We start from the raw sequence: 55,528 nt of genomic DNA on the forward strand, positions 1-55,528 counted from the left end.
GCTTTCAAACGCTGGCGGCCAAGAAAGCACCACGGGCAGACGACATCGGAAATGACATCGATTGTGATTTGTTTGTTTGTCATGGAATTACCAGTCATCATTAGTTAGCAGAGGTGGTTTCAGCCCACCATGTAGGGAATTGATAGCCGTAAAGCGAGGTTTTTTCCGGATATTTAATATGTGACCACCGCGCAACCTGCTGTTTCGGCAAATAATACAGCGGTAAATAATAACTGCCGGATATCAGTAACCGGTCAAATGCCCGCACAGTATCAACGAAAGCAGAGCGGTCTTTGGCGGCGAGCATAGCCTCGATCATTGCATCAAGTGCTTCATCCTGTGCACCCGGATAGTTGAAACTGCCAAGAGCATCACGCGAGCCGGAACCCCAACGCATCCACTGCTCATTGCCGGGCGAGAGAGACGCGGTGAGGGCACCGATAATCATATCATAATCAAAGTTCTGCAGGCGCTGCTGATATTGTGCATCATCGGCGCTGCGGATTTCAGCGATAATACCGAGACGTGCGAGATTACGCTTATAGGCCAATGCAAGCTTTTCCTCATCGACCGAACGGGTCATGATTTCAAAGCTCAAGCGCGTTCCTTGCGGTGTGGTTGCCACACCATTGTTGAAGGTAAAACCCGCTTCAATCAACAGATCATAGGCCTTTTTCGCCGGTTCTCGGTCATGGCCGCTGCCATCAGTCATGGCTGGCTGCCATGTGCCGTTCAGCGCTTCCGGTAACAACTTGTCATTATAGGCTGCCAGCAGTTGTTTTTCGCCATCAGAGGCCGGACGGCCGACAGATGATAGTTCCGAGCCCTGCCAGAAACTGGCCATGCGGTCATATTGACCAGCGAACAGGGAGCGGTTTGCCCATTCAAAATCAAACAGCTCTGAAAGCGCACGGCGCACTTTAACATCGGCAAATTTCTCGCGCCGTGTATTGAAAACAAAGCCGAGCATATTGGCTGGTGTGCCTTTGACAAAAGTGTCTTTGATGATCTTGCCCTGTGTTACTGCAGGGAAATTATAGGCTTTGCTCCAGTGATTAGGCGAGCCGTCAATATACACATCGACAAGCCCTTTTTTGAAAGCCTCGAAATAGGAGGTTTCATTGCGGAAATACTCAATGGTGATCGTATCAAAATTGTTGAAACCGGCGCGGCTTGGCAAGTCTTTTGCCCAGTAGTCCGGATTGCGCTGATAGGTAATACGCTCGCCCGGCTTTACATCTTTAATAATATAAGGACCGCTTGCGACCGGCGGTTTCAGAGATGCCTTGCCGAAAGTTTCCGGATCAACAGCATGTTTCGGCAGCACCGGCATAGTACTTGCCAAGAGCAGCGGAAATTCGCGGTTCGCCTTGTCATTGAAGGTAATACGAATGCCGCGCTCGCCGGTTCTCTCAATCTTGTCGATCTGCTTCATACGGGCATTAAATGGCGGACGGCCTTTTTCCGTCAGAATTTCATAGGTGAAAAGCACATCATCCGGTGTTACCGGTTTGCCGTCTGACCATCGGGCTTTCGGGTTCAGCGTAAATTCGATGAAGCTGCGCGCATCATCAATCTCAACGCTTTCGGCGAGCAAGCCATAGAGTGTAAAAGGCTCATCGGTTGAGCGCTGCATCAGCGGCTCAAACACCAGATTGCCGAAATCACCGTCAATGAACATGCCGCGCGCTGTAGTACGCATGCTCTGTAAAACAAACGGGTTCAGACTGTCGAAAGTACCGACGACCCCATAGGTGATTTTTCCCGCCTTAGGAGCTTCAGGATTAGTATAGGCGAAGTGTTTATAGTCTGCTGGCAGCGCAACATCACCATGCATCGAGAGTGCATAAGAGGGGGCCGAGCCTTGTGCCACTGCATCTGTCTGTAAAGGCGCGGTTTGCGCTTGAGCCGAAATATCCGCAAGCGAAACTCCGGATGCGGCTGCCAAAGCAGATGTTCCCAGCATGGCAAGCAGATGACGCCTGTTAATGGTGCGAGGGAAAGGCTGGTATGGCTGTCTCATTGGTCAATCACTATCCGAAATCTTGTCAATATGCGTCGTTTTGTCAGGAATTGGCTTGGTTTTATTGAGGTTTACTCTGTTTCGGAAATATCCGTAAACTCTTGTAAATTTGATTCGTATCAGATGCACCGCATAAAATGCCTGTTTGGCGCGAATATGCAGCAAACCACAGAAATATAATACCCGCAATTCGCCTTCCGCTTTTGTTTTTCTGGTCAGATAATCCGCAAATGCGTTGTTTTTATAGTGCAAATCGACGTTAAAAAACTATGGTTAACAATTCGGTACTGGATAAAACGATACAGGCGGTGTAACACCGCAAGTAACGTGAGGTCACGCTGTTGCCGTATTTTATTCGCACTCATAGCTGCGAAATGCGGATCATCGGCTGATCCGCAACGGATAATGCTGTCTTGCATTGCGATACAGCTGCCTCCCATAGCAAATAAGCGCTGTTTGTTTTTGCAAGACAGTGCATTCAGAATTCAGATCAGAGTGTTGAAAGGAACCTGTTGATCATGACCAACACGAAGACATTCGCTGCCGCATCCGCAATTGCCGGCGCTGTTGCCCTGCTTGCAACTGCATCCATTCCGGCCTCAGCTCAACAGCTGCCGCCGCAGGGATGGTTCAAGGTCTGCTCGAAGCAGGAAGACAATGACATCTGCAATACGCAGAATATTGTTACTGCGGATTCCGGTCAGCTTTTGACTGCGATCAACCTGATCGAAATCAAAGGCAAGATTAACCGTAAGATTTTCCAGGTTTCTGTTCCGACCGGTCGTCTGATCCCTGCAGGCATCGGCATGCAGATCGATGCCAACAAAACCACTAAAATTGAATACGGCATTTGCTTCCCAGATCGTTGTATCGCTGAAGCTCCGCTGACAGATGAAATGGTCAATGCGCTGAAAAAAGGCGGTAAGCTGACCCTTACATCCGTAAATTTCCAGAATAAGCCAAATCCGATCACTGTTCAGCTCACCGGTTTCTCCGATGCTCTGAGCGGCAAGGGTCTGCAGCAGAATGAAATTGAACAGCGCCAGAAAGATCTTCAGGATGCAGTTCAGAAGCGTCAGAAAGAATTTGAAGCCAAGATGAAGGCGGAACAGGAAAAGGCGAAAGCCGGTAACTGATCTGATCATCAGGAAACAGATTTTAAGGGCGCCTCTGGCGCCCTTTTTTATTGAGTTAACGGGAGGGAATAATGACAAGGCCGGAATTAATAACGCAACGCCTGAAGCTGCGGATTTACTCGGCGGAGGATGCTGAGGAAATGTACAGCCATATTACGCCGACGCTCACGCGTTTTATGGCGTGGGAACCACCTGCTTCTTTTGAAGAGTTTTTGTCCAATAAGCCTTCATGGGAGGAGCGTTTTCTGCAAGGTACGGATTACCATTTCGTAGCCAGAGACCTGCAAAGCGGGCGCTATATCGGTGTGGTCGGCGTGCATCGCGCTACAACAGCCACACCGGAATTTGGCGTATGGATGAGCGAAGATGTGCACGGGCAGGGCTTTGGTAAAGAAGCAGTTGGCGCAGTTTTCGAATGGGCGAAGGAAGCCTTGCAGGCAGATTATTTTATCTATCCGGCTGCTGATGAAAACTGGGCAAGCCGCAAGATCGCGGAATCTCTGGGCGGACAACTCGTCTCTTCCGAGCAGAAGCCGAAATATATGTCGGTGACCTATCATATTCCGGCATGAGGCACATGCAGTAAGTCATAATTTCTTGGAATTGCTGAACATTACTGAGATCATATCATCGGGTTTCTTTTTAAAGGAAACCCGATGAAAACAGTGATTAAAACACAGCGCATGATCCTGCGTCCGTTCACAGCAGAAGACGCAGACGATATTTGGCCATGTATGACTACGAATTTAGCCCGCTATATGCGCTGGGAACGACCTGCGTCGGCAGAGGATTTCGAAAAAATTTGGCGCAAATGGCCAGTGCAATTAGCCGAGGAAAGCAATTGTGTTTTTATAGCGCGAAATAATCAGGATCAGTCATTTATCGGCTTGTTTGGTATGCATGGCTTTAAAACACCATCGCCGCGTCTGGGGCTTTGGGTGCGTGAGGAACTTCACCGGCAGGGATTGGGGCCGGAAGGTATCGGTGGCATAATGAACTGGTGTCGTAAATATTATTCACCGGACTATTTCATTTATCCTGTTGCGGAAGAAAATAGTCCCAGTCGCAGGCTTGTGGAGGGGCTCGGCGGCAAACCTGTTGACGTAGAACAGGATCCCAAATTTACATTGATAATTTATCACATTCCTGCGTAAGAGCGCCTCCATTATTTTTGGCCGGATATGTCCTGTCATTGTCCTGAAATTGGATTTTCAATATATTTTTTAACGGTAATCTCTGTTATATCAATTCAGTGGAGTTACCAAAAATGTCCGCTCAAGATACAGCTTTGATTGTTATTGATGTTCAGGAATCCTTCCGCCAGCGCCCTGTGTGGCAGGACGATATTGCCCGTCCGTTTATCCGCAATGTGCAGGCACTGATTGATGGTGTCGCTAAACGCAATATTCCTGTCGTGCAGATTTTGCACACGGATAATGATGACGTGTTTCAGCTGGAAAGCGGCTTTGTACGCACATTGGAAGATGTGCAGATTGAGCCAACGGTATTGTTTTACAAAAAACGCCATTCTGCTCTGATCGAGAGCGGTTTGAATGTCTGGCTAGTCGAACATGGCATTCGCAAGCTGATTATCTGTGGCATCAGAACCGAGCAATGTTGTGAAACAACAACGCGCCATGCGTCCGATCTGGGCTATCAGGTTGATTATGTGACTGAAGCAACGCTGACTTTTCCGATGCAGCACGCATCAGGGCAGGTCTTTTCTGTTGAAGATATCAAAATGCGAACAGAACTGGTTCTGGCAGGGCGCTTTGCCCGCATTGTAACTGTTGAACAGGCATTGCAGAACACGGCAGTTTAAGGAACAGAACATGCAAGACTATGGCGGCAACACTATGCAAATCATACCGGTTTATGTCGTTGTGCCGCCGCATATTCTGCTGCTCGATGTTGCAGGTCCTGTGGAGGTGTTGCGCCGTGCTAATGCAGAGCAAGATGCTATACGCTTCGACTATCGTTTTGTTTCTTCCAGTCCGCAGCAGGTCAGTTCAATCGGTCTGTCTGTTGCGGGGTTAGAACCTTTGCCGGAAGTGCTGCCGGATAATGCCTATATTATTCTATGCGGTACCATTACAGCACCGGCAGAGGCTGCCGATCCTGAACCGGAATATGCAGCACTTGCTGCATGGCTAAAGTCGGTTTTCAGGCCTTCTATCCATCTCGTGACCATCTGTTCCGGTGCTTTGATTGCCGCGCGGGCAGGGTTGTTTGACGGCTATGCCTGCACAACCCATGCGCTCTCTGTTGATGAATTGCGTGCTATAGCTCCGGCTGCCCGTGTGCTGGATAACCGGTTGTTTGTCGAAGATGGTGAGCGTTACTCCAGCGCGGGGATTTCGACCGGAACCGATTTGATGCTGCATCTGGTGGCAAAGCTAACCTCGCCGGTCGTGGCGCTCAATATTGCCCGTTATATGGTTGTGTATATGCGGCGTACCGGTTCCGATCCGCAATTTTCGCCGTGGCTGAACGGGCGCAATCACATTCATCCGGCTATTCATCGGGTGCAGGATGCGATTATCGCTGATCCGGCGCGCAACTGGTCATTGGCAGAACTGGCGGAAACCGGCTTTATGAGTGTGCGCAATTTGTCCCGTTTATTTCTGGAACAGACAGAACTGACAGTGAATGCCTATGTTAATCTGATCCGCATAACGCTGGCTAAAGACATCCTGACAAACTCGTCACTGGATATGGAGAATATTGCCGAGAAATCCGGCTTCACATCCGCACGGCATTTGCGGCGTGTCTGGGCAAAATATCATGATATGCCGCCCAATGATTATCGCCGCTTATCTGCCAGTCATTGAGCTTGCACAAGATCGCGCTGCGCAAGGCCGCAAATCACTGCGAGCAATAACAGGCCTGCCGATGCCCACAGACCACTTGAGAGGTTATGTGTGAGATCATTAATGAAGCCGATCATCACAGGGCCGACAATCTGACCAATCGAGAACATAACCGTCATCATGCCGATGGCGGCTGCCCAGCCTTGCGGCGGCAGATTGCGGCGTACATAGACAGTGGTGGAGGCAACCACTGCAAAGAAAGCACAGCCGAAACTGGCCGCAGAAACCATCAGCAAAGTGGTGCCTGATGAGAATATCGGCAATAGCGATGCGATCAGTGTGATCAGGGAAAGCAGGGCAAAGCCGTAGCCGTGCAGGACTTTCTTCTGAATACCGGCGCAAACCCACGGCGAAGCAATGGCACCAAGGCCGATCACAAACCAGAAAGCCGATTGCAGCATAGCGCTGCCACCGGAATTCTGCACCCATGCGATCATGAAGGTCATATAGGCAATATAACCGGCACCAACGAACAGGTAGCCCGCTAATATCCCGCTCATTGCTTTATAATTGACGCGATAAGGATTGGTCTTCTGATTTGGCTTGTAAACGGTCACATTCTGCCCGCGCGCACCGATCAGCAACATCGCCAAAGGTGCGGCAAGTAAAGCGAGTACAGCCCATGCATAAGGCCATGAACCGTCTCCGAGATAGGCCATCAAAAAGGGAATGACGAGGCCGGAGATGAAAATACCGATGCCGGGCCCTGCATAGAATATACCGAGCATAACGGAGCTGCGCTCCGGATAACGCTGCGCAAGACCAGTTGTCAGTAATCCGCCGGCGACAAAAGCCAGTCCCGCACTGAGACCGGCAACAAAACGCAGCAGATTGAGAATAATGACATCACGGAAAACCGCACACAGTGCGAGTGAGGCAACGACCAGCCAGATATTGATGATCATCATTTTATAGGCGCTGATATAGCGCAACAGGCGTGATGCCAGCAGAGCACCTAACAAATAGCCGATACCATTACTGGTATTCATCCAGCCTGCATCGGCATAAGACCAGTGCAGATCAGTCCGTATATCTGGCAGCACAAGTGCATAAGCAAAACGCGCAAAGCCTAACCCCAGCGCCGGAACCATTGCTAAGGCCAGAACAACGGCCAGTGCATTTTCATTTTTCTCGGGCTGAATAGTCATACTTTGTTATTCCGGTATTATTGCATACGGGATTTATAACGGATTTATGCTGTGCCGGTGATGATTAATCTTCATGATGCACAATGAAGTGATTTTTATGATCAAGAAAAAACCCCGCCTGAATGATCAGGCGGGGTTTTAAAACTGCTGACTGATTAAGCAGCCATTGCTTTCTGCAGGTTTTCGTCGATCTTGTCGAGGAAGCCTGTTGTGGACAGCCAAGGTTGATCCGGACCGATCAGCAGAGCCAGATCCTTGGTCATGAAGCCTGCTTCAACAGTGTCTACGCAGACTTTTTCCAGAGTGTCAGCAAAACGCTTCAGCTCGGCATTGTTGTCGAGTTTAGCGCGGTGCGCCAGACCACGGGTCCATGCGAAGATCGAAGCGATCGAGTTGGTTGAGGTTTCCTCACCCTTCTGATGCTGGCGATAGTGACGGGTTACAGTACCGTGTGCAGCTTCTGCTTCAACGGTCTTACCATCCGGAGTCATCAGAACCGAGGTCATCAGGCCGAGCGAGCCGAAGCCCTGTGCCACGATGTCGGACTGCACGTCACCGTCATAGTTCTTACAAGCCCAGACATAACCGCCGGACCATTTCAGAGCCGAAGCAACCATGTCGTCGATCAGGCGGTGTTCGTACCAGATCTTGGCTTCTTTGAACTTCTCAGCGAATTCAGCGTCAAAAACTTCCTGGAAGATGTCTTTGAAACGGCCGTCATAGGCTTTGAGAATGGTGTTCTTGGTCGACAGATAAACCGGATAACCGCGCTGCAGGCCGTAGTTCAGCGATGCACGGGCAAATTCACGGATAGATTCGTCGATATTGTACATAGCCATGGCTACACCGGAGGATGGTGCATCATAGACTTCGTGTTCAATGGTTTCGCCGTCTTCACCAACGAATTTGATCGACAGCTTGCCTTTGCCCGGGAATTTGAAATCAGTCGCGCGGTACTGATCACCAAATGCGTGACGGCCAACGATGATTGGCTGTGTCCAGCCCGGAACCAGACGAGGTACGTTTTTGCAGATGATTGGTTCGCGGAAGATTACGCCGCCGAGAATGTTGCGGATTGTGCCGTTTGGCGACTTCCACATTTTCTTGAGCTTGAATTCTTCAACGCGGGCTTCATCAGGGGTGATGGTGGCGCATTTTACACCAACGCCGTGTTCCTTGATGGCATTTGCTGCATCAATGGTAACCTGATCATTGGTCGCATCGCGGTGTTCTACCGACAGATCATAATATTTCAGATCGATGTCGAGATATGGATGGATGAGTTTGTCTTTGATAAACTGCCAGATGATGCGGGTCATCTCATCGCCGTCAAGCTCAACGACGGGATTAGCAACTTTGATCTTTGCCATAAAAACCTCTCCTTCATGAAGTTGCGCTTCTCATAGCACTGCTTAGGCGGCAGGCAAAGTGCTAACCGCCGCTTGAGAACAGGAATAATAAAAATCTCCGCAGATAACGGTTTTTTACAATCTCAAAATACAAAATATACATTCACGATGGCGTGACGGATACAAAAACCGGGCGTCGTTTGGTCGAGAAACCGGCTGGCAGCGATTCAGTTTTTTGAAATGCAGCTGTTTAATTGTCACGCATGATTTGAATTTCGTCGCTCTTGCGTTTAAGAAAAGCGCGAAAAGCGCAGGCGGATATCTCTTATTGCGTGAGACAATTTTAGTTTTGAGAAGATAATGGCCGGTACAGACAAACAGCGCCCGATGATTTCAGAAGGCCCAGCAATCATTCTTGTAGAGCCGCAATTGCCGGAAAATATCGGTATGGTGGCACGTGCTATGGCCAATTTCGGCCTTGGCGAATTGCGTCTGGTCAATCCGCGTGAAGCCTTTCCGAATGACAAGGCACGCTCTGCGGCCAGTAAGGCTGACCATATTATCGACAGCGCTGTGCTCTATGATGATCTGCCGTCAGCACTGGCTGATCTCAACTTTGTTTATGCTACGACTGCCCGTGAGCGTGATGGATTCAAGCAGGTGCGCGGTCCTGTGGAGGCGGGTAAAATCCTGCGCCAGAAATTTCGCACCGGTGAGAAAACCGGCATCATGTTTGGCCGCGAGCGTGTTGGCCTGAAAAATGATGAAGTTGGCCTTGCCGATGAACTGGTGACATTTCCGGTCAATCCGGCCTTTGCCTCGCTTAATATCGCGCAGGCTGTGTTGCTGATGTCCTATGAGTGGATGAAATCCGGTCTGGAAAATGAAACAGATACGGTTTTCCGTGGTCCTGAACTGCAACCGGCCAATAAAGAATATCTACACGGTTTCTTTAATCATTTGGAGGAAGCTCTGGATACGCGCGGTTATTTCCGTCCGGAAGCGCGTAAGGAGATTATGGTGAATAATCTGCGGGCAGTGCTGACCCGTCCGGCATTTGCGGAAGCCGAAGTCCGTTTGCTGCGTGGTGTGCTGACCTCGCTGGATTATTTCTCGCCAAAGAGCCCGCGTGGTTCCGGCGCGCCCGAAGGCCGCGCCAGAATATCTAATGATGTAGCGCCTGAAGGCCGTGCCAGAATACCTAATGATGCCGTGCATAAGGACGGGGCAGAGAATACCGAGCAGGATAAACCGGACGAAAATTGCTGAGGCAGGTCTGATATGCATCATCTCGCGCAATATACGCATACGCATGTTGGCAGTAGTCAAGACGCGCCGATTATCGTTTTTGACAGCGGTATCGGCGGCCTGACAGTGCTGCGAGAGGCGCGGGTGCTGATGCCTGATCGCCATTTTATCTATGTGGCGGATGATGCTGGCTTCCCCTATGGCTCATGGGAAGAGCCGGCTCTGCGCGAACGTATCGTTACATTATTCGCAGAGCTGATCCGCCGTTTTCATCCGCAACTCTGTGTAATCGCCTGTAATACGGCGTCGACACTTGTGCTTGATGATCTGCGGCAGGCCTTTCCGGATACGCCTTTTGTCGGCACAGTTCCGGCGATTAAGCCTGCAGCTGAGCGCACACATTCCGGTCTTGTCTCGGTTCTGGCAACGCCGGGTACGGTCAAACGTGCTTATACGCGCGATCTGATCCAGTCTTTCGCCTCGCAATGTCATGTGCGCCTTGTTGGGGCTGACCGGTTGGCCACATTGGCGGAAGCGCATATACGCGGTGAAAAGATTGATGACGAGCTGGTGCTGGAACAGATTACACCATGCTTTATCGAGCAGGATGGCAAGCGTACCGATATTGTCGTGCTGGCCTGCACACATTATCCGTTTCTGGCCAATGTATTCCGTCGTCTGGCGCCGTGGCCGGTAGACTGGCTTGATCCGGCAGAAGCTATTGCGCGACGTATGCTCTCTCTGTTGCCGGAGGCGAAGGATAAAAGCCTGCATCATCATGAGGATTTGGCGGTGTTCACATCCGGTAAACCGGATTATGCGATCCGCCGTTTGTTACAGGGTTTCGGTCTGAGAAACTGATCGACAATTGCGATAAGGTTAAATCTAAACTATAATATCTCCGTATAAATAACTGTATTTATTGTTTTATATGGAGTTTTTATCGTGAAGATTTTAAAAGTTTCTGCGGCGCTTATTATTGCTGTTTCACTGTTTTCCGGTGCCGCTTATGCAAAAACACTAAATTTTGAAAGCAGTTTGTCGGGCAATAAAGAAGTGCCGCATATTACGACAACAGCCAAAGGGCAGCTTAAAGCCAGTTATAACACCATCAGCAAAGTGCTGAAATGGCATGTCAGCTATAGTGGCCTGAGTGGTGCAGCGAGCATGGCTCATTTTCACGGCCCTGCAACAACCAAGCAAAATGCTGATGTGATTATTGCGATTGAAAATAAAGACTTGAAAAGCCCGATTGAGGGTTCTGAAAAGCTGACCAAAGCACAGGAAAAGCAACTGCTGTCCGGCCACTGGTATTTCAATATCCATACGGAAAAACACCCTGGCGGTGAGATCAGAACGCAACTGATTGCCAAATAAACGGCTGTCCTGACAAACAAGGCGCTCTCTGATGGTAATCAGGGAGCGCTTTTATTTTATGAAAATCAGATTATCAGTGAAACTTGCTTGACCTTGCCCTAAGGGCAACCCTGCATAGCTTGTGCGATCAGACTCACAAGGAGATAGCATGCTGACAATCGGACAAATGGCGCGCTCACAGGGCGTTAGCACCAAAACCCTGCGCCATTATGATAGTATTGGTCTGTTTAGCCCGACATTGAACGGACAGAATAACGGCTACCGTTATTACCGGCCGGAGCAGATTGTAATGCTCGGTCGCATCGTATGGCTGAAACAGCTGGGTATGGCGCTGGATGAGATCAAAACACTGGCCGCTGACGGCGGCTTGGACAGTGTAGAAAAGATGCATGCAGTGCTGCAAAACCATGCCGTTCAGCTGGAAGCTGATATAAACAGGCGTCAGAAAACGCTCGGCCATCTTCATCGCTATCTCGCACAACCGGAGCGCAAAATGCCTGACTTACAAAAACCTGAACGGGTTTTCTTCGCAGCACAACGCATTATCGGCATGTGCTGGTATCCTGAGGACGAAGGCAGTATTCCGCAAATGTGGGATCGTTTTGAAGCGCGCGAGCATGAGATCGAGCGTCTGGAAGAGCCTGTGGGCACTTTCGGCATTTGCCAGCCGCTGGCAGACGGGCAGTGGCGCTACATTGCAGGCCTGCCGGTTGGCGCAGATGCGGCTATTCCTGATGGATTGACCGCGATGGAAATTCCGGGGCGTTATTATGCGAAGGTCGAACATCACGGTGAGGTAACAACTTTGCCGGAAACGTTCCGTGCCGCATATTCAGAATGGCTGCCAAGCGCAGGTATGCAGCCTGATGAAGGCATTGAGTTTGAATATAGCGGTGCGCGTTTTCTCGGACCTATGCACCCTGAAAGCGTAACTGAGATCTATATCCCGCTGAAATAATGAAATGATAAAGAGCGACCTTGATCATGTTTCAGGTCGCTCTTTATGTGATTTGCTTCTATCGCCGGTGACGACAGAAATCAGGTAGCGGAGATTATGATGATGAAGCAGACAATGGCTGCATTGGCGGCAGGTTTAAGTATTTTGATGCTGACAGGCAGCTTTGCAGCCGTGGCAGAACAGGTTGGTTTCCGGCAAACCGAGCTGACGGATAAGAGCGGCAATCGTGATTTGAAAGTAGCGCTTTGGTATCCGACATCTGACACAAAACCAGTCGTGATGATTGGCGAAAATCCGGCATTTATTGGTATTGAGGCTATTAAAGATGCTGCACCGGATAAGAACGCTCATCCGCTTGTGGTTCTGTCTCATGGCTATGGCGGCAGCTGGCGTAATCTCAACTGGCTGGCGGGTGAGCTGGTTGGGCAGGGCTATATTGTTGCCGCACCGGATCATCCGGGCACGACCACATTTAATCGCGATAAAGAGCAGGCTGCGAAGCTCTGGGAGCGCCCGCATGATCTGAGCCGCGTGATTGATGCTGTGAGCTCTGACAGCGCTCTGGCGGGCAGGGTTGAGTCTAAACGCATTGCTGCGATTGGCCATTCTCTCGGTGGCTGGTCAGTCGTGGCTTTGGCCGGAGCACAGTTTGATCGGGAACGTTTTGAGAAGGACTGTAAAGACAATCCCAATCCGCGCACTTGCGGCTTGGCAGATGAGCTGATCAACCCGCAGGGTGATGTTGCGGCTGAAAAGCTGAAAACCATGAAAGCTGATCCGCGCGTCGGTGCAATTGTATCACTTGATCTGGGGCTGGCGCGTGGTTTTACGCCGGAGAGCCTGAACAGTATTTCAGTGCCTGCGCTGATCTTTGGTGCTGGCGTTGATATTGGTGACCTGCCTGCCAAAATGGAATCCGGCTATATCGCAGAAAATATGCCCGATAAAGCCACACAATATATCGAAATCGCGGATGCCGCGCATTTCAGCTTCATGCAGAACTGTAAGGCTGGTGCAGTGGAAATGATTGAGGCCGAAATGCCGGGCGATGGTATTGTGTGCAAAGATGGCGGAGGACGTAGTCGTGAGGCAATCCATCGTAAAGTTGCCGATAAGATTATCGCTTTCTTGGCAAAATCCATTCCCGCTCAGTAATGCAAAAAGGCCGCTGTGAAGCGGCCTTTTTTTTAGAGAGCCTTGGGAGGCTTACTGGATCTTCAGTTCACTGACATTACCGACAGTGAAGAACTGGGTTTCACCGCTGGAACCGTCAACACCGTCATTATCGGTCACGACATAGCCAATGCCGTTTTTGTCGATGGCGAAGCCTTCAACTTTGTCCGGTACAAAGCCATTGAGTTTCTTGAGATCAGGAATGAAATCATAAACCAATGTCTTGCTGACGACCGGCAGTTTCTCTCCGATTTTAGCCGGTTTCAGGTCTGCGAGAGCCACTTTGTAAAGGCGCTTATTGACAGATTCCTTGCCAATCAGATTATCGCGCTCAACGATATAGAGCTGGCCGTCATGGGCAGTCACTTCAGAAAGGCCAACCCAGCCTTTTTCCTTTTTATCCAACGGATAGGCAACGGCAGCCCATTCTTCGCTTTTCAAATTATAGCTGAGGATTTTGACATTGCCCTTGTCGTCATCAGCCCATTCGCGCTGTACCACCATCCAGAGCGTTTCATTATCGCCTTCACCGGTACGGGTAATACCTTCAAGGCCAAAACGTGTCTGATGCTTGAGCAGGTCCTCAGGCAAAGCGATTTCTTTTTTGATTTCGCCTTTTTCATTTACATTGAGAATTGCATGCGGAACGAGCTTCTTCTGATCGCCTTCATTGGCCAGCCAGAAACCGCCTTTTCCATCCGTGGTAATGCCTTCCAGATCAAGCTTTTGCGCGGCATCTTTACCGCGTTTTACCAGCAGAGCTGAAGTGATTTTCGCAGGCTTCTGGTTGGCATCAATCGTGTAGATGGTTGGTGAAGCATAATAGGCGGAGTCAGAGATGGCATAGAGAATACCGTCTTTGCTTTCATCAGCAACCAGACCGGACAGGGCGCCCCAGCCGATTGGTGTGCCGTCTTCGGTCAGTTCCGAAACCAGCTGCGGATAGGCGGCAGGTTTATCCTGCAACTCATAGATCATCACATGAGAGCGGGCACCGCCGTCTTCACCCAGATCGGTTTCATTAGCAGTGACCAGCAGGTTGCGCGACGGAATTGCCAGAACACCTTCAGGGCCGATGCCGGATGGCAGCAGTTGCACGAATTCAGGGTCTTTACCGGTATCTTTATAAACACTGACCATCGAGCCGCGTTCGCTGGCGATAAACAGGTAATCTGTATCACCGAAGCGACCAACTTCCGCGCCTTCCAGCTCAACGCCTTTTTTATTGCGCTTTTCCGGATAATGGCCGTGGGCTGCAATCTTATGCTCCAGCGTATTGCCTGAATCATAGAGCACTTTGCCGCTTGTGTCGAAAATTGTGAAACCGCGGGAGCCGCCTTTATAATCGCCTTCATTGGCGGTCAGAAGACGGTCATCACCAACCCATTTAATGGTATCCGGTTCGCGGGCAACATTCTTCATTTCGCCGTTGAACTTGATCTGGCCGTCTTTCTTGGTGTCGATCTTGTCGAGATCAACAGTGCCGGCAGAGAAGTGCGATGTGATTTTGCCGGAAGCCGCATCAATGATTGCGATATGGTTGTTTTCCTGCAGGGTAACAGCAATTTCATTCTTACTGTTGAAGGAAACAAATTCCGGTTCCGGATCTTCCGGTGCGATTTCCGCAATACCGGTCATATCCACGAGTTTCATGGTTTTGCAGTCAGGCTTACCGTCTTTAAGGTTGAGAATAACCAGATTACCGGCCGGAAGCTGCGGCAGTTCACCGTCGTTCAGTTCCTCATCGCGTTCATTTTCAATGGCAACGGCGAGGAATTTCTTGTCAGGAGAAACAGCAACGGAATCCGGCTGGCCGCCAAGATCACAGCTCATTTCTAACTTGCGCGAAGCAATATCAATGACATCCAGACGACCGGATGGTTTGACGTAGCTTTCTGATGTGTTGACACCGGCGAGGATGCGTTTGCCGGCGACAGTCACTGAAGTCGGTTCGCCTTCAACTTTGAGGACACCACCGGCTTTCGGGTTTTTAGGGTCGGTAATGTCAACAAAACCGATGCCGCCATACGGGCTGTCAGAATAAATCAGCGTGTTGCCATCTTCCGAAACCGTAATTATTTCCGAAGAGGTGGCTGCTTTGGCATCTGCATCTTTCGGCAGGTTGTCTGTTACCGCAAAGCTGGCAATACGGTTGAAAACCGGCTCAGCCGAAGCGGAAAAGGCAACAGAGCTTGCCAGTGTGGCAGTAAGAGCGGTGATGAGAGAAAGTCTCATTGAGCGGCGCGACATAGAGATCCCCGAATGTTGCGATAAAATCTAAATCTCTGCTCCAAAAGCCGACATGCCTTGCTGTAAATGGTAATTTCTGCGTTTCCGGTGCTCGCGTACTTATAAGTACGCTGCTTTCCGGTGCTCGAAATCACCATTTTCGCTATGGCCTGCCACTTTTTGATTCAGACATTGAGGGGAGGTTTCGCCGTTCTCTGTTGCAGGCAAATGTCACTTCCGTGAAGAAATGATGACATGACTTTTATTAGCATTTTATTCGCTAACAAAGCTGAGGGAAATCGCACCGCACAAAATTGTACTCTAGCTGCAAGTTCCCGGCGTTTAAGTCAGTTAAACTTTGGCTGGGCGCAGAAGGCGTTCAACAATCACAGCCGAAACGAATGCAGTACCAACAACTATGATGCCAACACTTAGTTCAGACAGGCCAAGAGTGAGAAGCCAGTTTCTTGGAAAGAAACCAAGTACCAGAACCAGAGCAACAGCTGCCCCAAGTACAGGCAATATTTTATTTCGAAACATTGAATGCACCTCTGTAATTTTGAGAAAAACAAAATTGACTGATTAGAGAATACAGCCGAATTTAACTACGATGAGAAAATGCTGAAACGCTTGCAGATTGTATTGTCGCCGGTGCGATAGCTCTGGAAACCGATTGCGTCATAATAAGCCAGACCGTTGGCATTATCCGCGCCGATAGTTGCATCAATATTTTGCAGGTCTGCATTTTCAGCTGCGAGTCTGGTCGCGGCGAACAGAGCCTTGCCGACACCGCGACGGGCTGCATTCGGGCTGACATGGGTGCCGATAATACCCCAACCGGCTGTGACACCATATTTATTGTCTTCAACCGCACGTATCAGCGACTGAAAGCCCAAAACCTCGCCACTTTCATCTTCCGCGACACTGCACAGAATGCCATGCGGATTATTAATATAAGTATCGCGCACAAAATCCTGATCATGCGGGCGTTGCCGCTGTGTGACTGCAATAATATCCGTCAAAATACGGCTCATGGCTTCAGCGTCACTCAATCGGGCAGTTCTTATGATCATTACTTTATCTTCCGTATCAATAGCTGCATGCTGTTACTTGTCTGAAGGTGTTTGCGGGCGGGCGAGGTTGCCTTTACCGAATGTATAGCCGGTTTCCACGGTCTTGGAGCCGAATTTAGAACGCAGTTTATCAATCGCTGTTTCTGCCGCAGCGCGTTTGCCTGCTTTGATATCGACCAGATCAGGCGGATCAGCTTTAACCGGATCAGTGAGATCGGTGACACCAATGCCAAGCAAGCGATATTTTGTGCCGTCGATTTCTTTTTGCAGCATATAAAGACCGGTGCGGAAAATCCTGTCTGCAAGCTGCGTAGGATCGCTCAGGCGATGATTGCGGGTACGGCTCTGGAAATCCTTGGTTTTGAGCTTCAGCACCACTGTATGACCTGCTATGTCGCCATGCTTCAATCGTCCTGCCACTTTCTCCGAGAGGGCTCGCAGCACCGGCACAAGTTCCTCAGCTTTGGCGATATCAATATCAAAGGTGGTTTCATTGGAGATGCTTTTCATCTCGCTTTCCGGCTGCACAGTGCGCGTGTCCATGCCGCGGGAGAGGCGATACATCCGCTGTCCCATAACGCCATAGGACTTCATCAGCGCGGATTCTTCCATCTGCTGTAATTGTCCGATGGTCTGAATACCGTCTGCATTGAGCTTGGCATTGAGTGCTTTGCCAACACCCCAGATCATGTCGACCGGCTTGGTTTTCAGAAAATCCTGCGCTTCTCTTTCCCCGATCACCGAGAAACCGCGCGGCTTTTCCATATCCGAGGCCAGTTTTGCGAGAAATTTACAATAGGACAGGCCGACAGAAACCGTGATGCCGATTTCCTGCTCAATTCGACGCGCAAATTCTGCCAGCACGAGAGCAGGCGGAGCGCGATGCAATTTGGCCGTACCGTGCAAATCCAGAAACGCCTCATCAATGGAGAGCGGCTCTACCAGAGGCGTGAGATCAAACATCATCTGGCGAATCTGATGGCCGACCTTGCGATATTTTTCCATATTCGGTGGGACAAAGATTGCCTGAGGGCAGAGTTCAATGGCTTTGAAAGTCGGCATGGCCGAGCGCACACCATGAATACGGGCAATATAGCAGCAGGTGGAAACCACACCGCGCTTGCCACCGCCGACAATCACCGGCTTGTCACGCAAATCAGGATTGTCGCGCTTTTCAATGGAAGCATAAAATGCATCGCAATCAATATGCGCGAAACTGAGATCATAGAGTTCTTCATGGCGCACGAGGCGCGGGCTGCCGCAAGAGCTGCACCGAGGGCGAGGGTCAGAGCGGCGTTTTTTCTGCACGGTCAGGCAATCGCGGCAGAAACCTGCCTGCGGATCAGCCTCAGCAAAATAACCGGAAACACCGTTGACCATTGTAAAACCTGTATCGTGAACCGAACATAAACGGAACATTCGCACAATACAGGTTGATGGGCACTTGTACCAGTGATTTTTCTGCGCAAATCACAAGCAGGTTTTATAAGCGACTTATACCAAGGCGGCTCAAGATGCTGACGCATCATGCCTTGAAAAGTTCAATCGCCACTCGGGCTTAACCAAAACCCTATGAGTCATACTCATAGGGTTTTGGTATTACATGGATTGATCGTAGGCGTTGTCACCATTCGGCAAAAAGCGCAGTGCCTGATTCATGCTTTCCGGCTTGTGGCCGGTTGCCTCGCAAAAATGCATCAATGTCGGCTCATGAGCGAGAAAGAATTGCAAAACACCGGTCAGGAAGGCCGGTTCACCGGCGGCTTCACGGATCGATGAGATTTCAATGCCGGTTAGGGACAGAAAGCGATTCATCAGATCCGGCTGCTGTGCCAGAAAGAGCAGAGCTTCAATGGCCAGATTTTCAGCATCACTTTGATTCAAGATGGTTTTCGACATTTTGGCTTTCCGGCTTATTTTTACGTTTTGGCAACTGTAATTGTATCTTTATCTGTATGAAAGCTGTTTAGGGGCAATTTGACCACGGATCAATGTTATGCTTTTGATATCCGGTATTGACAGGCTTGATCCGGTGATTTGCAGTAATGCGTATGCCGAAAAGTATGAAGTGCTTTTCGGATAAGATATGCGCCAAACAATCAGACAGCGCATTTCTTTTGCTACAAGATTGCAGCGGAAATGCTCTATAGATTGACGTGGCTCAAAAACTGCGGAATGCTGCTGGTGCAAGGTGCGACATATTCAGATGGCACTCTGAATAATAAGGTAATTTTTCATGACCAAAAAAGTAATGATCGTTGAAGATAATGAGCTGAATATGAAGCTTTTCCGCGATCTGATTGAAGCCAGCGGTTATGAAACAATTCGCACGCGCAATGGTTTGGAAGCAATGGATCTGGCGCGTATTCATCATCCTGATCTGATCCTGATGGATATTCAGCTGCCTGAAGTTTCCGGTCTTGAAGTGACCAAGTGGCTGAAAGAGGATGATGAGCTGAAAGCCATTCCGGTAATCGCAGTCACTGCCTTCGCTATGAAGGGCGATGAAGAGCGTATTCGTCAGGGTGGTTGCGAGGCCTATATTTCCAAGCCGATCTCCGTGCCGCGCTTTATTGAAACGATCAAATCCTATCTCGGCGACCTGTAATTACAGCATATCGCCTTATTGAGGTGAATGATGACTACTCCTAAGTTCCGCGTTGTAAGACCGACAGATAATCTGGATGCTTTGCTTGCTTTCTACAGGGATGGCTTAGGGCTGACTGTTTTTGATCGTTTTCAGGATCATGACGGTTTTGATGCAATCATTATGGGGCAGGAAAATGCGCCCTATCATTTTGCATTCACCCGCACCGATAAGCATCAGGCCGGTAAAGCCCCAACTGAAGAGAATCTGCTGGTATTTTATTTATCGGATCATGCCGAATGGGAAAATGCTGTGAACCGTATGAAAGCGGCCGGTTTTTTACCCGTGATTTCCTTCAATCCTTACTGGGATAAGAAGGGGCTGACTTTCGAAGATCCGGACGGTTATCGCATTGTTTTACAACAGACGGATTGGGTGCCTTAAAGAATTTCACTCTGATCACGGCTCTTATTCAAAGCGCATCAGAGAAGTCTGCATTCAGGCAATAAAAAACCCGGGCTAAACAGCCCGGGTTTTTTAATAACCGAAACCAGAATTATTTGATTTTGGTTTCTTTGAATTCGACGTGTGCCTTAGCAACTGGGTCGTACTTACGCTTTGTCATTTTCTCAGTCATTGTACGGCTGTTCTTCTTGGTTACGTAGAAGAAGCCTGTGTCTGCGGTCGACAACAGCTTGATTTTAATTGTTGTAGCCTTAGCCATAACGTTATCCTGCTCTTTTAAAAAATAAAACCGCCTGCTTGTCCGGCGATTTCATCCGGGTGCGGGAATTTGGCGCGACACTACGGATACACGCCAAAAAGTCAAGCCCGCTGTTTACGAACTGTCAGTCTGATGAGCAAAATTATGATAAATGCTGCAAAAAACAGTGACAAAGTGATTGGAAAACCGGTTGCGCCCATCAGATCCATGCCGACTCCGGCCGCCTGAGGACCAGCCAACATACCGATACCATAGCAAAAAATAAAGGCTGCGTTGGCCGAAGCAAGTTCACGACCCTGCAATTGTGATCCGAGATGGGCGAGGCCGACGGTGTAGAGACCGGCGACCACACCGCCCCAGATCAGCAGCAGGAATGCCATCAGATACCAGTTGGTAATGACATAAGGCAGCAGCATCATACCGGCGAAACCGATCAGCGCACAAATCAGCAGCAGAATACGGCGGTCACGAATACGGTCTGAGATGAGGCCGAGCGGAATTTGCATCAGCACGTTGCCGAGACCAACCATGGTCAGCAGCAGCGCTGCATCGCCTTCATTGAGGCCGACACGGGTACCAAAAACAGGGAACAGCGCAAAGCCGCCGGTTTCCACCGCACCATAGACAAAAACCGCCATAGTTGCCGCAGGAACGGCAAAAATATACGGCAGGAACGGTACGTGTTCACCTTCTTCGAATTCAGGACTGTCTTTGCTGGCGATCATTACCGGAATAGCTGCCAGTGTAATGATAACAATGCCGATACCAAAAGGTGTGAAGCCGCCGCTGCCGATGATCGAGAACATCCACGGACCCACTGCAAAGCCAAGCGACAGACAGGTCGCATAAATCCCTAAGACCAGCCCGCGTTTGGCAGGCGGGGCGGATGTGTTGACCCAGTATTCAGACAGCACAAACAGTACGGTGAGGGCGAAATGCAGCGAAACGCGCAAAGCAAACCATGCAATAATATTCGGAAACAGATAAAATCCGAGGAAAGACAGGCCGCTGATCAGCAGCATCAGCATCATAGAGCGTGCAACGCCTAAATATGAGCCGATCCGCGCGGAAAGTGCTGCACCAAACAGCGAAGCAAGACCGGCAACAGCGGTGTTGGCACCAATGATACTGGCCGAATAGCCACGGCTTTCCAGAAGCACACTCAGCAGGGGAATACCAAGACCGATTGCAGCACCAACGGCACTGATGGTGGCAATGGCCGCGCCGAGGGAGCGCCACTGTGTGGGCTGAATCACCTCTGATACGGTTTCAGATGGAAGATGGTCTTGCTGCATGTAATTTAAATCACCTCACGGACATGACGGCCATGCCGTTTACGATAAAGCGGAACCGGATATATAGACGACAAATTCATGTCTTCGAGCAGGAGTTTTTCAATATCCCGTAAAATAATGCGCGTAATCGCTGCAATATTGAGATTTAAAGCTTCTTCAAAGCTCACAAATTTCAAATCGGATAGTTCCGGCTCACTATAAGCAGGTGATTCTGTAAGGCTGATGTCAGCGGGAATAAGGCCGGAGTTTTTAACAGCCGGACTAAGCTCATCAAGAAAACTGGCAAAGAATCGCGCATCGTAGCGGCGGGTATGACCGGGCGGCGTTATCGCCCGCGCCACATAGCGGAGCTGCGATAAATCAGGCAGATGCTGATTGCGGGCAAAACCCTCCCACGGGTGCGTCTGAGCCATCTCATGAGGGGTGCCGAGCAGCAGGCCGGTTTCCTCATAGGTTTCGCGGATCGCTGTCATAGCCAAAGCACGGGCACGCTGCGTACTGGCACGGGTGCCAAGGCCTGCCAGCAGCTTTTCTTCATCCTGCGGTCTCAGATTGTTGGCGGCAGTGATTTTGCCGTCCTGCGGGTCTGTACCGCCGCCAGGAAACACAAAAACATCCGGCATGAACTGCATTGCTCGGGCACGACGTCCCATGAGAATGCGCGGTACTTTGCCGTTGCGGTCAATAAGGATGAGGGAAGCCGCGTCTTTAGGGCGGATCGCACTGGCAGATGCGGCTGTTCTACGTCGTGTAGCAGCCGCATCTTCTGCATTATACATTGCGATTAATTCGTCTTCCGGAATGCGATCAGACATTTGCGTCAGATATATTCCTGCTGGCTCTCTTTATCAAAGCCATGCATGTAAAGCGCCCATTGCAGGCCGATAGTGGCACCTTTGATCGGTTGCAGCAGAGCCAGAGACATCAGAATAGTTACTGGCCCCCAGATCGCCAGATGTCCCCAGAGCGACAGGCCGCCCATGGTTTCAACCATCATGAACAGTGCAATCACAACGTGACCGACAATCAGCACAGTCAGATAGGCCGGCAGATCATCCGCACGCTGCGGGGTATAATCCTCATCACAGACAGAACAATTGGCAACCGGACGCAGGAATGTGCGAAACAGTTTGCCATCACCGCAATTCGGACAGCGGCAAAGAAAACCACGCTGCATCGCCTGACCCAACGGGCGCGGCACACGTGCGGATTTTGTATTTTCACCACCGAAAATCTGGGTGTCTGTCTGTGATATGGTCTGATCGCTGCTCATCATAGTCTCCCCGACGTCTGTTCTGGGTTATCTTTTGCTTTTGCGCGAAATATGGGATGGTTTGCCTTTAGCGGGACCGCCGGTACGGGATTTTCCCGTCTTACGGCTAAATTTGGTAGCTTTGTGGTGCGATTGCAAGGATGCAGGCAGCAAGCGCGGTTCAGTCAGCATTTCAAAACGTAAGGCACCGGCAACCGGCTGGGCTTCAACCAGACGGACTTCCACACTGTCGCCGAGACGATAGCCTTTGCCAGAGCGCTCACCGGCGACCGAGTGACCGGCCTCATCATAGTGATAATATTCCCGACCCAAAGTGGAAATGGGAATAAAGCCGTCGGCGCCATATGTCGCAAGGGTCACGAACAGACCGGCTTTCGTCACCCCCTGAACGCGTGCCTGAAACTCATTACCAACCTGTTCGGCCAGATGATGGGCAATCAAGCGATCTGTGGTTTCACGTTCCGCCAGCATTGCACGGCGTTCTGTCTGGGAAATGTTCAGGGCAATCGCTGGCAGTTCGCCAACTTCATCATTGCTCAGACCATCAGGTCCCAGATTAAGCGCGCGGATCAGCGCGCGATGCACGATCAGATCAGCATAACGGCGGATCGGAGAGGTGAAATGCGCGTAGTGGCGCAAATTCAGCCCGAAATGGCCGATATTCTCGGTGTTGTATTCTGCCTGACTTTGCGAGCGCAGCACCACCTGATTGACCAGTTCCTCGTGATCTGTGCCTTTAACACGGGACAGAATACCGTTGAACTGCCCCGGGCGCAGTTCCGCACCGCGTGCAAGACTGATCTCAAGTGTTTTGAGGAAGTCACGCAGGGATTCCTGCTTCGCCAGAGATGGAACGTCATGGATACGATAGATCAGCGGCTGGTTTTTGGCTTCCAGCACTTCGGCAGCAGCGACGTTGGCCTGAATCATAAATTCTTCAATGAGTTTATGGGCATCGAGTCGGTCCGGCACGATAACTTTGAGCACTTGTCCCTGATCGTCAAGGATCAGTTTTTTCTCCGGCAGATCAAGCTCAAGCGGCTCACGTTTGTCGCGTGCCTTTTTCAGTGCGGCATAGGCGCTCCACAGCGGCTTCAGGCTGATATCAATAACGCGCTCGGTCTTCTCATCCAGAGCGCCGTCAATCGCAGCCTGTGCCTGTTGGTAGGCAAGGCGGGCAACCGAGCGCATCATGATACGGTGGAAGCTGTGCGAGCGTTTGCGCCCGTCCGCGCCGATGATAATACGTACAGCCATTGCCGGACGATCCACACCTTCGCGCAGCGAGCAAAGATCGTTGGAAATACGCTCCGGCAGCATCGGCACCACGCGGTCAGGGAAATAGACCGAGTTGCCGCGCTTTTGTGCTTCATGATCCAGCGCAGAACCGTGCTGCACATAATAGCTGACATCGGCAATGGCGACGACAATGACGAAGCCGCCGGGATTGGCCGGATCGGTATCTGCTTCCGCAAAGACTGCATCATCATAGTCTTTCGCATCAGCCGGATCGATCGTGACCAGAGGCAGGGAGCGCCAGTCTTCACGATGGCTCATCGTGGCAGGTTTGGCGTTTTCTGCCTGCTCCATGGCCTTTTCAGTGAAGATATGCGGGATTTCATATTCATGAATCGCAATCATCGACAGGGCTTTTTCACTGCCGATGGAGCCGATTACCTGTTCGACTTTGCCTTGCGGCAGGCCGAAACGGCTTTTCTGATGCGGGATAACTTCAACCAGATCACCAGCTTCCGCACCATTGAGGAATTCAGCTGTAATGCTGACTTCTGTCTGTTTGCGGTTGACCGGTTCAAGGCGGTATTCGCCGCTCTGCAACTGGCGGATTACCCCAAGAATTGCATTATCGCGCTTTTCAAGCTTTTTGATCACACGTCCGGTGTAAGGCAGGCCGCCTTTATCGGAATTAGCAAAAATCTTCGCCAGAATCTGATCACCGACACCAACGGTCGGGCCTTTGTCTTTATTGGTGCGGCGCAGCAGTACCAATGGCGCAGCTGTGTCACCGCTCCATTCAATCGGGCGGCCAACCAGACCGCCGTCACTGTCGCGACTGGTAATGGTCAGTGCTGCAATCGGCGGCAGGCTGTTCGGGCGCGACAGACGTTTGGCGCGCTTTTCGACCTGTCCGTCATCGGCCAGTTCGCGCAAAATATCTTTGAGATAGATGCGCGCATCACCTTTGAGATTGAATGCCTTGGCAATATCGCGTTTGGCAGCGCGATCAGGGTTCTCGGTGATGAAAGTGAGAATGTCTTGCTTCGTCGGAAGATAGGTTTCTGACAGCGGTTTCACTTTGGATTTACCGGAAAAGGTCTTGTTGTTTTTTGCGCCCTTCTGTTTTTTATGTGCGCCTGAGCCGCTGTTACGGTCAGAAGAAGGGTCTATTCTGCGAGCCAATCCGGTCATCCTTAATATTTACTTTTTATAAAGTCCTGAAAACTCTTTAAAGCATTTCGGCACAAAATGGAAACATTTGCTTGCACACCTCTCTACCGAAAAGATGAGTATTAAAAATAGAGCGCTGTAAATAAAAAGGGCACCATTATGGTGCCCTTTATTGTTAAAGCTGATGACTGTTTATTCCGCAGCATCCGCTTTTTTGGCTTTGGTTGTCGTTTTCTTCGCTGCCGGTTTTTTGGCAGCTGCCTTTTTCACCGGTTTTGCTTCAGCATCTGCGTCATCCGCTTTGGCTGTCTTTTTAGCTGCGGCGGTTTTCTTCGGAGCAGCAGCTTTTTTCGGTGCGGCTTTCTTAGTGGTCTTCTTGGCAGAACCGGCTTTGGCTGTAATCAGCTCCAGCGCTTCTTCCATTGTAACCGTTGCCGGATCTTTGCCTTTTGGCAGCGTGGCATTGACCTTGCCCCAATTGACATAAGGGCCATAACGACCGTCGCGAACGGTAATTGAACCGCCGTCCGGATGGTCGCCGAGTGTTGCCAAGGCTGCAGGTGTGGCGCGGGTACGGCCACCTTTAGCGGCTTTTTCTGCCAGGACAGTCACAGCGCGGTTGATACCGATCTCAAATACATCCTCAATGCTGTCCACATTGGCGAATGCGCCGTCATGGGCAATGTAAGGACCATAGCGACCGAGGCTTGCGGTGATCATCTTGCCGCTTTCCGGATGTGGGCCTACATCACGCGGCAGATTGATCAGTTGCAAGGCTTTTTCCAGATCAAGTTCACCCAATGACCAGCCTTTCGGCAGACTGGAGCGCTTGGCTTCTTTACCTTCGCCGCGCTGGATATACGGGCCAAAACGGCCGGTACGCGCAGTAATATCTTCGCCGGTTACCGGATCCTGACCAAGCACCTTCGGCTCATCAGAAGCACCGGCTGCATCGCCTTCACCCTCTGTGCCAAGCTGGCGGGTGAATTTGCACTCCGGATAGTTGGAGCAGCCGACAAAAGCACCATATTTACCGAGTTTCAGCGACAGATTGCCTTCGCCACATGTCGGGCAGATACGCGGATCCATGCCATCGCCGCGATCAGGGAAGGCAAGGGCGGAAAGCTGCTCATTAAGCGCGTCCAGCACATTGGTAACACGGAGTTCTTTGGTGCTGTCGACATTGCCGGAGAAATCCTGCCAGAAGTCGCGCAGCACGTCTTTCCATGCTAGCTTGCCATCGGAAATCAGATCGAGCTTTTCTTCCAGACTTGCGGTGAAATCATATTCCACATAGCGCTCGAAGAAGCTTTCAAGAAACGCTGTAACCAGACGGCCTTTGGCCTGCGGGATCAGTTTGCGCTTATCCATCGTGACATATTCACGGTCGCTCAGGGTCTTGAGCGTTGCCGCATAGGTCGACGGACGACCGATGCCAAGCTCTTCCATGCGCTTGATAAGCGAAGCTTCGGAATAACGTGGAGGCGGTTCTGTCGAATGTTGGGTTGCGTCGATTTTCTCGCGCTTCAGTGTCTCACCGGCATTAATCTGTGGCAGACGTGCGCCGTCCTCGTCTTCATCTTCTTCTTCGCGGTGATCCGTATAGGCCGCGAGGAAGCCGTTGAAACGCACAACCGAACCATTGGCACGCAATGTGGCTGAACGGGAACCGTTTTTGGCTTCAATATCAACTGTGGTGCGTTCAATATCCGCAGGCTGCATCTGGCTGGCAATAGCGCGCTTCCAGATCAGTTCATAGAGACGTGCCTGATCTTCATCGAGATATTTGCGTACTTCTTTCGGATGACGGCTGAAATCGGTCGGACGCACCGCTTCGTGCGCTTCCTGAGCGTTTTTCGCTCTTGTCGAGTAATAACGCGGCTTTTCCGGTACGTAATTGTCGCCGAATGTGTTGCCGATCGCTTTACGGGCAGCGGAAATCGCTTCCGGCGCCATCTGCACACCGTCAGTACGCATATAGGTGATCAGACCGGTGGTTTCACCGCCAAGTTCGATACCTTCATAAAGGCGCTGCGCAACCTGCATTGTGCGTGATGCGGAGAAACCGAGCTGGCCGCTTGCGGCCTGCTGCAAGGTGGAAGTGGTGAATGGCGGGCCCGGATTGCGCTTGGTTGGCTTGGCGTCAACGCTCATGACGTTGAAGCTTGCGCCTTCCAGCATGGTACGGATGCCGGTTGCCTGCTCTTCATTTTTAATGTCGAGCTTGCCGAGTTTCTTGCCGTCAACAACAGTCAGGCGGGCAGTGAAATTATCGCTGCGAGGTGTCTGGAGCAGGGCAGCAATATTCCAGTATTCTTCACGGATGAAGCGTTCAATCTCGGTTTCACGGTCACAAACAAGACGCAGTGCCACAGACTGCACACGACCTGCCGAGCGCGAACCCGGTAATTTGCGCCACAGAACCGGCGACAGCGTAAAGCCAACCAGATAATCGAGAGCACGGCGCGCCAGATAGGCATCGACCAGCGGCACGTCGATTTCACGCGGATTGGCCATCGCTTCCAGAACCGCATTTTTGGTAATGGCGTTGAAAACCACGCGTTTAACCGGCTTGGAGCCGAGCACTTTTTTCTGACGCAGCACATCCAGCACATGCCATGAAATAGCTTCCCCTTCGCGATCAGGGTCAGTTGCCAGAATCAGACTGTCACTTTCCTTGAGCGCCTTGGCGATCTCGGAAAGGCGCTTGGAGGAGGCTGCATCGACTTCCCAGCTCATGGCAAAGTCTTCATCAGGACGAACAGAGCCGTCTTTTGCCGGCAAATCGCGGACATGACCAAAAGACGCCAGAACCTTATAGTCTGAGCCTAAATATTTATTGATTGTTTTGGCCTTGGCGGGCGATTCAACGACAACGACATTCATATTGCGGGTCCAGATTAACGTACACAGCCGGATATGCCCGGATTGCGCCAGTGTTGAAAATCAAGTGCTGAAAATCATCATGCTGGCAGGATTGTTCTCATTCAAATGAACAGCGAAAACAGATTGGTCAAGAGCAAACACAGTTTTTTACGCAAAACAACGACAGGTTGACAATGGATATTACGTAATCTTAGGTTGAATTTCTGAATGTTCGCAGTGCAGAGTTTTTATTCAATTTGCCTGAAAATTAATTTTAAATCGACTTATTTATCTATTCGTTTAGCCGAGAGTAAAGCTATGAAGGAAACTAAAGAACAGGCTTATCAAGAGCTGATTTATGTTCATGACACATTATTACAACTCCGTCAGATCGCTCAGAATAACCGCTATCCAATGCTTGCTTATTTTATCGAAATGGCATGGGTGGAAGTCTCGGATGTTCTGCGCTCGCAATTCGGGCAGTCAGCCAAAAACTGAACAGTCTTTATTTTATGCTGGCAGTAAGGCGATCAGCCCGTCACTGCCGCGTTGTAACTGACCGGCAAGGTCAAGCTCCAGCAAAGCCAGATGTACGGCGGAGGCCGGAAGCTCCGTATGGCGGATAATCGCATCCACAGAGGCAGGCGTGCTGCTGAGCGCATTGCGGATGCGTTCAATATCAGCGCTGCCGTTTGGCTGGTTATTCGATGGTTCAAGAAAAAGGGGCGCAGCTTGCGCGAGAATTTGTGCAGAATCTTCTGTGAAAACAAAACCGGCTTGTTGCGGTGCCGTACCGTCCTTACGCAGCATCGGTGCCAGTGCGTCGCAGATATCCTGCGCTTGCGTGAGCATGATCGCACCGTTTTTCAGCAGCGTATTGGTGCCATTAGCGCGCGGATCAAGCGGTGAGCCGGGGACGGCAAAGACCAGCCTGCCCATTTCCGCCGCCAGCCTTGCACTAATAAGAGAGCCGGATCGCTGCGCCGCTTCAATAACCGCAAGGCCGAGAGATAAACCGGCAATGATACGATTGCGGCGCGGAAAGTCTTGTGCCCGTGGTACCCAGTCGAATGGCATTTCTGAAATGATGATCCCGCCATGATCGATGATTTGCTCAAGCAGCGGTAAATTCTCCGGCGGGTAAGGGCGGTTCAGACCACCGGCCAGCACGGCAATCGTGCCGGTCTCTAAGCTGGCTTTGTGGGCAGCGGCATCAATACCGCGCGCAAAGCCGGAGGTAATAGCAAAGCCGTTTGCGCCCAGATCACGCACCAATTGGCTTGTGAAGGCACAGGCAGTGGCGGAGGCATTGCGCGCGCCGACAATGGCGACCGGCGGCTTGCTGAAAAGCTCTGTATTGCCAAGCACAGTCACGAGTGGCGGCGGATTGAGCATTTGCCGCAAATATTGAGGATAGTCCGGTTCGCCCATACCAATCAGTCGGGCACCGGCACGGTCAATCGCTTCCAGCTCTTGTTCGGCCTGTTCAATTGTATGGATACGGAGCGGGCGTTTGGCCGTGGAACGCACCAATTGGGGCAGGCGCTCAAGTGCGGCAGCGGCACTGCCGCAATAGGCGATCAGATCGCGGAAACTGGCAGGCCCGACATTGTCACTGCGGATAAGCCGCAGCCAGTTGAGCCTCTGCTGGTCTGAGAGACGAATTCCTTTTGCCTGCGAACCCGTCTCTCTGATCATTTTATTTTGATCCTATCTTGGTTTCGGTACCGCTGAGCAAGCGCTTGATATTCTCACGATGTTTGATGAATACAATCACAGTGAGGATAGCAAACAGCAGTGCGGTTTTTGTCAGGCCGAGATAGAGAATGGAGACTGGCACTACGATACTGGCAATCAGCGCCGAGAGCGATGAATAGCGGGTAAGCAGCGCAATAACGATCCAGACAGCGGCAAAAACCAGTGCACCGGGCCAGACCAGTCCGAGCAAAATACCGAGATAGGTGGCAACACCTTTGCCGCCTTTAAAGCCAAGCCAGACCGGAAACAGATGGCCGAGAAAAGCGCCGAGACCGGCAGCAAGGGCATAATCGCGGCCGAAATAGGCAGCAACCAGCACTGCAATTGTGCCTTTCAGCATATCGCAGAGCAGGGTGGCAGCAGCAATTTTCTTATTGCCGGTGCGCAGCACATTGGTTGCGCCGATATTGCCGGAACCGATAGAGCGTACATCGCCCAGACCGGCCATGCGGGTCAGCAGCAGACCGAAGGGAATTGAACCAAGTAGATAGCCAAAAATCAGCGCGGCAAAAATACCTGCAACGCCGCCGGTGATAATCAGTGGTTCAAGCATAATATCCCCTCGAAATATTGCGTCCCCTCACAGAGACTGTAGAAATTAGGCATAAAATCCGCATCAAAACAATATTATAATGCATAGACCGTTTTGCCGTTGACGACTGTGCGGATAGTGCGCCCCTGAAATTTAGCATCTTCAAAAGAGCTGTTTTTCGAGAGTGAGTGCAATTCATCGGCCTTCACAACCCATGGTTCATAAAGATCAACCACAGCAAAATCGGCTTTTGCACCAACTTTCAGCGTACCGGCATCAAGGCCGTAGAGCTTGGCCGGAGCGGTGGAAAGCACCTCAATCAGACGCATCAGGCTCAGAGATTCATTGTGATAGAGCCGCAGAGCTGCACCCAGCAGGGTTTCCAGACCGATTGCACCGGCTTCCGCATCGGCGAAAGGCAGACGTTTGGTGTCGACATCCTGCGGATTATGCGCGGAGACAACCACATCGACTGTGCCGTTACGCACAGCTTCAATCATCGCCTGACGGTCATCTTCATTACGCAGCGGCGGTGAAAGACGGAAGAATGTGCGGTATTCGCCGATATCATTCTCATTGAGCGACAAATGATTGATCGAAACAGCAGCACTGACTTTTGTGTTGGTTTCTTTTGCGCGGCGTAAAGTCTGCACCGACATATCGCAGGAAATCTGCGCGGCGTGATAATGACCGCCGGTCATGGCTGCCAGACGCAGGTCGCGCTCCAGCGGGATCACTTCTGCTTCACGCGGGCTGCCGGACAGGCCGAGCCAGCTGGCATAAAGCCCGCTATTCATAGCGCCGCCGCCTAAATACGGATCCATGGTTTCATGGGCGATAACCGCGCCAAAATCTTTCGCATAGGTCAGCGCACGGCGCAGCAGCAGCGTATTGGCCAGTGATTTGCGGCCTTCGGTAAAGGCAACCGCACCGGCTTCCCGCAGCAAGCCCATTTCGGTCATTTCCTCGCCGAGCAAGCCACGGGTAATCGCAGCAGCCGGATGGACATTGACGATTGCTGTGTCGCGGGCAGTTCGTTTGACGAATTCGACCAGTGCCACATTATCAATCACCGGATCGGTATCCGGCATCATGATCATGGAGGTTACACCACCGGCTGCAGCGGCCTGACTGGCCGAAGCGATCGTTTCACGGTGTTCCGTACCCGGTTCCCCGATAAAAACGCGGCTGTCGACCAGACCCGGGATCAGGACATTGCCGTTAAGGTCAATGACTTCCGCGTCTTCCGGTGTGCCCTGATGATTGGCATCTGCACCGCTGGCAACGATAATACCGTTTGCAACAATCAGCGTGCCGTCTTCATCGAGGTTACGCGAAGGATCAACGATGCGGGCATTGGTGTAAACTGTAGTGCTCATCATCAGGCTCCAACACCGTTAAAATTTTCAGGATTTCGTCGGGGATCAAGCAGGGCTTCCATGACGGCCATGCGAACAGCAACGCCCATTTCCACCTGTTGCTGAATCACGCTTTGCGGGCCGTCAGCAATATCCGAGGCAATTTCCACACCGCGGTTCATCGGGCCCGGATGCATCACCAAGGCGTCCGGCTTGGCATATTTGAGCTTTTCTTTATCCAGCCCGTAGAAGTGGAAATATTCGCGTACCGACGGCACAAAAGAGCCGCTCATGCGCTCGCGCTGCAAGCGTAGCATCATCACCACATCAGCGTCTTTCAGGCCTTCTTTCATGGAGTTGAAGACTTCAACGCCCATATTTTCAATACCGGATGGCAGCAGGGTGGACGGTGCAATCACCCGCACCCGCGCGCCCAGCGCATTAAGCAGCAGAATATTGGAGCGCGCCACACGCGAATGCAGAACATCGCCGCAGATTGCCACGATCAGGCGGCCGACTTTGCCTTTGGCGCGGCGGATGGTCAGGGCATCGAGCAGTGCCTGTGTCGGATGCTCATGCGCGCCGTCACCGGCATTGACCACGGAGCAGCCCACTTTTTGCGCGAGCAGCGCGGCAGCACCGGCAGAAGCATGGCGGATCACCAGAATATCCGGCTGCATCGCATTCAGGGTCATCGCTGTATCAATCAGCGTTTCACCTTTTTTGACGGAAGAATTACCGACAGACATATTCATCACATCGGCGCCGAGGCGTTTGCCTGCCAGTTCAAAAGATGATTGTGTGCGGGTGGAATTTTCAAAAAACAGATTGATCTGTGTGCGGCCGCTTAAAATGGATTTCTTTTTTTCCGGCTGACGGGATACGGCGACTTCGCTGTCAGCCAGATCAAGCAGGATATTTATATCATGAGGAGATAGGTCTTTAATCCCGAGCAAATGGCGGTGGGGAAAAAGGGGCGAGGGAGATTGTTCTGTCATCACAGCTATTCCCTAAGTTTGTTTTCAGAAAAACTTGTTTGCGGCCTTATATATGCTTTTGCGGCTTTGTCGAATAAACTGTGTGGAGAAATGCGGAATATTGAGGGGATATTTATAATTTTGCCGCAAACAATGCCACAAGGCGGATATTAGAGATTCGCGAATAGATTTTAAATATAAAAACCGGCGGCTGAAATCTCCGGCTAAATGGATGGAATATGTCGGTTAACACTCCTGTAGACGTTTCTGAAGTAACCAATCAGGTGCCGCAGCGTACCAATTACGCGCCGGATTCGTCTCCATATTCCGTGACAAAAAATCTCAACGGGCAGGCTGTACCGCAATATAATGCCTATTTGAGCGATCCGCTGCTGTTACAATGTGCAACACGTTTTCCTGAAACGCTGCAAAAAGAGCTGGAACAGACCGGCCGTTTTGTTTTGTCTGCGGATGCGCAGGAAATGGCACGTCTTGCCAATTCAGAAGTGCCGCGCCTGCAAACCTATGATCGTCTTGGCAATCGCATTGATCAGGTGGAATACCATCCGGCCTATCATGCTCTGATGCGCCGCTCAGTTGCGCATGGTCTGCATTCCTCGATCTGGGAAAACAGCCCGCAACAATCGCCAGAGTCAGGTCGCCGCCATCAGGCGCGCGCCACACGCTTTTATCTGACAGCGCAACTGGAATGCGGACATCTCTGCCCGCTGACCATGACAAGCGCTTCTCTTGCTGTGCTGATGACTTCACCGGCGCTTTATGATGAATGGTCGCCGCGCATTCTCACCCGCAAATATGACGCATCCAATAAGCCGCCGGTTAAAAAAGCCGGTTTGACGATTGGTATGGGCATGACGGAGAAGCAGGGCGGCACCGATGTTCGTGCCAATACTACCCGTGCAGACCATGCCGGAAATGGTGTTTATCGCCTCAATGGCCATAAATGGTTTATGTCCGCGCCGATGTCCGATGCCTTTATGGTGCTGGCTCAGGCCAATGGTCAGGCCGCCGGCGATAATAAATCCGGCCTGTCATGTTTTCTGGTGCCGCGCCTGCTGTCTGATGGCAGTGGCAATGGCTTCCGTCTTCAGCGTTTGAAAGACAAGCTGGGCAACCGTTCCAATGCCTCTTCGGAAGTGCAGTTTGAAAACGCACTTGGCCAGATGGTGGGTGAGCCGGGACAGGGCGTGAAAACCATTATTGATATGGTGACGCTGACTCGTCTTGATTGCGCCGTAGCATCGGCAGGTTTGATGCGTGCCGGTATGAGTGAGGCGGTGCATCATGCCCGTCACAGAAGTGTTGGCGGCGTACCGCTGATCAATCAGCCGCTTATGCAGCGTGTGCTGGCAGATATGTCACTGGATGTGGCGGCTGCCACGGCTCTGTCTCTGCGTCTTGCCCGTGCTTTCGATTTGGCGGCCAATGATCGTATGGAAGCTGCCTTTGCCCGTGTTATGACTCCTGTGGTCAAATATTGGGTGGCAAAAATTGCACCGTCGCTACTCTATGAAGCGATGGAATGTCTTGGCGGCAATGGCTATGTCGAAGAAGGCCCGCTGGCACGATTGTATCGTGAAGCTCCGGTCAATGCGATCTGGGAAGGTTCCGGCAATGTAATGGCGCTGGATATCGTACGCGTTCTGCACCGCGCGCCGCGTCTCTTTGATGATGTGCTGGAATGGATCGGCACACAGCTTGGTCGTCGCGGGCAGGGTACTGTTGCCGTATTGCGCGCTGCAATGCAGGTAACCATGACCGATGAAGGTGCAGCACGAATGCTCACCGAGCAGATGGCGCTGGCAGCCAGCGCTGCTTGCCTGAAAGAGCTTGGCGCGGATCACATTGCGGATGCCTTTATCGAGACCCGCCTTGGCGGACAATGGCGCACAACCTATGGCATGATTGATGCCCGACATGATGCCTTGGGTATTATCAATGCGCTTTATCCGCAGGAATAGAAATACATTGGCGGGGGACTATATCTGGTGGTGGAGGCAGAACACGAGTTCTGCCTCTTCTGCTATAAGACAGGGCTAATCCACCTGATTACACTGGATGTTGGAAACTTGCAGTATAAGCCCTTAATTTGCGCAGAGTTATATTTAATATTTATGCGAGTGTAGCAGTGATGCCCATGAACAGATTTAGGCTGTTGAGTGTGTCATATTCGATCATAACCGGGCCGCCGTTTGATGCTAGACCCTGACCGGCAAGAATAAGCATTTCCTTGATCTGGCTGGTATGATTTAGTGCTTCAAAATTAATCCAGCTAGTTCCATCATATGCCGATATATGAATTAAATTATCTAATAATGATGTTTTTACTGAAATGGAAGTTACTTGAACAGATAGCATAAAAATAATTCCCTTAAATTAAATTATTAACAATTACTTTATAGTTGCTTTTATTTTGTTTGTAAATATTTGTTTATATAATATAAATTATAATATTTATTTATTTTTATGATTTTATTTTGTAATTGTGTTTATTTGTAAATAATATTTACAATATAGTCGTATTTTTATTATGCTGGGGTGTTTTCTTAAATGTCATTTGCGTAAAAATTTAAAGGTATGCTGTCTGTGTCTCGCTCTGAACGATTACTGGAACTTTTGCAAATTCTGCGCCGTCACCGGCATCCGGTCAGCGGGCAGGATTTGGCAGCAGAGTTAGATATTAGCCTGCGGACTCTCTACCGCGATATTGCCAGCTTGCAGGCGCAAGGCGCTGTGATCGAAGGCGAGGCCGGTGTCGGTTATGTGTTGCGCGCCGGTTTTACCTTGCCACCGCTGATGTTCTCACAGGAGGAGATCGAAGCTCTGGTACTGGGATCGCGTTGGGTGACGACGCGGCATGATACGCAACTGGCGCAGGCAGCACGCAATGCATTGGCTAAGATTGCAGCCGTCTTGCCAGCAGCTTTGCGCGATGATCTTGAGGCCTCAACGCTGCTTGTGGGTCCATCCGCGCGTAAAGAGCACCCCGTTCCGGTTGACCCCGATATTCTGGGACAAATCCGTCTGGCAATCCGTCAGCAATCCAGACTTGAGCTGCATTATGCCGATGCAGAGGGGCAAGTATCGCAACGCATTATCTGGCCGTTCGGGCTGGGTTTCTTCGATCAGGTACAGGTTGTGCTTGGCTGGTGCGAGTTGCGTCAGGATTTCCGGCATTTTCGCACCGATCGCATTCAATCTCTGACAATTTTGGAGGGGCGCTATTCCCGCTCACGGCAAAGTCTGCTGAAAGACTGGCGTAAAGCGCAGAATATTACACGCGAATTTTAAACACTGCTGACAGAAACTGACACAGCGGCGGTTCATATCCTTTGGCATCAACTGAAGGAGTTATATGATGAACCATCCCGATAATCTGATGCTTTATGTAGCAAACCCGGAAGCTAGTGCCACATTCTATGCTGAACTGTTTGGCATTCAACCGGTTGAGCAATCTCCGACCTTTGCGCTTTTTATTCTGCAATCCGGTTTGAAATTGGCACTTTGGTCAAAGCACACGGTTCAACCAGCACCGGCGAATAGCGGTGGTGGCTGCGAATTTTCCATGGGGTAGAAACGCATGATGCGGTAAATGCGCTTTATGCGAAATGGCGCGATATGAAGGCCGATATTCTGATGGCGCCTGCGCAATTAGATTTCGGCTGGTCTTTTGTGATTGCTGATCCGGACGGCCATCGTCTGCGTGTTTATGCATTGGATACATGATGACAGAGCGCAGGCAGAAATACTGGCTTGCGATTGCCAGCGCTGATCATGTGCAACGCGGGCGGGCAGAGGGTTTCATGCAGGTTTGTCATGGGAAATCTGCACCTCTGCGCAGGCTAAAGCAGGGAGACGGCGTGATCTATTATTCGCCTGCAATAACCATGGGCGGTAGAGACAAGTTGCAGTCTTTTACAGCACAAGGCGTGATCAGCAATGATGCTGTTTATCAGGTTGATATGGGGCAGGGTTTCCTGCCCTATCGGCGCGATGTGCAATGGAATGATACAATGATCATTCCTATTCGCCCTTTGTTGGACAGGCTGGAGCTTACACGGGGAAAGTCAAACTGGGCTTATCCGTTCCGCTTCGGTTTGCTGGAGCTTAGTGAGCATGATTTTAAGCTGATTGCAGAGGCAATGGCAGCATTTTGAACTAACAGAATGTGGCGCACAAACTTGTATAAGGAATGTGCGCCACGCAGTGCCTGTCATTCTGAGATTTGCTACAGATAAGCAATTGCGAAAAATGACTATAATATGTAGCGGCACTTATTGCAGAAACGTGCATCCGCATATTGAATATTACTACAGGAAGGGCAGATTACGTTTGTGCCATTATCGTCATTCCGGCTTTGTGAAGCATAGCTACGCTGAAATATCTGACGTACATAATTAATCATAATAATCTCCTGTGTTTAAGGAGATCTATATAAACAAGCTCTAGTCGCTATAGGAGCAATAGCTAATTTTAAGTATTGTGATTTTTTGTAAGTATTTGATTTTAAATTATTATTTTTTACATCGCAAAGCAGTCAGGATTTTTAAAAATTCTGACTGCTTCAGATATGATTGAAGTATTCGGAAATGTTTTAAGCAGCGGCTGGCTGGCCGCAATTGCCGCAAAATTTGGCACCAGCCATCATCGATTGATTGCAAGAGCTGCATTGAGCCGGAACGAGGGACAAGCCGCAATTGTTGCAAAACCGTGCGTCTGTGGCCTGAGGTCTGCGGCAGTCAGGACAGTTTTGAGTTTTTGCAGGCGGCAGTTCCATTTGTTGTGGCATGCCATAATAGAAAGCTTCATTACGGCCATGTTTTGAGCCGTGGCCATGGCCACCACCATAACCGCTATGAGAATTGTAGCCGCCACGGAAAAAGGATTTGATAAAGCTCATAACATTCTCCTTAAAAGAAACATCAGGAGATATCTTTGTAAAAGCTCTAACCGCTATAGGAGCAAGATCTAATATTCTTAAATTTATTTAATCTTGCTCGCTGTCACGACGCAGTATGTGCAGTCGATCCAGAGCGCCTTGCAAAATGAATGAAGCGGCAGCGGAATCAATTCGCTCTGCGCGTTTGGCGCGGGAAACATCCATGCCGATCAAAGCGCGCTCTGCCGCAACGGTTGAAAGACGCTCATCCCAGTAAATGAACGGAATATCGGTGAGCTTTTCCATATTGCGCACAAAGGCTTTTGTGGCCTGCACGCGCGGGCCTTCTGTGCCGTCCATATTGACCGGCAGGCCGATAACGGCTGCTGCAACTTTTTCTTTTTGCAGCAGTTCCAGCAGTTCCTGTGCATCGAGTGTAAATTTGCGGCGTTTCAAAACAGGACGCGGATGCGCGAATGACATGCCGAGATCAGAAACCGCAATGCCGATTGTTTTGGTACCCAGATCAAGACCGGCGACAAGCTGCCCGTAGCTCAAGCTTGTTGCAAGCTCTTCAATTGTTGATACAGCCATATCTTGTTTTTCCGATCCGGTAATGTCGTGTAGTATCTTGCAAAGGCAGTGCAGTGCATCATAACTGTGCCTATATCAATATGCATCGGCAAAGGGAATATCATGAACATAACCTGGCTCGGCCATTCTGCTTTTCGCGTTGAAACCTCGCAGGCGACAATTCTGATTGACCCGTTTATCAGCCAGAGCCCGACCGGTTCTGCTTTGGATTTTGCTGAAGTGACCAAAGGCATAACCCATATTGCACTGACCCATGGCCATGGCGACCATGTCGGCGATACAATCCGCATCGCTAAAGAAACAGGCGCGACAGTGATCGCCAATGCTGATCTGTGTGACTGGCTTGCGCATCGCGGTGTAGAGAAAGTCGATCCGGGCAATACCGGCGGTACAGTCTTTCACAACGGCTTTTCAGTAACCTTTGTAAATGCGCTGCATTCCTCCGCAACTGTGACGGAGGACGGCGTTTCCCATTCTCTTGGTAATCCGAATGGCCTGATGTTCCATTTTGATGATGAAGATGCACCGACACTCTATCATATGGGCGATACGGATATTTTCTCGGATATGGCGCTGATTAATGAGTTGCATCAGCCGGAAGTGGCATTGGTGCCGGTTGGTGATCGTTTCACAATGGGCGGCGCAATTGCAGCGCTGGCTTGCCAGCGTTATTTCCCGACGCTCAAAACTGCAATCCCGTGCCATTTCGGTACATTCGGTCTGCTTGATGCAACGGCAGATGATTTTGTATACGGCATGGAAAAATCCGGTACAAAAGTTGAAGTGCTGGATGTTGGCGGCAGTTTAACTGTTTCTCGGGGCTGAAAATTCAAGTCAAATATTGCACTTGAGCAAGTGCAGGGTTATAGCCGGAACAAGAGAAATTTCTTGCGGACTGTATTCATGCTGGATAGACCGGCAGCTAAGTCCGCATTTTCGCATTTATCGGAGAACGACATGTCCGTCGATTTAACTACAGTCAAGCGCGTTGCGCATCTTGCCCGTATTGCGGTCAGTGAAGAACAGGCCGAGAAAATGACCGGTGAACTCAATGTCATTCTGGGCTTTGTGCAATCGCTGGATGCAGTGAATGTTGATGGTGTTGAGCCGATGACTTCGGTTATCCCGACTGCCATGCGCCTGCGTGAAGATACAGTTTCTGACGGCAATATGGCTGCAGAGATCGTTTCTAATGCACCGATCAGTGAAGAGAACTTCTTCATGGTGCCAAAAGTTATCGAATAATCTGCGCTCAACCGTCCGACAGCTGTTTTCCGTCGATCAAGAGCTATATTGCTCCCGTTTAAAGCGGTGATTGAGACAAAAAATGGCAGATGAAAAGCCTAAACAGGATTTAAACCATGACTGATTTAACCGCACTCACGATTGCCGAGGCGCGCGACAAGCTGAAGGCCAAAGCCTTTACAGCAACCGAACTGGCCGATGCTTATCTCAATGCAATTGATGCGGCCAATGGCGCGCTCAATGCTTATGTCAGTGTTACTCATGACAAAGCCCGCACGATGGCCAAAGCTTCGGATGAGCGTCTGGCAAAAGGTGAGGCCGGTGCGCTGGAAGGTATTCCGCTCGGCGTGAAAGATTTGTTCGCCACCAAAGGCGATCACACTCAGGCCTGCTCGCATATTCTCGATGGCTTCAAGCCGGAATATGAATCAACCGTCACAGCCAATCTCTGGGCAGACGGCGCGGTTATGCTCGGCAAGTTGAACATGGACGAGTTCGCAATGGGCTCCTCCAACGAAACATCCTATTACGGCCCTGTTGTCAGCCCTTGGCGCGCAGAAGGCTCAGAAGATAAGCTGGTTCCGGGCGGTTCTTCCGGTGGTTCTGCTGCAGCTGTGGCTGCGCGTCTGTGCGCCGGTGCTACAGCAACTGATACCGGTGGTTCGATCCGTCAGCCTGCGGCGTTCACCGGCACTGTTGGTATCAAGCCGACTTATGGCCGTGTTTCCCGTTGGGGCACGATTGCTTTCGCATCTTCGCTTGATCAGGCCGGTCCGATTGCCCGCGACGTTCGTGACAGTGCAATCCTGTTGAAGTCGATGGCTTCTGTTGATCTGAAAGATACAACTTCTGTTGATCTGCCGGTTCCTGATTATGAAGCAGCGCTTGGCAAATCCGTAAAAGGCATGAAAATCGGTATTCCGCGCGAATATCGCATTGATGGTATGCCGGCTGAAATCGAAAAGCTCTGGGCGCAGGGCGTTCAGTGGCTGAAAGATGCCGGCGCGGAAGTTGTTGATATTTCGCTGCCGCATACAGATCAGGCGCTTGCCGTTTATTACATCGTTGCTCCGGCGGAAGCATCGTCGAACCTCGCACGTTATGACGGCGTTCGCTATGGTCTGCGTGTTCCGGGCAAAGACATTGTTGAAATGTACGAAAACACCCGTGCGGAAGGTTTTGGTGCGGAAGTTAAACGCCGTATCATGATCGGCACCTATGTGCTTTCAGCCGGTTATTATGACGCCTATTATGTTAAGGCACAGAAAATCCGCACATTGATCAAGAAAGACTTTGAGGATGTGTTTGCTGCCGGTGTGGATGCAATTCTGACACCTGCAACACCATCGGCTGCTTTCAAGCTGGGCGATAAAGAGCTGGCTGCTGATCCGGTGAAAATGTATCTCAATGACATCTTTACGGTCACTGTGAACATGGCTGGTCTGCCAGGTATTTCAGTACCGGCGGGTCTGTCCGAAACCGGTCTGCCACTGGGCTTGCAGCTGATTGGCCGTCCGTTTGAAGAAGAAGCACTGTTCCAGGCTGCCCATGTGATTGAGCAGTCCGCAGGCAGCTTCACAGCAAAACGCTGGTGGTAAAACCGCATGCAGCTCCGACAGGCAACAAACGCTGATCTGGCGGTTATTGCCCGCATCGGGGCTGATGCATGGTCTTCCCATATATTCAGCTTTGAAACCGAAGAGCCGGATCAGCGCAGACGCGCTGAACTGGCTTTTTTACGTTCAGTGCAAGATTACACAGATTACATTCTGGTTGCCGAGCAGGATGGTGTGATCTGTGGCTGGGGCGCACGCGACAGTAATCAGAATTATATTTCAGACATTTGGGTGGATCCGGCGCATCACGGACAGGGTATAGGTACTTTGCTGGTTGATGCACTGTTGGCGCAGATTGTTTTGCTCGGGTTTCAGAGCGCGGAAATCGGCACTCATGCGCGTAATCTTCCAGCGATAAAGCTTTATGAAAAATGCGGCTTCCGGATTATTCGCCGTTATGAGGAATGGTCGGACAGTCTGGCGCGTGTTGTGGAAAAGGTGAAAATGCAGGCCGATTTGTAATATCAGCTTGCTAAATCTGTTAAATGTTCTTATTTTGTTCTGCAATTAGTGCGGAACAACACCCATGCGTAAACCTGATCTGCCGGAACGGCTATATCTCGATTTTGACAGTTTTTTTGCCAGTGCCGAGCAGCAGATGAATCCTGCCCTGCAGGGCAGGCCGGTTGGCGTTGTACCCCATGCCAGTGAATTCACCGGCCTGATCGCAGCCAGTAAAGAAGCCAAGAAGTTCGGCTTGAAAACCGGAACGTCTGTGCGCGAAGCCCGTGAACGCTGCCCCGATATTGCAATAATTGAGGCGCGGCCGGATGAATATGTCAAACTGCATCATAAGATACTGGATATTATTGATACGGTTTTGCCGATCGGTGATGTGCGCTCGATTGATGAGTTGGTTTGCCGTTTGCTGCCGTCAGAATCCCGTCAGGCTGAGGCTCTGGGATTGGCGATTAAAGCGGCATTGCGTGAAAAGCTTGGCTCTGCTCTGACTTGTTCCATTGGCGTTGCGCCCAATGAGCTGCTTGCAAAAATCGCGGCTGAAATCGACAAGCCAGACGGTTTGGTCATTGTGCGGCCGGAAGATATTCCCCGCCGTTTCCTGAAACTGCAATTGCGTGATTTGCCCGGTATTGCCGCGGGTGTAGAGGCACGCCTGCTACGCTCCGGCATCACAACAGTTGAGGAGCTCTGGAAGATCAGTCCGAAACAGGGGCGCGCAATCTGGGGTAGTGTTGAAGGCGAGCGATTTATCGCCGGACTGCATGGCTATGCGGTCGAGAAACAGGAAACGCAGCGCCGGATGTTCGGACATGGCCGTGTGCTGCCGCGGGACTGGCGCCAGCCGGATAAAATTCTGCAATGCGCGCGCCTGCTTTGTATGAGCGCCTCGCGACGTTTGCGTAAAGAGCATTACCGCGCCGGTGCTCTGGTCTATGGCTGGCGGATAAAAGGACAGGAATCTATTTCTGTTGAGGGCGTTTTTCCGCCGTCACGCGATGATCATTGTTTTCTCACCTGTCTGGGGCAATTACACCGGCGTTTGCTGATGCATCCGGCATTTCGTGGCACGGATTTCAGGCGGATCAAGAATGTGCATATTTATCTGCATCATCTGTCCGGCGAGGTGGTAGATAGTCATGACCTGTTTGATGAGCCGCAGCAAAAGCAGCGCCAGCAACGCTGGGAACAGGTATCTGACACGCTTGACCGCGTGCGCAAACAATTCGGTTCGGATGCTTTAAGTCTCGGCCCGTCCATCGCCCCCGGCTCTTACATAGGCGGCAAAATCGCTTTTGGCCGTATTCCTGATCTGGATGATTATTGAGCGCTGTTGAGGCTTGAATTACCTCAAATGCCATTATCCTTGGCATTGTATAAAAGAAGAACCACCAGATTTACGGATTAATGTATCCTGCCTTCGGATATAAGCGAGAGCGCATTACTAAAAGTGCAAGTGGTCTGATCGGAGATGTTCATAAAAAAGCCGGTGATAACACCGGCTTTTAATTCATCAGATATCCAGTTCCTGAACGAATTCAGCATTTTCCTGAATGAAGCGGAAGCGGGCTTCCGGCTTTGTGCCCATCAGGTCATCTACAGTGTTTTTGGTCGAGCCGCTTTCATCCTCAAAGAGTTCCACACGCAGCAAAGTACGCTTGCTCGGATCCATCGTGGTTTCTTTAAGCTGCTCAGCACGCATTTCACCAAGACCTTTAAAGCGGCCAAGCTCAACTTTACCTTTGCCGGTAAAGACTGTGCGCATCAGTTCGTCCTTATGCGCATCATCACGGGCATAGGCGACCTTACCACCTTGGCTGAGGCGATACAGCGGCGGCACAGCAAGGAACAGGTGTCCACCGGTAATCAGCTGCGGCATTTCCTGATAGAAGAAGGTGATCAGCAGCGAGGCAATATGCGCACCATCCACGTCAGCATCTGTCATCACAATGATGCGGTCATAGCGTAGATCATCTTCACGGTAGTTCTTGCGGGTGCCACAGCCAAGCGCCTGCACCAGATCACCGATCTGCTGGTTTGCCGTCAGCTTATCGCGTCCGGCGCTGGCCACGTTGAGGATTTTACCACGCAGCGGCAAAATCGCCTGATTGGTGCGGTTACGCGCCTGTTTGGCAGAACCGCCCGCCGAGTCACCCTCAACGATGAACAATTCTGCACCGGCTGCGGAATTTTGCGAGCAGTCAGCCAGTTTGCCCGGCAGACGCAACTTACGGGTTGCTGTCTTACGAGTGGTTTCTTTTTCCTGACGGCGGCGCAGGCGTTCTTCCGCACGCTCAACAACCCAATCGAGCAGTTTTGATGCTTCCTGCGGCGAGGCGGCAAGCCAATGGTCAAAAGGATCGCGGATCGCATTTTCAACAATACGCTGCGCTTCAACAGTCGCCAGCTTATCCTTGGTCTGACCAACGAATTCCGGCTCACGGATGAAAACCGACATCATACCGGCAGCAGAAATCATCACGTCATCAGTGGTGATCACCGAGGCGCGTTTATTGTTGGTCAGTTCCGCATAGGCTTTGAGGCCGCGCGTCAGTGCAAGGCGCAGACCCGCTTCATGCGTACCGCCTTCACCGGTTGGAATGGTGTTACAATAGGAGTGAACAAAGCTGTCACCGCCATACCATGCCACCGCCCATTCGACAGCACCGTGACCGCCTTGCTTTTCCGTCTTGCCGGAGAAAATTTCTCTGGTGACCATAAATTCTTTGCCGAGTGAGGCTGAGAGAAAGTCTTTCAGACCACCTGGAAAATGGAAAACAGCTTTATCCGGAATGCCCTTTTTAGGATCAAGCAAAGACGGATCACAGGACCAGCGGATTTCTACGCCGCCAAACAGATAGGCTTTCGACCGCGCCATACGATACAGGCGCTCTGGGTCAAATTTGACGTTTTTGCCGAAAATCTCCGGATCCGGATGGAAACGCACCCGCGTACCACGGCGGTTATGGACTTCACCGAGTTCTTCCAGATCACCCAGCGGCAGCCCGCGGGAAAAACGCAGACGATAGAGGCGGCGGGCACGGGCGACTTCGACTTCCAGCAGGTCGGACAAGGCGTTGACCACAGAAACACCAACACCATGCAGACCACCGGAGGTCTCATAGGCTTTGCCGTCGAATTTACCGCCGGCATGAAGCTTAGTCATAATCACTTCAAGCGTTGATTTGCCCGGCACCTGAGGGTGAAGTTCAACCGGAATACCACGACCATTATCACTGACTGTCAGGAAGCCTTCGGCATCAAGATTAACATCAATGAAATTGGCATGACCGGCAACCGCCTCGTCCATCGCGTTGTCGATGACTTCGGCAAACAGATGGTGCAACGCTTTTTCATCAGTACCGCCGATATACATGCCGGGACGCAGACGTACCGGTTCCAGCCCTTCAAGAACACGGATGGCGGAAGCATTATAATCACTGCCATCTGAGTTACTCGGAGCCGAGCGCATTTCAGCAGCTGTTTTTTGTGCAGGAGCTGCCGGAGCAGGCGCGCTTGCAGCAATTTCTGGCTTGCTCACAGGCGAAGGCTGTGCAGGCACAGGGGTGGCGACAGTTTCAGCAATATCCGCGGACACCTCAGGCTGAGACACCTGCCGCCCGCGTGCATTGTTGAGAATATTCGCAAAAAGATCGTCGCTATTATCCATGTGGAATGGCCGGCCTGTTCGTTCAAATAGATTACGGAGCATTTTGCTGCTGAACAGAGATTCAGCGTCGCATAAATGCGGGAAACAAAATTACGGAGCGGAATATTCAGTTCTGAATTTCAAAACCGCACCGGAATTATGGAAAATCGAATCACCGAGATTTTGGCATGTTTCAACAAGTAAAGCGACAAAGGTTCGCTATACGTTCCTGTTTAAATGCCGGTAATCCTGACTTTTCCGCAGATTTTATTTTGTTTGGACAATTACACGGGAATTGTCAAATCCGGCATTCGTCTTCAGGTGTGCTGCTGTGGCCTTAAAGTGACGGCACGGGACAATAAAACGCGCAGCCGGAGAGAGGTGTTGCGTTAGCGGGCAAGCCGTGATGAGAACGCTGAATATGGAAATAACGCTGCCCGAGCAGCCCGAAATAAACGCGGTGTAACCGCAGAGGCCCGAGATAAAAGCGGCGTAGCCGCAGAGGAATGACAATGCAGAACCGGTTGCAGCCGCATGTGCGCGGAATGATCACCATGATCTGTGCCATGCTTATTGTGCCGCTGATGGACGCCACCGGCAAGTGGCTGGCAATGGAAGAGAATATTCCGCCCGGCACGATCAGTTTTATGCGTTTTTTTGTGCAGGGTATCCTCAGCTTTGCAGCGATTATCATTTTTAGCCGTGGTTTTGGGCTGAAAACCCAACATCTCTGGGGCAATCTGTTTCGCGGTTGTTTGCTGGCTCTCGGTAGTCTCTGCTTTTTCACCGCGGTCAAATATATGCCGCTGGCCGATGCGCTGGCTGTGTTCTTTGTGGAACCGCTTATTCTGACCGTTCTCTCGATGATTTTCCTTAATGAGAAGGTGGGCTGGCGCCGCTTGAGTGCTGTGCTTGTCGGGTTGCTTGGCACAGTCATCGTTATTCAGCCAAGCTGGAGCGTTTTCGGCTGGCTCTCGGTTTTGCCGGCGATTTCCGCCTTCTTGTTCGCGGTCTATTTGGTGCTCAATCGCAAATTTGGCCTTAATGAGCGTCCGGTCGTGATGCAGTTTTATGCCGGTATTGGAGGCAGTATCATGGGGATTGCGGTTATGATCTTTGGCCATACAGCTGCTATTCCTGATCTGCAATTTGCATTGCCGCACACGCTGTTTCCGTGGTTCATGCTGCTCATGATTGGTGTCTTCGCGGCCAGCGGTCATTTGCTGGTGGTGCGTGCATTCCAGCTGGCACCGGCCTCCATTCTGGCACCATTCCAATATGTTGAAATTGTTATGGCGGTCACGGTCGGTTTGTTGTTTTTCGGTGACTTCCCGAGCCTGTCTAAATGGTTTGGTATTGCGATTATTATCGGCTCAGGGATCTATGTTTTCATCCGTGAGCGCAAGCGCAGTGCTGAGGCAGAAAAGGCCGTACTCTCAGTTTAGAGAAAAGAAAAAAGGCGGCTTAAGTGCCGCCTTTTTAATATAAAACAATAACTTATTTAAATTGTCTGTTATTTCACATCACCAAAGACATCATTGAAACTTTGCTTCAATGCCATATCCAGATCGTCCATAGTGACAGGCAATCCCAGATCAACCAGACTGGTCACTCCATATTCAGCAATACCGCAAGGAACGATGCCACCGAAGTTTTCAAGCTGCGGTTCCACGTTAAGGGCAATGCCGTGAAAACTGACCCAGCGGCGCATACGAATGCCGATTGCTGCGATCTTATCTTCTGCCATTGCACCATTCGCGAGGCGCGGTTTTTCCGGTCGCGCAACCCAGACGCCAACGCGGTCTTCGCGCCGTTCGCCTTTGATATTGAAATTATCAAGTGTGGTGATGATCCATTGTTCCAGCGCTGCTACAAAAGCGCGGATATCTTCACGGCGACGCTTGAGATCAAGCATGACATAAGCCACACGCTGCCCCGGGCCATGATAGGTAAATTCACCGCCGCGTCCGGTCTTGTAAACCGGAAAACGATCTGGCGTTAGCAAATCTTCATCACGCGCACTGGTACCGGCGGTATAAAGCGGCGGATGTTCCACCAGCCACACGAGCTCATTGGCTCCGCCATCACGAATGGCGGCAACGCGTGCTTCCATAAAAGCTTCCGCATCAGGGTAGGATGTCAGACCATCAGCAACCAGCCATTCAACCGGCGGGGAGCCATCAGTGCTAAGAAACTGAGCGGATAAATCATTGCGATTAGTCGCAGGGCGACTCTGTGCAGGGGCGTTTTCTGTCATGATGGCAATCAGGTAGAGATTGCGGTCAAAAAAATCCAGATGGCAAATTGACCGCTCTGCTATGAAAGCCTGATTATCAACTGGCTAAGGCGCAAAGGCTTTCTGCTGTTTTGATATCGCTGCGCAACATACCGAAGATTGCTGTGTCCCAACGTTCATTGCCGACCTGCAGGCAGGAGCGGCGGATGCCCTCAAGCTGAAAACCGAGTTTGCGATAGGTCTGAATGGCAGCGCGGTTGAATGTAAATACATTCAGTTCGAGACGGGAGAATTCCTCCTGATCGAAGAGACGCTTGATGATCTGCTGCAAAAACGGCTGGGTAAGGCGCTGGCCACGATAGGTCGGATTAACTGCAACGCGCCCCAGACGGGCGACACCGTGCTGCCAGTCAAGAACGAGCTGAGCATGACCTACCAGTTCCTGATTGTAAAAGGCGCTGAACATCAGGCGCTGCGGCTTATTGCCTTCAGTCTCGCTTTGCATTTGCTCAATTTGCTGTTCGCAAAGGGGATATTTCAAAAGGGGACCGCCCCATTGAATGAGTTCAGCCTCACTGGCAAACCAGTTGCACAAATGCGCGGCATCATCTTGGTGAAATGGACGGATATCCATATCTGCTCCCCGTAGAGACTAAAATTAAGCGTAAGCTAGCCTATAGCAGAAGGTGAGGGAACTGGAAAAGTTGCCAGAAATTAACCATGTTTAAAAATACGTGATTATAGAATTTTTTGGACGAATTTAAAATTAATTCAAAGGCTATGCGTATGTTGAGGGGATGAAATTACTGCGTTATGTAAATGTAGATTTTATTTGGAGGCAACAAGGGTTGATTACTGTGAATCTAATTTGGAAACGGACGTTGCAAATGCATATCGTATTCTGGGTAATATTAGCAATATTGGCTTATGTAACTGCCGGCTCCGGCACTTTAGCAAGTTGTTGGCCCCTTGTGTTTTTCATCCCGTTTTCAGGCATTGTGTTTTTCGTGCTCATTGTATGGAGTATTATGACTTTGTGGCGATGGGGATTTTCTCCGCACCTTCGCTTCATACGATCGTTCATAGTTGAAAGCCATATCATGATAATGACTTTTGGTCTTATTGTCTGCTTTGGAACGGCAGGATTAGCAACAGAGCACGTAAGTTGTATGTAGTGAAACGCATTCTTACAAATAGTAAATAAGTCCATGCAGCCTGATATTTCATTCATGCTCTGTGTTTGATAAAAGCGGATCAAACAGGAGAAACAGGGTGGCACAGAAGCTTATTGGCCTCATCGGAGGCATGAGTTGGGAAAGTTCAGCTGAATATTATCGTATCATCAATGAGCTTGTCCGGGACAGGCTTGGTGGTTTGCATTCAGCCAAATGTCTGATGTGGTCGTTTGACTTTGCAGAGATTGAAGCGCTGCAACATGCAGGGCGCTGGGATGATGCAACCATTGAGATGATTAAGGCCGCGCAAAGTCTGGAGCGTGGCGGGGCTGATTTCCTGCTTATTTGCACCAATACAATGCACCGCATGGCTGATGAGGTGCAGGTCGCAATCAATATCCCGCTTATTCATATTGCAGATCCGACTGCAGAGCGCATAAAAACCGCAGGGCTTAAAAAAGTTGGTCTGCTGGGAACTGCTTTCACGATGGAACAGGATTTCTATAAAGGGCGGCTGATTAACCAGCACGGTCTTGAGGTTTTGGTGCCAAATGACGATGACCGCAAAACTGTCCATCGCATTATTTATGATGAACTAGTGCAAGGTGAAGTCAAAGAGACGTCCCGCCAGATGTATCGTGATGTGATTGCCCGCCTTGTCGGGCAGGGCGCTGAGGCGGTTATTCTGGGCTGTACGGAAATTATGTTGCTTGTGCGCCCTGAGGATAGTGCAGTGCCGATTTATGATACGACAGCGATCCACGCAGAAGCTGCGGTGGAGCGTGTTATTGCAGCTTAATAACACAGGGGCGAAATGCCCCTGATTTCAAGCATATTCAGTTTTAGTTCGTGGGAAGGTGTTTCAGCAAAAGATGGCAGCTTTCCCGTTTGCATGATTATGCATGGGAGAAGAGATGATTATTTATCGCTGAAAATACTCTCTTGGGAGAGAATGGTGCGGTCGAGAAGACTCGAACTTCCACGGGTTGCCCCACAGCGACCTCAACGCTGCGCGTCTACCAATTCCGCCACGACCGCACTGTGTGGTAGAAACCGAACTGCTTCGGTGAAGGCCATGTAGCAAATCACTATTGCAGTGACAAGCCATATTATTCATCAATGATATCAATATGCTTATAAATTTTCCCGAAATGCCGGAAATGATCATTTCAGAGGCCTCTATTTCCGCATTTACCACCTTCCGGTCTCCATAGACTACCTCTTAAGGCTTGGTGGCGAACATATCAGCGAGAGTTGCCGCAAAACTTTTGGCTATTGCCGAGCGGTTTTTATCAGTACTGACATAGATTCCGACAACCGCATCACCCAATTGCGGGAGATTTGGATTGGCACTGATGGCACGCAATGTCGGTGGAATAACGCGGTCTGCTAATGCTGTAACGCCAAAGCCGCCTTGCAAGGCAGCGGTAATGCCTGTCAGACTGGGGCTGGTATAAACAATCTCAAAGCTTTTACCTTCCCGCTGTAGCGCAGTCAGCATATTGCGGCGATAGAGGCAGCCTTCCGGATAACAGACAATACGTAAGTCACTATTGGCTTGATCATCCGGATAATTCTGTAGATCGCTATTTCCGCCCACCCATGAAAGCGTTTCTTTCCATGTCATGAATACGCCTTCTGCAGGACCGTCTGCGGTCATGGCCACCACAATATCCAGCAGACCTGCACGTAATCCCCGTAACAGATTGTAGGAGAGGTCGCAGGTGATATCGAAAGTCATATTGGCAGTTGTATTGTTCAGACTGCCCATTAGTTGCGGCAGAAAATGATCGGCATAATCATTCGGTATCCCAAGCCGAAGCCTGCCGATCGTCTCGCGCTTTGAGAGTTTCAGCATCATTTCATCGTTGAGAGCCAGTATTTGTCGCGCATAGCTGGCAACGGTCTCGCCATATTCAGTAAGCTGGGCACCGCCGTCTTTTGAAAATAATGAAGTGCCGAGCAGCTCCTGCAAGCGCTTCATTTGCAGGCTGATTGCTGGCTGGGTACGCCCCAACTGTTCGCCCGCCCGCCCGTAGCCTCTTAAATCAATAATGGTGACAAATGTCCTGAGCAGATCTGTCGGAATATTGCGCATCTCAGTCCCACCTGAAATTTTTGCCGGCAAGAATCCATGCCGGCGCCCCCTCGCAAAACTCTATAGTATTGAATTGGAATTTGCTGATAAATATTGCCCTGCCTGAACAGACAGGCACGACATGAGAGTGTCTCATATCGTGCCATATTTGGTCATCGTTTGCCTGTTTTTAATCCGCGAGCGGTTTGCCAGCGGTTTCCCGTGCAAAACACATTGCAAGAAGTGAAACTACGGCGATGGCCACCAGATACCAGGCAGGTGCAAGTTTGCTACCGGTGATATTGATCAGGAAGGTTGCAATCAGTGGCGCTGTGCCGCCGAGAAACGCCTGAGCCGTATTGAAGCTAAACGCGAAGCCGCTATAGCGTACACGGGTCGGGAAAATCTCGGTGAGAAAACAAGGCAATGTACCGTCATTGACTGTCAGCAAAATACCAAAGGCGATCTGAATAAGAATAATACCCGTTAAAGTCGCACCATCCAGCATTGCAAACAACGGAACGGTGAGGGCGATGAACAGGATGGAGGCAAGTATCAGTGCTACTTTGCGGCCTATTTTGTCCGAGATCGCGCCCATAACAAAAATCGACAGGACATAGATTGCCAGTGAAATACTGACCGTTAAAAATGCTTCTGTTTCTCCGACATTCAATTCCGTAATCAGATAGGTCGGCATATAGCTGAGAATTAAATAGAAACCGACAGCATTCAGACTGGTCACACCAATCGAAATAAGCACTTCACGTCGATAGGTGGTGAAGATTTCTTTGGCTGGCGTGGCAGTAACGCGATGTTGGTTTTCTAATTCTCTGAATTTAGGCGTGTCCTCAATTTTCAGCCGGATATAGATGCCGATCAGACCAAGCGGTAAAGCGAGCAGGAATGGCAGTCTCCAGCCGTATGACTGCATTTCAGCCGGTGTCAGGAAGGCAAACAGACCTGCAGCCATCAATGAACCGGCAAGCAAGCCTGCTGCAGTGCTGGCAGGCACTAAGCTGGTGTAAAGACCGCGTTTTGACGGCGGAGAATATTCCGCGATAAAGGATGTTGCACCAGCATATTCACCGGAGGCAGAAAAACCTTGCACCATACGCAGTAATAATAAGAGTGCAGGCGCCATCATGCCGATCTGAGCATAGGAAGGCAGCAGCGCAATCAGCGTGGTTGCGCCGGACATGATCAGGATGGAAAAGGACAGGGCTGTACGCCGTCCGATGCGGTCACCAATACTGCCCCAGATGATACCGCCGATCGGCCGGATAATGAAAGAGATTGCAAAGACGGCAAATGTTGCCATCAAGGCGGCAGAAGGGGCGATATCCGGAAAAAACACTACGGCGATAATAGTTGCGAGATAGCCGTAAGACGCATAGTCAAACCATTCAACAAAATTGCCGAGTGAGCTTGCGATCAAAACCTTTCTCAGCGTTTTCTGCGATACTGCGCTTTCGCTGCCGCTGAATGTTGCTGATTGCCTGATCGCTGTTTCACCCCTATCTGGGCTTAAAACTGCTGACATAATTCCTCCTTGGGCAGTGCTGCGTTGCAGCAGCTGCTCTCGTGTTCCCGTATAGTTTTCTTTTCTTTTTATGAAAAAGCACCGGCCTTGATGACCGGTGCCTGTCGTTATTTTACGCTGATAATATTATGCTCAGGGCCGAATGGAAATCCGGTGATATTGGTTGAGCTATTTTCGCCGATCACCATGATATCATGCTCACGATAACCGCCGGCACCGGGTAGACCTTCCGGAATGGAAAGCATCGGTTCCATTGAAACGACCATGCCGGGTTGCAGAACTGTTTTGACATCTTCGCGCAGCTCCACGCCGCCTTCACGTCCATAGTAATGGCACATCACACCGAAGGAATGGCCGTATCCGAAGGATCTGTAACCCAGCAGGTTGTGGCTGCGGTAAATCTCATTGAGCTCTTTGGCGATATCACCACAGCAGGCACCTGGTTGTAGCAGCTCCAGCCCACGACGATGGACGGCACAATTAATTTCCCAGATTTTCAGGCTGGCATCATCCGCATGATCTAAGAACATGGTACGTTCCAGTGCGGTGTAATAGCCTGCAATCATAGGAAAGCAGTTCATCGACAGTATGTCGCCTTTTTGAACACGGCGGCTGGTCACCGGATTATGCGCACCATCGGTATTGATGCCGGACTGGAACCACGACCAGCTGTCCATCAGTTCTGCATGGGGCAGTTTTTCGGCAATGTAGCGGATCATCGCCTGTGTTCCGGCCATTGCAACTTCATATTCCGGCACGTTTTCATGAATGCTATTGAAAATCGCTGCACCACCGGCATCGGCTGTTGCTGTGCCTGTTTTGATCAGTGCGATCTCTTCTTCAGATTTGACCGTTCTGAACCACATGATGTGCTGGCTGATATCGACAAATTCAACATCCGGAAACGCCTCATCCAGCAGTGTCCGGAAATGCAGATCAATATGATCAAATTCAATGCCGACACGCTTGGCTTTAGGCAATGTTTGCTGAAGGGCATAGAAATAATTGTCACGGTTCCAGTCGGTATAGGTGATATTATCACCATAGGTGCGGCGCCACGGCTGGCCGGCATCAACACCTGCGGATACTGAAACAGCTTTCGTGTCTGTCACAATGAAGGCATAGCGTCTGGCAAAGGAACAATAAACGAAATCAGCGAAATAGCAGATATTGTGATAGGATGTGAGCAGGGCGGCATCGAGGCCGGTTTCCTGCAATATTTTGCGCAGACCGTCATGACGACGGTTCATTTCAGCGGCGCTGAATGTTGGCGTGACCTTATCGCCATTGTGCATTTTTTGCAGGCGCGCCAGTTCATTTAATGTATTCGTGACATGCATATTCATAATGACTTCCCCTTTATTTCTGATGTTGGGAGAGACGTTATGAATTTAAAAATCAGCTTTCCAATGAGTAATTCATATGGCTCGATTTGCGTTGCTTATACGCAGGGATAAGACGTGATCAGGTGCGTATTTTTGTGAATTTTGGCGATAATCGTTTGGAATAATCTGCTTTTCAGCGGAATATACAGCTGATAAATGCAGAGTAACCTCTGATATTTCTGATCTTCAAATGGAGACCACCATGCGCTGCCGCTTCTTACTTGCATCAGCCTTTTTCCTGCTACCGGTTTCAGCCATGGCGCTGGATAATGATGAGGAGCTCAGGCTGAATTTGCCGCATGGTGAGGTTATAATCGGGATTAATCAGGTTGAAGGTGAGGGGCTGGTTATCCATGCGGGCGGAGATAAAGAGCTGCTCATGGACAGCGCATATATGCCGGAGGTTATGACAACCTATGAAGACAGTGTTCTGTTGCAACTTGCGATGGGCGGCAATGCTTGTCCGGCAACTTATGTCTGGCTGACTTATGACGGCAAGGACTTACGTGCCAGCAAGGAATTCGGAACCTGTCTGGAAAGTGGCGAGCTGAAGAAAACAGATGGTTTTCCGGCCTTTATCATGGATGACGGGGATTCAGCTTCGCAGCAAATTCGCTATGATTATGATGGTAAAACCATCAAGGAAACCAAGTTGACACGCTAAGAAGCGTCGGTTTTAAGCGTAAAATCTGTTCAGTTTCTGAAGTTTCTCTCATGAAGGACGTCTTGAAGAGCGCCCTTCATGAGATGTTTTATGTTTGGCAGCGCAATTTACACCCAGTTGAACAGGACGCCATCCTGCAGATCAATTCCTAAAGCCACACATGAAATGAAGCAGAGAAGCATCAAGGCTTTCTTCTTCACGGTGGATGACATGAAGTTTATCGCAACCTGCGAGTAAATGTTTTTGGCAATGCGCTTTTTATTCATCTGATTGAGCGCCGGAAACCATGCGCGCAATGGAATAAGTGTTTTATCGCCAATGCCGTCGATCAGTATCAGCCTGTTGTTGACTTCATCAAAGACAATATTATCGAGATGAACATCGGTCGCAACAATCTTGCTGGCTACAAACCAGCGCAAGAAATTGCGTAGTTCCGAGTGAAGTTTGTCATCAAAATGACCTTCAGCAACAACTTCTTTCAGCGTTAGTGCCAGATGGCCGTTTTTTCTCCGTGCGGCTTCCACCAAAAGCCCGTTGCCTTGCGGTGTCGGAATGAGCCCGACAAAGCGCTACAAATATTGAGACGTTAACTGGCCTTCGGATTTGATTTTCGTATATTCGCGAATTTCGCGCTGCAACGGCACAGTCTGCTTATAAAAAGTGCGCAGCTTAACAAGCACTTTCCATTTCTGGAAAAAACGGCGTGCTGAGAAGTCATTTTTCTGAACTTTGATCAATAAATTTTTATGTTCAAAAGAAGTGTAGACCTTGCGCGATTGCCCTTCCGCAACAAGTTTCATGGAGTTGATTGTTACAGGATTTTCGTTTTTGTTTTTAAAATCAAGCATGCCACTTCTCTAATATTCAAAACATAACTTTTAATAATATATTATATTTAGATAAGAAAATAGTTTGAATTTAAATTCATCACAAAAAATTTATGTTTTATTGTATGTTTTATAAAATTACATAATTGAATATTAATTCATATATATTATTGAATATTTTAATAATTAATTTTATTGATTTATTTGTTTTTATTGCCTGATATATGCATTTTCAAAATTACATTCCATAACAAAACGTGTGAGTAGAGTAGTTAACCCTGCAAGGGGTTGATATACCTTAACCCAACTCTGGACGTAGTTATGCTGACGCAAGTTGGCTTTCTCCATCAATGGCTGTGCTACTTGCTAGCCGAAATCCAATGACATGTAGCGCAAGAACAACGCAGCTTCCCTCAGAGCTTATCATCTACAATAAAAGCGCACGTATAGTGATATAAAACCTGCCACATTAGTAAGCGATATTGGAAAATGAGCCACTAATGAGTAGGACAGAATTGGTTTGATGTAAAATATAAGGCACTGAAAAGACGCGCTTTTATTTTATTTATTAGAAATAGTTGTAGAATTTTAATACGGTTTATTAGGTTGATAACATTGTATCAACTTCGCGCATATATTCGACAGGAAAACTAATTTGTATCTGTATGGATAAGGGGAGAGCTCTAAAAAGAGAAATGGTGCGGTCGAGAAGACTCGAACTTCCACGGGTTGCCCCACAGCGACCTCAACGCTGCGCGTCTACCAATTCCGCCACGACCGCACTGTGTGGTAGAAACCGAAT

The 55,528-nt window shown here is 50.2% G+C and carries 53 protein-coding genes, 2 tRNA genes and 2 pseudogenes (1 of these 57 running past the window's edge); 25 read left to right on the forward strand and 32 right to left on the reverse strand.

Annotated features, from left to right (window positions below; genetic code table 11):
* A protein-coding gene (locus DFR47_RS03690; RefSeq protein ID WP_113943235.1) for a DsbA family oxidoreductase crosses the window boundary here: on the reverse strand, positions 1 to 83 show its beginning. The gene continues 592 nt to the left of window position 1, outside the view; the window shows 83 of its 675 coding nt (coding positions 1–83); the start codon lies at positions 81 to 83; its stop codon lies off the left edge, out of view.
* Positions 84 to 100: 17 nt separating this feature from the next.
* Entirely contained in the window at positions 101 to 1,837 is a 1,737-nt protein-coding gene (locus DFR47_RS03695; RefSeq protein WP_245416453.1) for an extracellular solute-binding protein, read from the reverse strand.
* A gap of 704 nt (positions 1,838 to 2,541) precedes the next feature.
* On the opposite strand from DFR47_RS03695, the gene DFR47_RS03705 reads away from it, so the two are divergent.
* The 5 genes from DFR47_RS03705 to DFR47_RS03725 all read left to right on the forward strand — a co-directional run bounded on the left by DFR47_RS03705 (position 2,542) and on the right by DFR47_RS03725 (position 5,990).
* Positions 2,542 to 3,159 (forward strand): invasion associated locus B family protein, encoded by a 618-nt coding sequence (locus DFR47_RS03705; RefSeq protein WP_113943003.1) that lies wholly within the window; start codon positions 2,542 to 2,544, stop codon positions 3,157 to 3,159.
* 71 nt (positions 3,160 to 3,230) lie between these two features.
* The gene (locus DFR47_RS03710) at positions 3,231 to 3,731 is read left to right on the forward strand and encodes a GNAT family N-acetyltransferase (protein ID WP_113943004.1); all 501 of its coding nucleotides are present in this window, start codon (positions 3,231 to 3,233) and stop codon (positions 3,729 to 3,731) included.
* Positions 3,732 to 3,815: 84 nt separating this feature from the next.
* Complete coding sequence (locus tag DFR47_RS03715) at positions 3,816 to 4,313, forward strand: GNAT family N-acetyltransferase (RefSeq protein WP_113943005.1); 498 nt, start codon at positions 3,816 to 3,818, stop codon at positions 4,311 to 4,313.
* A 113-nt stretch (positions 4,314 to 4,426) separates the two neighbouring features.
* On the forward strand, positions 4,427 to 4,981 hold the full coding sequence (locus DFR47_RS03720) for an isochorismatase family protein (protein WP_113943006.1): 555 nt from the start codon (positions 4,427 to 4,429) through the stop codon (positions 4,979 to 4,981).
* 10 nt (positions 4,982 to 4,991) lie between these two features.
* The gene (locus DFR47_RS03725) at positions 4,992 to 5,990 is read left to right on the forward strand and encodes a GlxA family transcriptional regulator (protein WP_245416425.1); all 999 of its coding nucleotides are present in this window, start codon (positions 4,992 to 4,994) and stop codon (positions 5,988 to 5,990) included.
* Here the strand turns inward: DFR47_RS03725 and DFR47_RS03730 are convergent.
* Together DFR47_RS03730 and DFR47_RS03735 are read right to left on the reverse strand one after the other, a co-directional pair.
* A complete protein-coding gene (locus DFR47_RS03730) occupies positions 5,984 to 7,177 on the reverse strand; it encodes a YbfB/YjiJ family MFS transporter (protein ID WP_210207251.1) in 1,194 nt (397 codons plus the stop codon). The genes DFR47_RS03725 and DFR47_RS03730 overlap by 7 nt on opposite strands.
* 155 nt (positions 7,178 to 7,332) lie before the next feature.
* Entirely contained in the window at positions 7,333 to 8,547 is a 1,215-nt protein-coding gene (locus DFR47_RS03735; RefSeq protein ID WP_113943007.1) for an NADP-dependent isocitrate dehydrogenase, read from the reverse strand.
* 339 nt (positions 8,548 to 8,886) lie between these two features.
* Between DFR47_RS03735 and DFR47_RS03740 the strand changes: the two genes are divergently transcribed.
* The 5 genes from DFR47_RS03740 to DFR47_RS03760 all read left to right on the forward strand — a co-directional run bounded on the left by DFR47_RS03740 (position 8,887) and on the right by DFR47_RS03760 (position 13,264).
* Positions 8,887 to 9,795: an RNA methyltransferase gene (locus tag DFR47_RS03740; RefSeq protein WP_113943008.1), complete on the forward strand. Its 909-nt coding sequence runs from the start codon at positions 8,887 to 8,889 to the stop codon at positions 9,793 to 9,795.
* Positions 9,796 to 9,807: 12 nt separating this feature from the next.
* Complete coding sequence (gene murI / locus DFR47_RS03745) at positions 9,808 to 10,635, forward strand: glutamate racemase (protein ID WP_113943009.1); 828 nt, start codon at positions 9,808 to 9,810, stop codon at positions 10,633 to 10,635.
* Positions 10,636 to 10,719: 84 nt separating this feature from the next.
* Positions 10,720 to 11,151 (forward strand): CHRD domain-containing protein, encoded by a 432-nt coding sequence (locus tag DFR47_RS03750; protein ID WP_113943010.1) that lies wholly within the window; start codon positions 10,720 to 10,722, stop codon positions 11,149 to 11,151.
* Between the two features lie 148 nt (positions 11,152 to 11,299).
* Entirely contained in the window at positions 11,300 to 12,109 is an 810-nt protein-coding gene (locus tag DFR47_RS03755) for a MerR family transcriptional regulator (protein WP_113943011.1), read from the forward strand.
* A 99-nt stretch (positions 12,110 to 12,208) separates the two neighbouring features.
* Complete coding sequence (locus DFR47_RS03760; RefSeq protein WP_245416426.1) at positions 12,209 to 13,264, forward strand: alpha/beta hydrolase family protein; 1,056 nt, start codon at positions 12,209 to 12,211, stop codon at positions 13,262 to 13,264.
* A gap of 51 nt (positions 13,265 to 13,315) precedes the next feature.
* Here DFR47_RS03760 and DFR47_RS03765 read toward each other — a convergent pair whose 3' ends face one another.
* The 5 genes from DFR47_RS03765 to DFR47_RS03790 all read right to left on the reverse strand — a co-directional run bounded on the left by DFR47_RS03765 (position 13,316) and on the right by DFR47_RS03790 (position 18,483).
* Entirely contained in the window at positions 13,316 to 15,532 is a 2,217-nt protein-coding gene (locus DFR47_RS03765; RefSeq protein ID WP_113943012.1) for an esterase-like activity of phytase family protein, read from the reverse strand.
* Between the two features lie 330 nt (positions 15,533 to 15,862).
* Positions 15,863 to 16,051 carry a hypothetical protein gene (locus DFR47_RS03775; RefSeq protein WP_113943013.1) on the reverse strand — a complete coding sequence of 63 codons (189 nt, stop codon included), beginning with the start codon at positions 16,049 to 16,051 and terminating at the stop codon, positions 15,863 to 15,865.
* 65 nt (positions 16,052 to 16,116) lie between these two features.
* A complete protein-coding gene (locus tag DFR47_RS03780; protein WP_113943014.1) occupies positions 16,117 to 16,584 on the reverse strand; it encodes a GNAT family N-acetyltransferase in 468 nt (155 codons plus the stop codon).
* Between the two features lie 33 nt (positions 16,585 to 16,617).
* The gene (locus DFR47_RS03785) at positions 16,618 to 17,964 is read right to left on the reverse strand and encodes a DNA polymerase IV (RefSeq protein ID WP_113943015.1); all 1,347 of its coding nucleotides are present in this window, start codon (positions 17,962 to 17,964) and stop codon (positions 16,618 to 16,620) included.
* Positions 17,965 to 18,183: 219 nt separating this feature from the next.
* On the reverse strand, positions 18,184 to 18,483 hold the full coding sequence (locus tag DFR47_RS03790; protein WP_113943016.1) for a DUF3572 domain-containing protein: 300 nt from the start codon (positions 18,481 to 18,483) through the stop codon (positions 18,184 to 18,186).
* Positions 18,484 to 18,820: 337 nt separating this feature from the next.
* Between DFR47_RS03790 and DFR47_RS03795 the strand changes: the two genes are divergently transcribed.
* Positions 18,821 to 19,192, forward strand: coding sequence for a response regulator (locus DFR47_RS03795; RefSeq protein WP_113943017.1), 372 nt, complete (start codon positions 18,821 to 18,823; stop codon positions 19,190 to 19,192).
* Between the two features lie 27 nt (positions 19,193 to 19,219).
* Positions 19,220 to 19,615 (forward strand): VOC family protein, encoded by a 396-nt coding sequence (locus DFR47_RS03800; protein ID WP_245416427.1) that lies wholly within the window; start codon positions 19,220 to 19,222, stop codon positions 19,613 to 19,615.
* A gap of 112 nt (positions 19,616 to 19,727) precedes the next feature.
* On the opposite strand, the gene rpmG is transcribed toward DFR47_RS03800, so the two are convergent.
* The 6 genes from rpmG to topA all read right to left on the reverse strand — a co-directional run bounded on the left by rpmG (position 19,728) and on the right by topA (position 27,755).
* On the reverse strand, positions 19,728 to 19,895 hold the full coding sequence (rpmG, locus tag DFR47_RS03805; RefSeq protein ID WP_022712316.1) for a 50S ribosomal protein L33: 168 nt from the start codon (positions 19,893 to 19,895) through the stop codon (positions 19,728 to 19,730).
* A gap of 101 nt (positions 19,896 to 19,996) precedes the next feature.
* A complete protein-coding gene (locus DFR47_RS03810; RefSeq protein ID WP_113943018.1) occupies positions 19,997 to 21,190 on the reverse strand; it encodes an MFS transporter in 1,194 nt (397 codons plus the stop codon).
* 5 nt (positions 21,191 to 21,195) lie between these two features.
* Positions 21,196 to 21,969 carry an NUDIX hydrolase gene (locus DFR47_RS03815; RefSeq protein ID WP_113943241.1) on the reverse strand — a complete coding sequence of 258 codons (774 nt, stop codon included), beginning with the start codon at positions 21,967 to 21,969 and terminating at the stop codon, positions 21,196 to 21,198.
* Between the two features lie 41 nt (positions 21,970 to 22,010).
* Positions 22,011 to 22,463, reverse strand: a complete 453-nt coding sequence (locus tag DFR47_RS03820) for a DUF983 domain-containing protein (protein WP_113943242.1) — start codon at positions 22,461 to 22,463, stop codon at positions 22,011 to 22,013.
* Positions 22,464 to 22,490: 27 nt separating this feature from the next.
* A complete protein-coding gene (gene rnr, locus DFR47_RS03825; protein WP_113943019.1) occupies positions 22,491 to 24,890 on the reverse strand; it encodes a ribonuclease R in 2,400 nt (799 codons plus the stop codon).
* Positions 24,891 to 25,061: 171 nt separating this feature from the next.
* Positions 25,062 to 27,755, reverse strand: a complete 2,694-nt coding sequence (gene topA, locus DFR47_RS03830; protein WP_113943020.1) for a type I DNA topoisomerase — start codon at positions 27,753 to 27,755, stop codon at positions 25,062 to 25,064.
* A 297-nt stretch (positions 27,756 to 28,052) separates the two neighbouring features.
* Here topA and DFR47_RS03835 point away from each other — a divergent pair, with 297 nt between their 5' ends.
* The gene (locus DFR47_RS03835; protein ID WP_147245482.1) at positions 28,053 to 28,232 is read left to right on the forward strand and encodes a hypothetical protein; all 180 of its coding nucleotides are present in this window, start codon (positions 28,053 to 28,055) and stop codon (positions 28,230 to 28,232) included.
* A 12-nt stretch (positions 28,233 to 28,244) separates the two neighbouring features.
* On the opposite strand, the gene dprA is transcribed toward DFR47_RS03835, so the two are convergent.
* The 4 genes from dprA to DFR47_RS03855 form a co-directional block, all read right to left on the reverse strand.
* The gene (dprA, locus tag DFR47_RS03840; protein ID WP_374788388.1) at positions 28,245 to 29,429 is read right to left on the reverse strand and encodes a DNA-processing protein DprA; all 1,185 of its coding nucleotides are present in this window, start codon (positions 29,427 to 29,429) and stop codon (positions 28,245 to 28,247) included.
* Between the two features lie 4 nt (positions 29,430 to 29,433).
* Positions 29,434 to 30,045: a glycerol-3-phosphate 1-O-acyltransferase PlsY gene (plsY, locus tag DFR47_RS03845; protein ID WP_113943023.1), complete on the reverse strand. Its 612-nt coding sequence runs from the start codon at positions 30,043 to 30,045 to the stop codon at positions 29,434 to 29,436.
* Between the two features lie 74 nt (positions 30,046 to 30,119).
* On the reverse strand, positions 30,120 to 31,406 hold the full coding sequence (locus DFR47_RS03850) for a dihydroorotase (RefSeq protein WP_374788386.1): 1,287 nt from the start codon (positions 31,404 to 31,406) through the stop codon (positions 30,120 to 30,122).
* On the reverse strand, positions 31,406 to 32,380 hold the full coding sequence (locus tag DFR47_RS03855; protein ID WP_113943024.1) for an aspartate carbamoyltransferase catalytic subunit: 975 nt from the start codon (positions 32,378 to 32,380) through the stop codon (positions 31,406 to 31,408). The genes DFR47_RS03850 and DFR47_RS03855 overlap by 1 nt, the downstream gene beginning before the upstream one ends.
* Positions 32,381 to 32,598: 218 nt before the next feature.
* Here DFR47_RS03855 and DFR47_RS03860 point away from each other — a divergent pair, with 218 nt between their 5' ends.
* Complete coding sequence (locus DFR47_RS03860; protein WP_113943025.1) at positions 32,599 to 34,341, forward strand: acyl-CoA dehydrogenase family protein; 1,743 nt, start codon at positions 32,599 to 32,601, stop codon at positions 34,339 to 34,341.
* Between the two features lie 151 nt (positions 34,342 to 34,492).
* Here the strand turns inward: DFR47_RS03860 and DFR47_RS03865 are convergent, their stop codons facing one another.
* Positions 34,493 to 34,738: a hypothetical protein gene (locus tag DFR47_RS03865; RefSeq protein WP_113943026.1), complete on the reverse strand. Its 246-nt coding sequence runs from the start codon at positions 34,736 to 34,738 to the stop codon at positions 34,493 to 34,495.
* A gap of 228 nt (positions 34,739 to 34,966) precedes the next feature.
* Here DFR47_RS03865 and DFR47_RS03870 point away from each other — a divergent pair, with 228 nt between their 5' ends.
* The 3 genes and pseudogenes from DFR47_RS03870 to DFR47_RS03880 all read left to right on the forward strand — a co-directional run bounded on the left by DFR47_RS03870 (position 34,967) and on the right by DFR47_RS03880 (position 36,537).
* Positions 34,967 to 35,671, forward strand: a complete 705-nt coding sequence (locus DFR47_RS03870; protein WP_113943244.1) for a helix-turn-helix transcriptional regulator — start codon at positions 34,967 to 34,969, stop codon at positions 35,669 to 35,671.
* A gap of 67 nt (positions 35,672 to 35,738) precedes the next feature.
* Positions 35,739 to 36,106, forward strand: a pseudogene (locus DFR47_RS03875) (VOC family protein).
* On the forward strand, positions 36,103 to 36,537 hold the full coding sequence (locus DFR47_RS03880; RefSeq protein ID WP_245416429.1) for an EVE domain-containing protein: 435 nt from the start codon (positions 36,103 to 36,105) through the stop codon (positions 36,535 to 36,537). Before DFR47_RS03875 ends, DFR47_RS03880 begins: the two are co-directional and overlap by 4 nt.
* A gap of 437 nt (positions 36,538 to 36,974) precedes the next feature.
* Here DFR47_RS03880 and DFR47_RS21705 read toward each other — a convergent pair whose 3' ends face one another.
* Positions 36,975 to 37,280 carry a zinc ribbon domain-containing protein gene (locus tag DFR47_RS21705; RefSeq protein WP_170137431.1) on the reverse strand — a complete coding sequence of 102 codons (306 nt, stop codon included), beginning with the start codon at positions 37,278 to 37,280 and terminating at the stop codon, positions 36,975 to 36,977.
* Positions 37,281 to 37,367: 87 nt separating this feature from the next.
* A complete protein-coding gene (gene ruvX / locus DFR47_RS03890; protein ID WP_113943027.1) occupies positions 37,368 to 37,853 on the reverse strand; it encodes a Holliday junction resolvase RuvX in 486 nt (161 codons plus the stop codon).
* Between the two features lie 102 nt (positions 37,854 to 37,955).
* Between ruvX and DFR47_RS03895 the strand changes: the two genes are divergently transcribed.
* The 5 genes from DFR47_RS03895 to DFR47_RS03915 all read left to right on the forward strand — a co-directional run bounded on the left by DFR47_RS03895 (position 37,956) and on the right by DFR47_RS03915 (position 42,500).
* Positions 37,956 to 38,678, forward strand: coding sequence for a metal-dependent hydrolase (locus tag DFR47_RS03895; protein ID WP_113943028.1), 723 nt, complete (start codon positions 37,956 to 37,958; stop codon positions 38,676 to 38,678).
* 132 nt (positions 38,679 to 38,810) lie between these two features.
* Positions 38,811 to 39,098, forward strand: coding sequence for an Asp-tRNA(Asn)/Glu-tRNA(Gln) amidotransferase subunit GatC (gene gatC, locus DFR47_RS03900; protein WP_113943247.1), 288 nt, complete (start codon positions 38,811 to 38,813; stop codon positions 39,096 to 39,098).
* A 116-nt stretch (positions 39,099 to 39,214) separates the two neighbouring features.
* Positions 39,215 to 40,696: an Asp-tRNA(Asn)/Glu-tRNA(Gln) amidotransferase subunit GatA gene (gatA, locus tag DFR47_RS03905; protein WP_113943029.1), complete on the forward strand. Its 1,482-nt coding sequence runs from the start codon at positions 39,215 to 39,217 to the stop codon at positions 40,694 to 40,696.
* A gap of 6 nt (positions 40,697 to 40,702) precedes the next feature.
* Positions 40,703 to 41,176: a GNAT family N-acetyltransferase gene (locus tag DFR47_RS03910; protein WP_113943030.1), complete on the forward strand. Its 474-nt coding sequence runs from the start codon at positions 40,703 to 40,705 to the stop codon at positions 41,174 to 41,176.
* 64 nt (positions 41,177 to 41,240) lie between these two features.
* A complete protein-coding gene (locus DFR47_RS03915) occupies positions 41,241 to 42,500 on the forward strand; it encodes a Y-family DNA polymerase (RefSeq protein ID WP_113943031.1) in 1,260 nt (419 codons plus the stop codon).
* 186 nt (positions 42,501 to 42,686) lie between these two features.
* On the opposite strand, the gene parE is transcribed toward DFR47_RS03915, so the two are convergent.
* Positions 42,687 to 44,843: a DNA topoisomerase IV subunit B gene (gene parE, locus DFR47_RS03920; protein WP_170137432.1), complete on the reverse strand. Its 2,157-nt coding sequence runs from the start codon at positions 44,841 to 44,843 to the stop codon at positions 42,687 to 42,689.
* A gap of 491 nt (positions 44,844 to 45,334) precedes the next feature.
* On the opposite strand from parE, the gene DFR47_RS03925 reads away from it, so the two are divergent.
* Positions 45,335 to 46,267, forward strand: a complete 933-nt coding sequence (locus DFR47_RS03925; RefSeq protein ID WP_113943032.1) for a DMT family transporter — start codon at positions 45,335 to 45,337, stop codon at positions 46,265 to 46,267.
* Between the two features lie 68 nt (positions 46,268 to 46,335).
* On the opposite strand, the gene lipB is transcribed toward DFR47_RS03925, so the two are convergent.
* Both lipB and DFR47_RS03935 read right to left on the reverse strand, forming a co-directional pair.
* Positions 46,336 to 47,079: a lipoyl(octanoyl) transferase LipB gene (lipB, locus tag DFR47_RS03930; protein WP_113943033.1), complete on the reverse strand. Its 744-nt coding sequence runs from the start codon at positions 47,077 to 47,079 to the stop codon at positions 46,336 to 46,338.
* A 76-nt stretch (positions 47,080 to 47,155) separates the two neighbouring features.
* Positions 47,156 to 47,692 (reverse strand): GNAT family N-acetyltransferase, encoded by a 537-nt coding sequence (locus DFR47_RS03935; RefSeq protein ID WP_113943034.1) that lies wholly within the window; start codon positions 47,690 to 47,692, stop codon positions 47,156 to 47,158.
* Positions 47,693 to 48,330: 638 nt separating this feature from the next.
* Between DFR47_RS03935 and DFR47_RS03945 the strand changes: the two genes are divergently transcribed.
* Positions 48,331 to 49,032 carry an aspartate/glutamate racemase family protein gene (locus DFR47_RS03945; RefSeq protein ID WP_281011551.1) on the forward strand — a complete coding sequence of 234 codons (702 nt, stop codon included), beginning with the start codon at positions 48,331 to 48,333 and terminating at the stop codon, positions 49,030 to 49,032.
* Positions 49,033 to 49,186: 154 nt separating this feature from the next.
* Here the strand turns inward: DFR47_RS03945 and DFR47_RS03950 are convergent.
* The 4 genes from DFR47_RS03950 to DFR47_RS03965 form a co-directional block, all read right to left on the reverse strand.
* Positions 49,187 to 49,271, reverse strand: a tRNA-Leu gene (locus DFR47_RS03950).
* A 184-nt stretch (positions 49,272 to 49,455) separates the two neighbouring features.
* Positions 49,456 to 50,331: a LysR substrate-binding domain-containing protein gene (locus tag DFR47_RS03955; RefSeq protein WP_113943036.1), complete on the reverse strand. Its 876-nt coding sequence runs from the start codon at positions 50,329 to 50,331 to the stop codon at positions 49,456 to 49,458.
* Positions 50,332 to 50,500: 169 nt separating this feature from the next.
* Positions 50,501 to 51,850: an MFS transporter gene (locus tag DFR47_RS03960; RefSeq protein WP_113943037.1), complete on the reverse strand. Its 1,350-nt coding sequence runs from the start codon at positions 51,848 to 51,850 to the stop codon at positions 50,501 to 50,503.
* Positions 51,851 to 51,957: 107 nt separating this feature from the next.
* Positions 51,958 to 53,196, reverse strand: coding sequence for an aminopeptidase P family protein (locus DFR47_RS03965; protein ID WP_113943038.1), 1,239 nt, complete (start codon positions 53,194 to 53,196; stop codon positions 51,958 to 51,960).
* A gap of 241 nt (positions 53,197 to 53,437) precedes the next feature.
* Here DFR47_RS03965 and DFR47_RS03970 point away from each other — a divergent pair, with 241 nt between their 5' ends.
* Positions 53,438 to 53,899, forward strand: a complete 462-nt coding sequence (locus DFR47_RS03970) for a hypothetical protein (protein WP_113943039.1) — start codon at positions 53,438 to 53,440, stop codon at positions 53,897 to 53,899.
* Between the two features lie 107 nt (positions 53,900 to 54,006).
* Here DFR47_RS03970 and DFR47_RS03975 read toward each other — a convergent pair.
* From DFR47_RS03975 to DFR47_RS03985, 3 genes and pseudogenes are all read right to left on the reverse strand, one after another.
* Positions 54,007 to 54,456: pseudogene (locus tag DFR47_RS03975) on the reverse strand (YrbL family protein); the annotation flags it as partial.
* Between the two features lie 12 nt (positions 54,457 to 54,468).
* Positions 54,469 to 54,747, reverse strand: coding sequence for a hypothetical protein (locus DFR47_RS03980; RefSeq protein WP_113943041.1), 279 nt, complete (start codon positions 54,745 to 54,747; stop codon positions 54,469 to 54,471).
* A gap of 675 nt (positions 54,748 to 55,422) precedes the next feature.
* Positions 55,423 to 55,507 (reverse strand) — tRNA-Leu (locus DFR47_RS03985).
* Between the last annotated feature and the right edge of the window lie 21 nt (positions 55,508 to 55,528).

The sequence above is a fragment of the Pseudochrobactrum asaccharolyticum genome (assembly GCF_003314995.1).
Classification (GTDB): Bacteria; Pseudomonadota; Alphaproteobacteria; order Rhizobiales; family Rhizobiaceae; genus Pseudochrobactrum; species Pseudochrobactrum asaccharolyticum.

Bases quoted from the DNA above. Each gene is read 5' to 3' on its own strand.
- DFR47_RS03800 (WP_245416427.1), top strand. From the start codon at position 19,220: ATGATGACTACTCCTAAGTTCCGCGTTGTAAGACCGACAGATAATCTG.
- parE (WP_170137432.1), bottom strand. From the start codon at position 44,843: ATGGATAATAGCGACGATCTTTTTGCGAATATTCTCAACAATGCACGC.
- DFR47_RS03760 (WP_245416426.1), top strand. From the start codon at position 12,209: ATGATGAAGCAGACAATGGCTGCATTGGCGGCAGGTTTAAGTATTTTG.
- DFR47_RS03790 (WP_113943016.1), bottom strand. From the start codon at position 18,483: ATGTCGAAAACCATCTTGAATCAAAGTGATGCTGAAAATCTGGCCATT.
- DFR47_RS03960 (WP_113943037.1), bottom strand. From the start codon at position 51,850: ATGTCAGCAGTTTTAAGCCCAGATAGGGGTGAAACAGCGATCAGGCAA.
- rnr (WP_113943019.1), bottom strand. From the start codon at position 24,890: ATGACCGGATTGGCTCGCAGAATAGACCCTTCTTCTGACCGTAACAGC.
- DFR47_RS21705 (WP_170137431.1), bottom strand. From the start codon at position 37,280: ATGAGCTTTATCAAATCCTTTTTCCGTGGCGGCTACAATTCTCATAGC.
- murI (WP_113943009.1), top strand. From the start codon at position 9,808: ATGCATCATCTCGCGCAATATACGCATACGCATGTTGGCAGTAGTCAA.
- DFR47_RS03730 (WP_210207251.1), bottom strand. From the start codon at position 7,177: ATGACTATTCAGCCCGAGAAAAATGAAAATGCACTGGCCGTTGTTCTG.
- DFR47_RS03720 (WP_113943006.1), top strand. From the start codon at position 4,427: ATGTCCGCTCAAGATACAGCTTTGATTGTTATTGATGTTCAGGAATCC.
- plsY (WP_113943023.1), bottom strand. From the start codon at position 30,045: ATGCTTGAACCACTGATTATCACCGGCGGCGTTGCAGGTATTTTTGCC.
- DFR47_RS03955 (WP_113943036.1), bottom strand. From the start codon at position 50,331: ATGCGCAATATTCCGACAGATCTGCTCAGGACATTTGTCACCATTATT.
- ruvX (WP_113943027.1), bottom strand. From the start codon at position 37,853: ATGGCTGTATCAACAATTGAAGAGCTTGCAACAAGCTTGAGCTACGGG.
- DFR47_RS03970 (WP_113943039.1), top strand. From the start codon at position 53,438: ATGCGCTGCCGCTTCTTACTTGCATCAGCCTTTTTCCTGCTACCGGTT.
- DFR47_RS03795 (WP_113943017.1), top strand. From the start codon at position 18,821: ATGACCAAAAAAGTAATGATCGTTGAAGATAATGAGCTGAATATGAAG.
- DFR47_RS03815 (WP_113943241.1), bottom strand. From the start codon at position 21,969: ATGTATAATGCAGAAGATGCGGCTGCTACACGACGTAGAACAGCCGCA.
- lipB (WP_113943033.1), bottom strand. From the start codon at position 47,079: ATGACAGAAAACGCCCCTGCACAGAGTCGCCCTGCGACTAATCGCAAT.
- DFR47_RS03855 (WP_113943024.1), bottom strand. From the start codon at position 32,380: ATGACAGAACAATCTCCCTCGCCCCTTTTTCCCCACCGCCATTTGCTC.
- DFR47_RS03785 (WP_113943015.1), bottom strand. From the start codon at position 17,964: ATGGTCAACGGTGTTTCCGGTTATTTTGCTGAGGCTGATCCGCAGGCA.
- DFR47_RS03735 (WP_113943007.1), bottom strand. From the start codon at position 8,547: ATGGCAAAGATCAAAGTTGCTAATCCCGTCGTTGAGCTTGACGGCGAT.
- DFR47_RS03780 (WP_113943014.1), bottom strand. From the start codon at position 16,584: ATGATCATAAGAACTGCCCGATTGAGTGACGCTGAAGCCATGAGCCGT.
- rpmG (WP_022712316.1), bottom strand. From the start codon at position 19,895: ATGGCTAAGGCTACAACAATTAAAATCAAGCTGTTGTCGACCGCAGAC.
- DFR47_RS03880 (WP_245416429.1), top strand. From the start codon at position 36,103: ATGATGACAGAGCGCAGGCAGAAATACTGGCTTGCGATTGCCAGCGCT.
- DFR47_RS03910 (WP_113943030.1), top strand. From the start codon at position 40,703: ATGCAGCTCCGACAGGCAACAAACGCTGATCTGGCGGTTATTGCCCGC.
- DFR47_RS03860 (WP_113943025.1), top strand. From the start codon at position 32,599: ATGTCGGTTAACACTCCTGTAGACGTTTCTGAAGTAACCAATCAGGTG.
- DFR47_RS03755 (WP_113943011.1), top strand. From the start codon at position 11,300: ATGCTGACAATCGGACAAATGGCGCGCTCACAGGGCGTTAGCACCAAA.
- gatC (WP_113943247.1), top strand. From the start codon at position 38,811: ATGTCCGTCGATTTAACTACAGTCAAGCGCGTTGCGCATCTTGCCCGT.
- DFR47_RS03925 (WP_113943032.1), top strand. From the start codon at position 45,335: ATGCAGAACCGGTTGCAGCCGCATGTGCGCGGAATGATCACCATGATC.
- DFR47_RS03895 (WP_113943028.1), top strand. From the start codon at position 37,956: ATGAACATAACCTGGCTCGGCCATTCTGCTTTTCGCGTTGAAACCTCG.
- DFR47_RS03980 (WP_113943041.1), bottom strand. From the start codon at position 54,747: ATGCTTGATTTTAAAAACAAAAACGAAAATCCTGTAACAATCAACTCC.
- DFR47_RS03715 (WP_113943005.1), top strand. From the start codon at position 3,816: ATGAAAACAGTGATTAAAACACAGCGCATGATCCTGCGTCCGTTCACA.
- DFR47_RS03835 (WP_147245482.1), top strand. From the start codon at position 28,053: ATGAAGGAAACTAAAGAACAGGCTTATCAAGAGCTGATTTATGTTCAT.
- gatA (WP_113943029.1), top strand. From the start codon at position 39,215: ATGACTGATTTAACCGCACTCACGATTGCCGAGGCGCGCGACAAGCTG.
- DFR47_RS03740 (WP_113943008.1), top strand. From the start codon at position 8,887: ATGGCCGGTACAGACAAACAGCGCCCGATGATTTCAGAAGGCCCAGCA.
- DFR47_RS03775 (WP_113943013.1), bottom strand. From the start codon at position 16,051: ATGTTTCGAAATAAAATATTGCCTGTACTTGGGGCAGCTGTTGCTCTG.
- DFR47_RS03865 (WP_113943026.1), bottom strand. From the start codon at position 34,738: ATGCTATCTGTTCAAGTAACTTCCATTTCAGTAAAAACATCATTATTA.
- DFR47_RS03705 (WP_113943003.1), top strand. From the start codon at position 2,542: ATGACCAACACGAAGACATTCGCTGCCGCATCCGCAATTGCCGGCGCT.
- DFR47_RS03710 (WP_113943004.1), top strand. From the start codon at position 3,231: ATGACAAGGCCGGAATTAATAACGCAACGCCTGAAGCTGCGGATTTAC.
- DFR47_RS03810 (WP_113943018.1), bottom strand. From the start codon at position 21,190: ATGCAGCAAGACCATCTTCCATCTGAAACCGTATCAGAGGTGATTCAG.
- DFR47_RS03695 (WP_245416453.1), bottom strand. From the start codon at position 1,837: ATGCATGGTGATGTTGCGCTGCCAGCAGACTATAAACACTTCGCCTAT.
- DFR47_RS03965 (WP_113943038.1), bottom strand. From the start codon at position 53,196: ATGAATATGCATGTCACGAATACATTAAATGAACTGGCGCGCCTGCAA.
- DFR47_RS03820 (WP_113943242.1), bottom strand. From the start codon at position 22,463: ATGAGCAGCGATCAGACCATATCACAGACAGACACCCAGATTTTCGGT.
- DFR47_RS03935 (WP_113943034.1), bottom strand. From the start codon at position 47,692: ATGGATATCCGTCCATTTCACCAAGATGATGCCGCGCATTTGTGCAAC.
- DFR47_RS03725 (WP_245416425.1), top strand. From the start codon at position 4,992: ATGCAAGACTATGGCGGCAACACTATGCAAATCATACCGGTTTATGTC.
- DFR47_RS03915 (WP_113943031.1), top strand. From the start codon at position 41,241: ATGCGTAAACCTGATCTGCCGGAACGGCTATATCTCGATTTTGACAGT.
- DFR47_RS03765 (WP_113943012.1), bottom strand. From the start codon at position 15,532: ATGTCGCGCCGCTCAATGAGACTTTCTCTCATCACCGCTCTTACTGCC.
- topA (WP_113943020.1), bottom strand. From the start codon at position 27,755: ATGAATGTCGTTGTCGTTGAATCGCCCGCCAAGGCCAAAACAATCAAT.
- DFR47_RS03850 (WP_374788386.1), bottom strand. From the start codon at position 31,406: ATGATGAGCACTACAGTTTACACCAATGCCCGCATCGTTGATCCTTCG.